36 protein-coding genes and 1 tRNA gene are annotated in these 51,771 nt (G+C 71.4%); 20 read left to right on the top strand and 17 right to left on the bottom strand.

The annotated features are described in order from the left end of the window. Window positions 1–192: 192 nt before the first annotated feature. Window positions 193–480, top strand: coding sequence for a hypothetical protein (locus tag ACFWIC_RS14980; RefSeq protein ID WP_329952985.1), 288 nt, complete (start codon window positions 193–195; stop codon window positions 478–480). Between the two features lie 23 nt (window positions 481–503). Here ACFWIC_RS14980 and mscL read toward each other — a convergent pair whose 3' ends face one another. The 4 genes from mscL to ACFWIC_RS14960 form a co-directional block, all read right to left on the bottom strand. Further along, window positions 504–923 (bottom strand): large conductance mechanosensitive channel protein MscL, encoded by a 420-nt coding sequence (mscL, locus tag ACFWIC_RS14975; protein ID WP_329952986.1) that lies wholly within the window; start codon window positions 921–923, stop codon window positions 504–506. A gap of 630 nt (window positions 924–1,553) precedes the next feature. Beyond that, window positions 1,554–1,850, bottom strand: a complete 297-nt coding sequence (locus tag ACFWIC_RS14970) for an FmdB family zinc ribbon protein (RefSeq protein ID WP_329952987.1) — start codon at window positions 1,848–1,850, stop codon at window positions 1,554–1,556. A gap of 138 nt (window positions 1,851–1,988) precedes the next feature. Continuing rightward, window positions 1,989–3,335: an MFS transporter gene (locus tag ACFWIC_RS14965; RefSeq protein WP_380518688.1), complete on the bottom strand. Its 1,347-nt coding sequence runs from the start codon at window positions 3,333–3,335 to the stop codon at window positions 1,989–1,991. Window positions 3,336–3,771: 436 nt separating this feature from the next. Further along, a complete protein-coding gene (locus tag ACFWIC_RS14960) occupies window positions 3,772–5,259 on the bottom strand; it encodes a potassium/proton antiporter (protein ID WP_329952988.1) in 1,488 nt (495 codons plus the stop codon). 315 nt (window positions 5,260–5,574) lie between these two features. Here ACFWIC_RS14960 and ACFWIC_RS14955 point away from each other — a divergent pair, with 315 nt between their 5' ends. After that, a complete protein-coding gene (locus ACFWIC_RS14955; protein ID WP_380362310.1) occupies window positions 5,575–8,298 on the top strand; it encodes a penicillin acylase family protein in 2,724 nt (907 codons plus the stop codon). 89 nt (window positions 8,299–8,387) lie between these two features. Here the strand turns inward: ACFWIC_RS14955 and ACFWIC_RS14950 are convergent, their stop codons facing one another. Next, window positions 8,388–8,963, bottom strand: coding sequence for a 5-formyltetrahydrofolate cyclo-ligase (locus ACFWIC_RS14950; protein ID WP_380518657.1), 576 nt, complete (start codon window positions 8,961–8,963; stop codon window positions 8,388–8,390). 107 nt (window positions 8,964–9,070) lie between these two features. On the opposite strand from ACFWIC_RS14950, the gene ACFWIC_RS14945 reads away from it, so the two are divergent. From ACFWIC_RS14945 to ACFWIC_RS14910, 8 genes are all read left to right on the top strand, one after another. Then, a complete protein-coding gene (locus ACFWIC_RS14945; RefSeq protein ID WP_380518654.1) occupies window positions 9,071–10,252 on the top strand; it encodes a GGDEF domain-containing protein in 1,182 nt (393 codons plus the stop codon). 12 nt (window positions 10,253–10,264) lie between these two features. Continuing rightward, window positions 10,265–11,185, top strand: a complete 921-nt coding sequence (galU, locus tag ACFWIC_RS14940; protein WP_329883332.1) for a UTP--glucose-1-phosphate uridylyltransferase GalU — start codon at window positions 10,265–10,267, stop codon at window positions 11,183–11,185. Between the two features lie 26 nt (window positions 11,186–11,211). Beyond that, on the top strand, window positions 11,212–12,576 hold the full coding sequence (gene glp / locus ACFWIC_RS14935) for a gephyrin-like molybdotransferase Glp (RefSeq protein WP_380518651.1): 1,365 nt from the start codon (window positions 11,212–11,214) through the stop codon (window positions 12,574–12,576). Window positions 12,577–12,777: 201 nt separating this feature from the next. Next, complete coding sequence (moaC, locus tag ACFWIC_RS14930) at window positions 12,778–13,218, top strand: cyclic pyranopterin monophosphate synthase MoaC (protein ID WP_380358372.1); 441 nt, start codon at window positions 12,778–12,780, stop codon at window positions 13,216–13,218. After that, window positions 13,215–13,718 (top strand): MogA/MoaB family molybdenum cofactor biosynthesis protein, encoded by a 504-nt coding sequence (locus ACFWIC_RS14925; protein WP_329883335.1) that lies wholly within the window; start codon window positions 13,215–13,217, stop codon window positions 13,716–13,718. Before moaC ends, ACFWIC_RS14925 begins: the two co-directional genes overlap by 4 nt. Further along, complete coding sequence (locus ACFWIC_RS14920; protein ID WP_329883371.1) at window positions 13,715–14,341, top strand: GNAT family protein; 627 nt, start codon at window positions 13,715–13,717, stop codon at window positions 14,339–14,341. The genes ACFWIC_RS14925 and ACFWIC_RS14920 overlap by 4 nt, the downstream gene beginning before the upstream one ends. 151 nt (window positions 14,342–14,492) lie before the next feature. Further along, window positions 14,493–15,566, top strand: coding sequence for a gephyrin-like molybdotransferase receptor GlpR (glpR, locus tag ACFWIC_RS14915; RefSeq protein ID WP_380518648.1), 1,074 nt, complete (start codon window positions 14,493–14,495; stop codon window positions 15,564–15,566). Between the two features lie 92 nt (window positions 15,567–15,658). Then, window positions 15,659–15,732, top strand: a tRNA-Ala gene (locus ACFWIC_RS14910). A gap of 259 nt (window positions 15,733–15,991) precedes the next feature. Here the strand turns inward: ACFWIC_RS14910 and ACFWIC_RS14905 are convergent. Together ACFWIC_RS14905 and ACFWIC_RS14900 are read right to left on the bottom strand one after the other, a co-directional pair. After that, window positions 15,992–17,764, bottom strand: coding sequence for a hypothetical protein (locus ACFWIC_RS14905; protein WP_380518646.1), 1,773 nt, complete (start codon window positions 17,762–17,764; stop codon window positions 15,992–15,994). Window positions 17,765–17,811: 47 nt separating this feature from the next. Next, window positions 17,812–18,723, bottom strand: a complete 912-nt coding sequence (locus ACFWIC_RS14900) for a hypothetical protein (RefSeq protein ID WP_380518643.1) — start codon at window positions 18,721–18,723, stop codon at window positions 17,812–17,814. 63 nt (window positions 18,724–18,786) lie between these two features. Between ACFWIC_RS14900 and ACFWIC_RS14895 the strand changes: the two genes are divergently transcribed. Then, on the top strand, window positions 18,787–19,143 hold the full coding sequence (locus ACFWIC_RS14895) for a helix-turn-helix domain-containing protein (protein WP_380518640.1): 357 nt from the start codon (window positions 18,787–18,789) through the stop codon (window positions 19,141–19,143). 211 nt (window positions 19,144–19,354) lie between these two features. Here ACFWIC_RS14895 and ACFWIC_RS14890 read toward each other — a convergent pair whose 3' ends face one another. Then, complete coding sequence (locus tag ACFWIC_RS14890) at window positions 19,355–20,002, bottom strand: hypothetical protein (protein WP_380518637.1); 648 nt, start codon at window positions 20,000–20,002, stop codon at window positions 19,355–19,357. A 243-nt stretch (window positions 20,003–20,245) separates the two neighbouring features. Between ACFWIC_RS14890 and ACFWIC_RS14885 the strand changes: the two genes are divergently transcribed. Beyond that, window positions 20,246–22,804: an AAA family ATPase gene (locus tag ACFWIC_RS14885; protein ID WP_380518634.1), complete on the top strand. Its 2,559-nt coding sequence runs from the start codon at window positions 20,246–20,248 to the stop codon at window positions 22,802–22,804. Window positions 22,805–24,182: 1,378 nt separating this feature from the next. On the opposite strand, the gene ACFWIC_RS14880 is transcribed toward ACFWIC_RS14885, so the two are convergent. From ACFWIC_RS14880 to ACFWIC_RS14865, 4 genes are read right to left on the bottom strand one after another with little or no spacing between them, the layout of a single operon-like run. Continuing rightward, window positions 24,183–25,457, bottom strand: coding sequence for a Wadjet anti-phage system protein JetD domain-containing protein (locus ACFWIC_RS14880; protein ID WP_380518631.1), 1,275 nt, complete (start codon window positions 25,455–25,457; stop codon window positions 24,183–24,185). Between the two features lies 1 nt (window position 25,458). Next, window positions 25,459–29,718, bottom strand: coding sequence for a TIGR02680 family protein (locus tag ACFWIC_RS14875; protein ID WP_380518628.1), 4,260 nt, complete (start codon window positions 29,716–29,718; stop codon window positions 25,459–25,461). Further along, the gene (locus tag ACFWIC_RS14870; protein ID WP_380518626.1) at window positions 29,702–30,985 is read right to left on the bottom strand and encodes a TIGR02678 family protein; all 1,284 of its coding nucleotides are present in this window, start codon (window positions 30,983–30,985) and stop codon (window positions 29,702–29,704) included. The genes ACFWIC_RS14875 and ACFWIC_RS14870 overlap by 17 nt, the downstream gene beginning before the upstream one ends. Then, window positions 30,982–32,514 carry a TIGR02677 family protein gene (locus ACFWIC_RS14865; RefSeq protein ID WP_380518623.1) on the bottom strand — a complete coding sequence of 511 codons (1,533 nt, stop codon included), beginning with the start codon at window positions 32,512–32,514 and terminating at the stop codon, window positions 30,982–30,984. Before ACFWIC_RS14865 ends, ACFWIC_RS14870 begins: the two co-directional genes overlap by 4 nt. Window positions 32,515–33,448: 934 nt before the next feature. Here ACFWIC_RS14865 and ACFWIC_RS14860 point away from each other — a divergent pair. Continuing rightward, window positions 33,449–35,353 carry a pentapeptide repeat-containing protein gene (locus tag ACFWIC_RS14860; RefSeq protein ID WP_380518621.1) on the top strand — a complete coding sequence of 635 codons (1,905 nt, stop codon included), beginning with the start codon at window positions 33,449–33,451 and terminating at the stop codon, window positions 35,351–35,353. Between the two features lie 372 nt (window positions 35,354–35,725). Next, window positions 35,726–36,154 carry a hypothetical protein gene (locus ACFWIC_RS14855; protein WP_380518618.1) on the top strand — a complete coding sequence of 143 codons (429 nt, stop codon included), beginning with the start codon at window positions 35,726–35,728 and terminating at the stop codon, window positions 36,152–36,154. 516 nt (window positions 36,155–36,670) lie between these two features. Here the strand turns inward: ACFWIC_RS14855 and ACFWIC_RS14850 are convergent. The 3 genes from ACFWIC_RS14850 to ACFWIC_RS14840 all read right to left on the bottom strand — a co-directional run bounded on the left by ACFWIC_RS14850 (window position 36,671) and on the right by ACFWIC_RS14840 (window position 39,401). After that, the gene (locus ACFWIC_RS14850) at window positions 36,671–37,108 is read right to left on the bottom strand and encodes a universal stress protein (RefSeq protein ID WP_355400777.1); all 438 of its coding nucleotides are present in this window, start codon (window positions 37,106–37,108) and stop codon (window positions 36,671–36,673) included. Between the two features lie 89 nt (window positions 37,109–37,197). Next, window positions 37,198–38,082: a peptidase gene (locus ACFWIC_RS14845; protein WP_329883338.1), complete on the bottom strand. Its 885-nt coding sequence runs from the start codon at window positions 38,080–38,082 to the stop codon at window positions 37,198–37,200. 2 nt (window positions 38,083–38,084) lie between these two features. Continuing rightward, on the bottom strand, window positions 38,085–39,401 hold the full coding sequence (locus tag ACFWIC_RS14840) for a VWA domain-containing protein (protein ID WP_329883339.1): 1,317 nt from the start codon (window positions 39,399–39,401) through the stop codon (window positions 38,085–38,087). Between the two features lie 288 nt (window positions 39,402–39,689). Here ACFWIC_RS14840 and ACFWIC_RS14835 point away from each other — a divergent pair, with 288 nt between their 5' ends. The 5 genes from ACFWIC_RS14835 to ACFWIC_RS14815 all read left to right on the top strand — a co-directional run bounded on the left by ACFWIC_RS14835 (window position 39,690) and on the right by ACFWIC_RS14815 (window position 46,599). Next, a complete protein-coding gene (locus tag ACFWIC_RS14835; RefSeq protein ID WP_329883340.1) occupies window positions 39,690–40,202 on the top strand; it encodes a DUF1269 domain-containing protein in 513 nt (170 codons plus the stop codon). Window positions 40,203–40,401: 199 nt separating this feature from the next. Further along, window positions 40,402–41,730, top strand: a complete 1,329-nt coding sequence (locus ACFWIC_RS14830) for an FtsW/RodA/SpoVE family cell cycle protein (protein WP_329952997.1) — start codon at window positions 40,402–40,404, stop codon at window positions 41,728–41,730. Further along, window positions 41,730–43,280, top strand: a complete 1,551-nt coding sequence (locus ACFWIC_RS14825) for a penicillin-binding transpeptidase domain-containing protein (protein WP_380518614.1) — start codon at window positions 41,730–41,732, stop codon at window positions 43,278–43,280. The genes ACFWIC_RS14830 and ACFWIC_RS14825 overlap by 1 nt, the downstream gene beginning before the upstream one ends. Before the next feature lie 285 nt (window positions 43,281–43,565). After that, window positions 43,566–45,065 (top strand): amino acid permease, encoded by a 1,500-nt coding sequence (locus ACFWIC_RS14820; RefSeq protein ID WP_329952999.1) that lies wholly within the window; start codon window positions 43,566–43,568, stop codon window positions 45,063–45,065. 124 nt (window positions 45,066–45,189) lie between these two features. Next, window positions 45,190–46,599 (top strand): glycosyltransferase 87 family protein, encoded by a 1,410-nt coding sequence (locus ACFWIC_RS14815; RefSeq protein WP_380518611.1) that lies wholly within the window; start codon window positions 45,190–45,192, stop codon window positions 46,597–46,599. Between the two features lie 116 nt (window positions 46,600–46,715). Here ACFWIC_RS14815 and ACFWIC_RS14810 read toward each other — a convergent pair whose 3' ends face one another. Together ACFWIC_RS14810 and ACFWIC_RS14805 are read right to left on the bottom strand one after the other, a co-directional pair. After that, a complete protein-coding gene (locus ACFWIC_RS14810; protein WP_355400768.1) occupies window positions 46,716–48,488 on the bottom strand; it encodes a penicillin-binding transpeptidase domain-containing protein in 1,773 nt (590 codons plus the stop codon). A gap of 179 nt (window positions 48,489–48,667) precedes the next feature. Further along, entirely contained in the window at window positions 48,668–50,422 is a 1,755-nt protein-coding gene (locus tag ACFWIC_RS14805) for a dolichyl-phosphate-mannose--protein mannosyltransferase (protein WP_380518684.1), read from the bottom strand. Between the two features lie 289 nt (window positions 50,423–50,711). Between ACFWIC_RS14805 and rsmI the strand changes: the two genes are divergently transcribed. After that, a complete protein-coding gene (gene rsmI, locus ACFWIC_RS14800) occupies window positions 50,712–51,578 on the top strand; it encodes a 16S rRNA (cytidine(1402)-2'-O)-methyltransferase (RefSeq protein WP_329883347.1) in 867 nt (288 codons plus the stop codon). The last annotated feature ends 193 nt before the right edge of the window (window positions 51,579–51,771 follow it).

Raw genomic sequence — 51,771 nt, 5'->3', positions numbered from 1 at the left:
CCTCATTCCACCCCCACCACCCAACACTCTTTATTCGTGGGTCGGGTGGGCTGGTTTTTGTTTAAACCCGCCCGGGGCGGGGGGGGCCCGGGGCCCCCCCCCCCCCCCCGGGCCCACGTGCGTCCGCGGCGGCGGGGCAGGGCCTTCTAGGCTGTAGGGACGGGCGGGGGATCGGCGAAGGCGGTGGACGGCATGGGTGACGGTGTGAGCGGCATGGACGGCGGAGACGCGGCGGTGGAGAAGGATCCGGCGGGCGGAGCCGTGGCGGACGGGGTGTCGGCGGACGGTCGGGAGCAGGCCCGGGGCGCCCGGGCGGGCGCGGGGGCGGACCGGGCGCGGTTGGTCTTCCGGGACCCGCTGGACCAGCAGTCCCGGGACGACACCGACGCGGGCTGGGGCAGCCGCCCGGAGGCGGGGGAGAGCGGTGGGCGGGGGCTGGACTGGTACCTGAGCCAGCGCCCGCCGCACCACGGCGACTGACCGGCGGCCGGGCCCGGTTCGCCTCAGAGGGTCCGGGTGACCAGGGCGTCGCGGATCTCGGTGAGCAGGAGGACCTCCTTGGCCTCGGCCTCCGCCCGGATCTCGGCCGGCGTCTTGCGCCGGGCGGCATAGGTGGTCATCGGCAGGATCAGGCAGAAGTAGACGACGGCGGCGGTGATCAGGAACTGCAGGACCGCGCTCAGCACGCTGCCCCAGAGGATGAGGATGCCGGTGGTGACCTCACCGGCCGCGGTCACCTCACAGGGCCCCTTGAGGCAGGAGGTGTAGGCCGCGAGATCCTTGGCGCCGAACACGCCGACGATCGGGTTGATCACGCCTTTGACGAAGGCGTTGACGATGTTGGTGAAAGCGGCGCCGATGACCACGGCGACGGCCAGCTCGACGACATTTCCACGCAGCAGGAATTCCTTGAAGCCTTTCATGCCGCGTGAACGACGAAGTCGAAATCCGGTTACGGGTGATCTTCAGCTCCCTCTGATTGACAACCCGTTCGGTGGACGGAGGCCGTCTCCGGCGGTGGCAGGCCCGCTCGCGCGGGGCCGAAGGTGAGTGCCACGGCCGCCGCGAGCACGAGGACGGCCAGGGCCCCTGGGCCCTGCCGGAGCGCCTGTCGGAGCCGGTGTCCGCGCCCGGCTCCGCGCCTGATCGGCGGGAACGACGGCACCGGCTGTCGTGGCGGGACGCTCGGCGCGGGCAGTGGCGGCAGCGGGAAGGGGAGCGGGCGGGAGGGGTTCCTGGTCGGCACGGGCACCACCGGTGGTCGCAGGGTGCCGGCCCCCACCGGGTCCGTTTCCGGGTGGCGGCGGGCCGGCTTCTCGTGACGCACACTCTGGGCCGCCGGCCCGGTGGTCGGAAGCCCCTTTCCCTGCCCTGTGGAAAACTCGGGCCCGGGGAGGACCGGCCTCCGCCGAACGGGTGCACTTCTGCGCCGTTCGGGGGAATTGAGAGAATCCGGGAATGCGAACGGCCCGCCGGACCCGCATATTGCGGGTCGACGGGCCGTTCGGTCGTTCTGTCTCGGCAGTCCGGCAGTCCGGGCTTCGTCGGGGCGGTCAGCCCGCTGCGGGAGCGGGGCTCGCCGCGGGCGCGGAGCCGCCCGACGAGGAGGACGACGACGAGGTCGACGTCGACGAGGGGGTCGACGAGCCGGTGCTCACCGAGCTGCTGGAGGAGGAGCGGCTGTCGGTCCGGTAGAAACCGGAGCCCTTGAAGACCACACCCACGGCGGAGAAGATCTTGCGCAGGCGCCCCTCGCAGTCGGGGCAGGTGGTCAGCGGCTCGTCGGTGAACTTCTGCACCGCCTCCAGGCCGTTGCCGCACTCGGTGCACTGGTACTGGTACGTGGGCACTTGTCTTCCTCCTGGCACTCTCGCCTGATGAGTGCTAACGATGGTCAATGATGCGGCATTCCGCTGGATCAGTCCAGCGACTCGGGTGTGAGATGAGTCCGGCCCGTCGGCGGGACGCCGCCCCGCGCCGCCCGGCGATCAGCCCTTGGCGGCGCCCACCAGCTGCGGAGCGGCGCCCGCGCCCGTGCCCGGACCGGGCGCGGCGCCCGCGTCGGCGGTTGCCGCGCTCCGGGTCCCCGGCGCGACCAGCAGCCCCCGCAGGGAGACCAGCGCGACCAGGCCCAGCCCGGCGCCGGCCACCGGCACCAGGAACCCGGCCGACGGGCCGCTCCCGTCGACCAGCTGCCCGGCGACCATCGACCCGACCGCCAGGCCCAGCCCGATGGCGCCGGTCAGCCAGGTGAACGCCTCGGTCTTGGCGCCGTCCTCGACCAGCGTCTCGACCAGCGTGTAGCCGGTGATCAGGGTCGGTGCGATGGCGAGACCGCAGAACAGGCCGGCGACGGCCAGCGAGACCAGGTTGGGCATCGCCCAGAGCGTCGAGCAGCCGATGACCAGGAGGGCGTAGCTCGCGAGCATCCGGTGCCGGGCGGCGTGCCGCCAGGCGATCATGCCGTACAGCACGCCGGCCAGCATCGACCCACCGGCGAAGATCCCGTACACGGTGCCGCTGGCCCCGGGCTGTCCGGCCGACTCGGTGAACGCGGCGACGGAGACCTGCATCGCGCCGAAGACGGTGCCGACGCCCAGGAACGCGCCGGCCAGCAGTCGGACGCCGGGCGAGGCGAGGGCGGAGACCCGGCGGGCGCCCGGAACGGCCGGGTGCAGCGCGGGCGCGGTGCGTCGCTGGGCGGCGAAGGCGAGCCCGCCGACGACGGTCAGCGTGGCCTCGACGATCAGTCCGGAGGCCGGGTTGACCGTGGTGGCGATGGCGGAGGCCAGCACCGGGCCGATCACGAAGGTGAACTCGTCGGTCACGGACTCGAAGGCGAAGGCGGTGTTCAGCTTGGCCGGCGGCGTGCCCTCCGCCGACAGCCTGGCCACCCAGCGGGCCCGGACCATCGCGCCGATCTGCGGCACGGAGGCGCCGGCCGCCGCGGCGGCGAGGAAGAGGCTCCAGACCGGCGCGTGGCCGAGTGCCAGGGCGATCAGCGCACCGACCGAGACGGCGTGCACCACGACGGTCGGCACCAGGACGGCGGCCTGGCCGAGGCGGTCGGCCAGCCGGCCGGTCTGCGGCCCGACCAGGGCCTGGGCGACGGCCGAGACGGCGGCGGCGGTGCCGGCGGTGCCGTAGGAGCCGTGGGTGTCGCGGATCAGCAGCAGGATGCCGAGGCTGAGCATCGCGTAGGGGAGCCGGGCGGCGAAGGCGGGGACGAGGAACGTCCACACGCCGGGGGTGCGCAGCAGCGCGCCGTACCCGACCCGGGTGGGGGCGGCGTCGGCGCGGTCCCCGGGCGCGGCGGGCAGGTCGTGCCCGGGCATGGTGTCGTCGACCGTTCGGCGGGCCGTCACGGTCGGTCCTTCCTACTGCCTGGTAGCGCGGCAGGGCATGAAAAAGCCCCGACGGCGCCGAGAGTCGTCCTCTCGCGCGTCGACCGGGGTAGATACCGGGCCGGCCGCGGGGTCGCCGAGGGCCGGACCGCGGCCGCCGAACGGTCGCGCCAACTCTGCATCAGGCAGATGCTGGGTGTGTCATTCCGAGTAGCTATACGCGCGTAGATGGCGCGCTTACCTCCACAATACAGGGCTCGTCCAAAACTGTCCTGTCGATCGAAGGTGAACGCCGGCCGAACACCCCACGGCGTCGGCCGGGCCGGACGGCCGGGCCGGCGTCACCGGGCGGCGCCACCCGCCCCCCCCCCCCCCCCCGGCGCCCGGCGCCCCGCCCCCGACCCCCGGCGCCCATGAGCCCGGGGGCTCACTCCCGCCCGTACAGCCACCCGGCGAGCTTGCCGCCACGGTCCACGGCCCGCAGCCGCCGCTCCGCCGCCTCGCTCACCTCGTCGGTGGTCACCACCAGCAGCTCGTCCCCGCCGCGCAGCACCGTGTCCTTGTCCGGCACGAAGCTGTTGCCCTCGCGGACGACCAGGGTCACCGCCGCGCCGGCCGGCAGCCGCAGTTCGCCGATCTCCACGCCGGACATCCGGGAGGTCGGCGTCAGCGCCACCGACAGCAGGTGGCCGTGCAGCTTCTCCAGCGGCGCCGACTCGATGCCGAGGTCCTGGCCCATCGAGCCCTCGCCGATCCGCAGCCACTTGGCGACCCAGGGCAGGGTCGGCCCCTGGAGCAGGGTGAAGACCACGACCAGGATGAAGACGATGTTGAAGACCTCCTGGGCCATCGGCGCGCCGGCGACCAGGGGGATGGTGGCGAGCACGATCGGCACCGCCCCGCGCAGGCCGGCCCAGCTCAGCAGGGCCTGTTCACGGACCGGCAGCCGGAACGGCGTGAGGGTGGTCACCACCGAGAGCGGCCGGGCCACGAAGACCAGCACCGCGCCGATCACCAGCGCCGGCACCACGGCCGAGCCCATCGTCTCGGGGGTGCAGAGCAGGCCCAGCAGCACGAACATCCCGATCTGCCCGATCCAGGCCAGGCCGTCGGCGAAGCCGCGGACGGCGGGTCCGTGCGGCAGCTTGGCGTTGCCCAGGACGACGGCGCTGACGTAGACGGCGAGGAAGCCGGAACCGTGCAGCATCGCGCCGCCGGCGTAGGCGAGCACGGTGAGCGCCATGACGGCGATCGGGTAGAGCCCGGAGGACGGCAGGGCGACGTGCTTGATCCCGTAGGCGCCGACCTTGCCGACCGCCAGGCCGACCGCGAGGCCGATCGCGAGTTCGGCGAGGATGGTGCCGATCAGGACGTACCAGGAGTCCAGTTCCCCGGTGGTGGCGAAGGCGACGACCAGGATCACGACGGGCGCGTCGTTGAAGCCGGACTCGGCCTCCAGCAGGCCGGTCAGCCGGTGCGGCAGCGGGACCATCCGCAGGACGGAGAAGACGGCCGCGGCGTCGGTCGAGGAGACGATCGCGCCGAGCAGCAGCGAGGTCCGCCAGTCGAGGCCGACCAGCCAGTGCGCGCCGGCGGCGGTGACGAAGACGCTGACGCCGACGCCGACGGTGGCGAGCACGGTGGCGGCCGGCATCATCGGCCGGACCTCGCGCCAGTTGGTCTTGAGGCCGCCCTCGGCGAGGATCACCACCAGGGCGGCGTAGCCGAGCACCTGGGTGAGCTCGGCGTTGTTGAACGTGATGCCGAGCCCGTTCTGGCCGAGCGCCACGCCGATGCCGAGGTAGATCAGCAGGCTGGGCAGCCCGGATTTGGTCGAGATGCGCACGGCGACCACCGCGACCAGCAGGATCACGGAGAATTCGAGGAGCAGCTGGTTCAGGTGGTCGACATTCACGCAGGGGCACCTCGGGCTGGCAGGGGCGGACGGGGTGTCTGGTGGCGGTGAGGCCGGGAGCGCTCGATCGACAGGGGCGGGGGCGGCCGGCGCCGATTACTCCCCTTACGGATCGTTACGCAGTCTAACATTTTGCCATATCTTTAGGTTTCCCGGCTGTGCGGCCCGTCACCTCGGGTTCTGACCTCCTCCGATTCCACCGTGAGCGTCCCCCGTGCACGCCCGCCAGCCGAGTCGGCCTAATGTGGTGCCCTGTCACGGCCCCGTGCTCCTGACATGTCCGCCCGCCCCCCAGTGAGGACCGCAAGGACCCAGATGCCCCGCTCGAAGAAGTTCCGGCGCGCCCGTCTGATCGTGATCGTGCTGGTCGTGCTGCTGGTGGCCGGCGCCGGCTACGGCGGCTACCGAGGGGTGGCCGCGGTCCGCGCGTCCTTCCCGGAGGTCGACGGCAGCGTCAAGGTGGCGGGCCTGAGCGCGCCGGTCGACGTCAAGCGGGACGCCAACGGCATCCCCCAGCTCTACGCCGACACCTCCGAGGACCTCTTCCGCGCCCAGGGCTACGTCCAGGCGCAGGACCGGTTCTGGGAGATGGACGTCCGGCGGCACATCACCGCGGGCCGACTGTCCGAGATGTTCGGCGACGGCCAGGTCGAGACCGACTCCTTCATCCGCACCATGGGCTGGCGCCAGGTGGCCCAGAAGGAGTTCGACACCCAGCTCTCGGCCGAGACCAAGAAGTACCTCCAGGCCTACGCGGACGGTGTCAACGCCTGGCTCGTCGAGCACCCGGGCGGGTCGCGCGCCTCCCTGGAGTACACCCTGCTCGGCGTCGTCAACGGCGACTACGAGCCCGAGCAGTGGACCCCGGTCGACTCGGTGGCCTGGCTCAAGGCGATGGCCTGGGACCTCTCCGGGAACCTCCAGGAGGAGATCGACCGCGCGCTGCTCGCCCAGGACTTCAGCCCGGAGAAGATCGCCGAGCTGTACCCGGACTACCCGTACGCCCGCAACGGCACGATCGTGAAGACCGGCACCGTCAGCAGCGACACCTACCGCCCCGCCGACGGCTCCGCCCCGGCCGGCGCCCCGGGCACCGGCACCGGCACCGCGCAGGGCGCGACGACCACCGAGGCGCTGCTCAAGGGCGTCACCACCCGGATCGACGCGCTGCCCGAGATGCTCGGCCGCAACGGCCAGGGCATCGGCTCCAACTCCTGGGTGGTCGCCGGGACCCACACCACCACCGGCAAGCCGCTGCTGGCCAACGACCCGCACCTCGGCCCCGGCCTGCCCTCGGTCTGGTACCAGATGGGCCTGCACTGCCGGACCGCCTCGCCCAGCTGCCAGTACGACGTCTCCGGGTTCACCTTCGCGGGCATGCCCGGCGTGGTGATCGGCCACAACAAGGACATCGCCTGGGGCCTCACCAACCTCGGCGCCGACGTCACCGACCTCTTCCTGGAGAAGGTGACCGGCCCGGAGACCTACCTGGTGGACGGCAAGGAGGAGAAGTTCGAGCTCCGCAAGGAGACCATCAAGGTCGCCGGCGGCGACGACCGCACCATCACCGTCCGCACCACCCGGACCGGCGCCCCGCTGATCTCCGACCCCAGCACCGAGCAGCAGAACGTCGGCAAGTACGCGCCCAACGGCACCTCCGCCCCGGACCGCGGCACCACCGGCTACGGCGTCGCCCTGCAGTGGGCCGCGCTCATCCCCGGGAAGACCATGGACGCCGTCTTCGGGCTCGACCGTGCGAAGAACTGGGACGAGTTCCGGGGGGCCGCCAAGGACTTCGCCGTCCCGGCCCAGAACCTGATCTACGCCGACGCCAGGAACATCGGCTACCAGGCCCCCGGGTACGTCCCGGTCCGCGGCAACGGCGACGGCCGCAACCCGGCACCGGGCTGGGACTCCTCCTACCAGTGGAAGAAGGACCCGGTCCCGTTCAACGCCCTGCCGTACAGCTTCAACCCGTCCGGCGGCTACATCGTCACCGCCAACCAGGCCGTGGTCGACCCGTCGTACAAGTACCTGCTGACCAAGGACTGGGAGTACGGCACCCGGGCCAAGGAGATCACCGAGCAGATCGACGCCCGGCTCAAGAACAACGGCAAGATCTCGCCGGACGACATGCAGGAGATGCAGCTCGACAACACCAGCATCCTCGCGAAGACGCTGGTCCCGAGGCTGCTCAAGGTCGAGATCGACGACCCCTACGTGCGCGAGGCGCAGGACCTGCTGAAGGACTGGAACTACCACCAGGACGCCGACTCGGCCGCCGCCGCCTACTACAACGGCGTCTGGCGCCAGCTGCTCACGCTCGCCTTCGGCCAGAAGTTCCCGGCCGACCTGCGGGCCGAGGACAACTGCCTGCTGGTGCGCCAGCAGGCCGACCCGACCAAGCCGGACAGCAAGTCGGACATCGTCACCGAGTGCGGCACCCGTGACCCGGGCAAGGCCCAGCCGGACGGCGGCGACCGCTGGACCGAGGTGGTCCGGCAGCAGCTGGAGAAGCCCGACAGCGGCTGGTGGACGTACATCGACTCCCAGCACAAGGAGCAGAAGGGCCTGGACAACCTCCTCCGCGAGGCGATGAAGAACGCCCGACAGGAGCTCACCTCGCTGCTCACCAAGGACATCTCCACCTGGAGCTGGGGCCGCCTGCACAAGCTGGAGCTGCGCGAGCGCACCCTCGGCTCGGACGACTCCTCGATCGCCTCCGGCGCCGTCCACAAGCTGCTCAACCGCGGCCCGTACCGCCTCTCCGGCGGTTCGGCGGCGGTCGACGCGGCCGGCTGGAACGCGGCCGCCGGGTACCAGGTCGACTGGATCCCGTCGATGCGGATGGTGATCGACCTGAGCGACCTCGACGCGTCCCGCTGGATCAACGTCGGCGGTGCCTCGGGCCACGCCTATCACCCCAACTACAACGACCAGACCGACCTCTGGCTCAAGGGCAAGCTCCTGACCTGGTCGTTCTCGCCGGACGCGGTCGAGAGGTCGGCGAAGCACAAGCTGACGCTGACCAACGGCTGACGCCCGACGGCCGGCTTCCGCCACGACGGCCCCGCGCCCCCGGAGCTCCGGGGGCGCGGGGCCGTCGACGTACGCCCGCGGGTGGCCGCTCACCCCAAGCGGTGGGGCCCCGACGGGGTCAGCGCGAGGTCCACCGGCCGGTCGTGCGGCTCCGCCGGCACCCGGTCCAGCAGCTCGTGCTCGTAGAGCAGCACCGCCAGCACCGGCCGCACCCCGGCCCGCTCCAGCCTGGCCAGCACCCGGTCGTACGAGCCCCCGCCCCGCCCCAGCCGCAGCCCCCGGCGGTCCACCGCCAACCCCGGCAGCAGCACCAGTGCCGCCCCGGTCACGGCCTCCGGCCCGAGCCGCTCGCCGACCGGCTCCAGCAGCCCGCGCCCGGCCGGGGCCAGCTCCTGCGGGCCCGCGTACTCCGCCCAGTCGAGGTCGTTGTCGGCCAGCAGGACCGGCAGCAGCACCCGCGCCCCGCGCGCCCGGAGCGCGTCCAGCAGCGGCCGGGTGCCCGGCTCGGCGCCCACCGAGACGTACGCGGCCACCGTGGCGCCCGGCCCGGCCAGTTCCCCGGCGTGCCCGGCCAGCGCCGTGGCGGCCCGCTCCCGGGCCTCTGCCGCCAGCGCCCGACGTTCGGACAGCAGCCGTGTCCTCAGCGCGCCCTTCTCGTTGTGCATGGGATGCTCCACCGCTCCTCCACCGCTCCGATCCCCGCCCCGCCCATTGCTCCGACCCGTGCTCCGGGCCCGTGACGCTCAGAGCCTGACATGCGGAAGGCGCCCCGATGTCCACCCCGCTGCTGGTCCAGGCCCTGGCCGTGCTGAGCGCCCCCGCGCTGGCCGGTGCCGCCCTGCTCGGCGCCCGCCTGCGGCGCGGCGCGTCCGGCGCGGCCGACCGCGAGGCCGGGCTCCGCGAGCGGATCGCCGAACTGGAGGCCCGCTGCGCCGAGCTGGAACGCACCGCCTCGTGCGACCCGCTCACCGGCGTCTGGAACTACCGGCACCTCCAGCTCACCCTGGACCGGGAGATCGAGCGGGCCCGCCGGGCCGAGCAGCACGGACAGCACGGACAGCAGGACGGGCCCCGGCCGCTGGCGGTCCTGCTGCTGGAGATCGCGGGCTTCGACGCGGTGGTCGCCGAGCACGGCCGGGCCCGCGCGGGGACGGTCCTGCGCGACCTCGCCCAGCGGCTCGGCATGGAGATCCGCCGCTCCGACACCCTGGGCCGGTACAGCGGGGAGGAGTTCCTGGTCGTCCTGCCGGACACCGGAGCCGAGGGCGCGGCCCAGGTGGCCGACCGGCTGGTCTGGTCGGTCCGCCGCCACCTGCTGCTGGACTGGTCCTCGGGCAGCCGGGAGGGCCGCCACCCGGAGGGCAACGGGCTCACCGCGGCGGTCGGTCTGGCCGTCCTGCCCGAGGACGGCGCCCACGCGGCCGTGCTGCTCCGGGCCGCGGACCGGGCGCTGGCGGTGGCCCGCGGGGCCGGCGGCGACTGCTGGCGGGGGACCGCCGCCCCGGCCGGCTCGCCGACCACCTCGCCGACCACCTCGCCGACCACCTCGCCGGACTCCGCCCCGGCCGCCGCGTCCGCTGCCGCCCCGACCACCTCGCCGACCACCTCGCCGGACTCCGCCCCGGCCGCCGCGTCCGCTGCCGCCCCGACCACCTCGCCGACCGCCCCGACCGTTGCCCCGACCGCCTTCCGGAGGACCTCCGCGGACCGTTCCGGAGCCGTCCCCGCAGGCGTTTCCCCGGGTGCCTCCCCGGCCTTCCCCGCGCGTCCGGACGGTGTCTTCGCAGCCGAACGTAACCGTTCGGAAAAGCCGGGTAGTCTGTCGCCCTGTGCCGGAGGGGACCCCCTCGCCCCACCCGTCACGTCCCCTTTGCCTGCCATTGCGGCCGGGTCTGGCGACGTGCTGTCCCAGCACCGCTCAACGACGCCCGGCCAGGCGAAACACGTGCCTTAGTAAGGTAAACGCATGACGACGTCGAAGTCCCGAATCCCGGTAACCAAGGCCGTGGTCCCCGCGGCAGGACTGGGCACCCGCTTCCTGCCGGCCACCAAGGCCACTCCGAAGGAGATGCTGCCCGTCGTCGACAAGCCGGCGATCCAGTACGTCGTCGAGGAGGCAGCCGCCGCAGGGCTGTCCGACATACTGATGGTCACCGGCCGTAACAAGCGCGCGCTGGAGGACCACTTCGACCGCGCCTACGAGCTGGAGGAGCTGCTCGCCCGCAAGGGCGACCAGGACCGTCTCCGCCGGGTCCGCGAGTCCGTCGACCTCGCCAACATGCACTACGTCCGCCAGGGCGACCCGAAGGGCCTCGGCCACGCCGTCTCGGTCGCCGAGCAGCACGTCGCCGGCCAGCCGTTCGCCGTCCTGCTGGGCGACGACCTGATCGACCCGCGCGACCCGCTGCTGGCCCGCATGATCGAGGTCCAGCAGGAGCTCGGCGGCTCGGTCGTCGCGCTCATGGAGGTCGACCCCTCCCAGATCCACCTGTACGGCTGCGCCGCCGTCAAGCCGAACGGCTTCGGCGAGGACGTCTTCCAGGTGACCGACCTGGTTGAGAAGCCGGAGACCGCCGACGCGCCGTCGAACTACGCGGTCATCGGCCGGTACGTCCTCGACCCCTCCGTCTTCGACGTGCTGCGCGAGACCCCGCCGGGCCGCGGCGGGGAGATCCAGCTCACCGACGCCCTGCGCGAGCTCGCCACCCGCGACGCCGCGGTCGGCGGCCAGGTGCACGGCGTGCTCTTCAAGGGCCGCCGCTACGACACCGGCGACCGCGCCGACTACCTGCGCGCTATCGTCCGACTGGCCTCCGAGCGCGAGGACCTGGGCCCGGGCTTCCGCAGCTGGCTGCGCGAGTTCGTGGCCACCGAGCTGCAGGACTGACACACCGACCGAGAGCGAGCGCGCCGATGACCGGGTCCACGGAGAGCGGTACCACCCCCGCAGCCTGCTGCGACGGCTCCGCGGACCCGGCACCGGGCGCCCGCCCGGCGGTCGGCCCGTCCGGTCCGGCCGCGCTCTGGACGGTCGACGAGCACCTCGCCGACGTCCTGGCCGCCGTCGGCCCGCTGCCCGCCATCGAGCTCCAGCTGCTCGACGCGCAGGGCTGCCGGCTGGCCGAGGACGTGGTCGCCGAGGGTGACCTGCCGTCCTTCGACAACAGCTCGATGGACGGCTACGCCCTCCGCACCGCCGACACCGCCGGCGCGACCACCGAGTACCCCTCGGTGCTCGCCGTGGTCGGCGACATCGCCGCCGGTGCCGACGCACTCCCCAAGGTCGGCCCCGGCCAGGCCGCCCGGATCATGACCGGCGCCCCCGTGCCGCCCGGCGCCCAGGCCGTCGCCCCGGTCGAGTGGACCGACGGCGGCACCGGCACCGGCCGCGCCGCCGACTCGATGGCCGCGCCGGTCGAGGGCGAGGAGGTCCGGGTGCTGCGCCCGGTCACCGAGGGCGCCCACGTCCGCCGCCGCGGCAGCGACATCGCCGCCGGCACCCGGGTCCTGACCGCCGGTACCCGGCTCGGCCCCGCCCAGCTCGGCCTGCTCGCCGCGGTCGGCCGGCCCACCGTCACCGTCCGCCCCCGCCCGCGGGTCGTGGTGCTGTCCACCGGCAGCGAGCTGGTCCAGCCCGGCGACCCGGTCGGCCCCGGGCAGATCGCGGACTCCAACAGCTTCACCCTCACCGCCGCCGCCCGCGACGCCGGCGCGATCGCCTACCGGGTCGGCGGCGTCCCCGACGACGCGGCCCGGCTGCGCGCCGTCCTGGAGGACCAGCTCGGCCGGGCCGACCTGATCGTCACCAGCGGCGGCGTCAGCGTCGGCGCGTACGACGTGGTCAAGGAGGTCTTCGCCGAGTACGGCGGGGTGGACTTCCGACGGCTGCGGATGCAGCCCGGCAAGCCGCAGGGCTTCGGCCGGATCGGCCCCGGGGCCGGAGTGCCGCTGATGGCGCTGCCCGGCAACCCGGTCAGCGCGTACATCTCCTTCGAGCTGTTCGTCCGTCCGGCGATCCGGACCATGCTCGGCGCCGACGACGTCAACCGTCCGGTCGTCCGGGCCCACTGCCCGGTGGCGCTGCGCTCGCCCGCCGGACGGCGGCAGTTCCTGCGCGGCCGGTACTCCGCGGTCGACGGCGTGGTGGAGCCGGTCGGCGGCGAGGGATCGCACCTGGTCGGCGCGCTGGCGAGGGCGGACTGCCTGATCACCGTCCCCGAGGACGTCACCGAACTGCCGGCCGGCAGCGCGGTGGACGTGGTCCTGCTCGGCGGCTGAACCCCGGGGCCGGTCGTACCGCGGGCCGGCCCGGATCCCACCGCGGCGGGCCGTCTCACCGGCGCGGCCCGTCCCACGCCCCGGCCGGGGCGAGGAGTACGGTAGCGCGGTATTCGACCTGCGCGCCCCCTGGAGCCACCCGTGACCACCTCACCCCCCGGCGACCGCCTCACCCATGTCGACGAACAGGGCGCGGCCCGGATGGTCGACATCTCCGAGAAGGCCGTCACCGCGCGCACCGCCGTCGCGGCCGGCCGGGTCCGGGTCGCTCCCCGGGTGGTCGAACTGCTCCGCGGCGAGGGCGTCCCCAAGGGCGACGCGCTGGCCGTCGCCCGGATCGCCGGGATCATGGGCGCCAAGAAGACGCCCGAACTGATCCCGCTCTGCCACCCGATCGCCCTCTCCGGCGTCACGGTGGAACTCTCCGTCGCCGACGACGCGGTCGAGATCACCGCCACCGTGCGGACCACCGACCGGACCGGTGTCGAGATGGAGGCGCTGACCGCCGTGGCGGTGGCCGGGCTGACCGTGATCGACATGGTCAAGGCCGTCGACAAGGGTGCGGCCATCGAGTCCGTCCGCGTGCTCGGCAAGACCGGCGGCAAGAGCGGCGACTGGAGCACCCCCGAGGTGTCCGCGTGAGGGCGCTCGCCGTCACCGTCTCCAACCGCGCCTCGGCCGGCGTGTACGAGGACAAGGGCGGCCCGCTGCTGGTCGCCGGTCTGCGCGGGGCGGGCTTCACCGTCGACGGCCCCCGGGTCGTCCCGGACGGCGAACCGGTCGAGGCCGTCCTGCGCGAGGCCGTCGCGGCCGGGTACGACGTGGTGCTGACCACCGGCGGCACCGGCATCTCCCCGACGGACCTCACCCCCGAGATGACGGCCCGCGTCCTCGACCGCGAGATCCCCGGCATCCCCGAGGCGATCCGGGCCCACGGGCGGGAGAAGGTGCCGACCGCGGCGCTCTCCCGCGGGCTGGCCGGCCTCGCCGGACGTACCCTGATCGTCAACCTGCCGGGCTCGACCGGCGGCGTCAAGGACGGCCTGGCGGTCCTGGAGCCGCTGCTCGCGCACGCCGTCGACCAGCTCGGCGGCGGCGACCACCCCCGGCCCGACGCACCAGCTTCCGGGAGAGCGCACTGAACGCCGGCTGGCCGGTAGAGCTCCACGAGGGGGACGTCGCGCTGCGCCCGATCAGGGCCCGCGACCAGGGCGACTGGCAGGAGGTCAGCCGGCGCAACCGGGACTGGCTGCGGCGCTGGGAGGCGACGGTGCCCCCGGGCCCGGCGGCCCACGGCGCCGGCCGTCGCCCGACCTACCGGCAGATGGTCCGTTACCTGCGCAGCGAGGCCTCGGCCGGTCGGATGCTGCCCTTCGTCGTCCTCCACAAGGGTCGGCTGGTCGGTCAGCTGACCGTCGGCGGGATCACCTGGGGCTCGATGTGCTCGGCCAACGTCGGCTACTGGATCGACGAGGCGGTGGCGGGGCGGGGCATCATGCCGGCCGCGGTCGCGCTCTCGGTGGACCACTGCTTCCGCACCCTCGGCCTGCACCGGATCGAGGTCTGCATCCGGCCGGAGAACACCCCGAGCCGGCGGGTGGTGGAAAAGCTGGGCTTCCGCTCGGAGGGAATGCGGCCGCGCTATCTGCACATCGACGGCGACTGGCGGGACCACCTGGTGTTCGCGCTGACCGCCGACGAGGTGCCGGAGGGGATGCTGGACCGCTGGCGGGCCCTCAGTTCGGTGCGTCGGCCCAGAAATTGAATGTATGTTCGAAAAGAAATATCGATATGGCATCGGCGTGGCGACGGACGGGCACAAATGCCGGCAAATTAGTCGGAGAATCAGCTTGATCACACGACACGCCGTGCCAAATTGCTACCGGCCCTTCCCCCGCGCCCGTACGGTGTGAAACGTGAGCAGTAGCGGCCTTATCTACGCCGTCATCGTAGGGGCCTGGGCCGCCTATCTGGTGCCGATGTGGCTCCGCAGGCAGGACGAGCTCAACGAGGCGCGCCCGACGGAACGCTTCAGCACCGCCATCCGCCTGCTGGCCGGGCGTTCGGCGCTGGAGCGGCGGGCGTCCCGGGCCCTGAGCGACGAACCGCGTGACGACGAGCAGAGCAGCGACGACGGCCCTCCCGAACGGGACGGGGCCGCGGTCGGCGACCCCTCCGACGAGCCCTCCGGTGGCCTCGCCGGCGACCTCGCCGACGATCCCTCCACCGGTTCTCCGGCCGGGGGCGGATCGGCGGACGAGCCGGCGCCCCGCCCGGCGGAGCGCACCGAGGGACGGTCCGCAGGTACGGCCGGCGGCCCCGAGCGGCGGGCCCGGTTGCTGGCCCGGCGTCGCCGGATGGTCACCGTCCTCTTCCTGGTCTTCGCCGTCGGCGCGGTGGTCGCGGCGGTGGCCGGACTGGCCTTCCTCTGGGTCCCCGCGGTCCCGGCGGCCCTGCTCACCCTCTACATCGGGCACCTGCGCCGGCTGGAGCGCCAGCGGTACGCCGTGAAGCTGGACCGGGTCCGCGCGGCCCAGGCCGCCGAGCGGCTGCGCAAGCGCGAGAAGCAGCGCGCCGAGGCCGCCCGCGTCGCCGCCGAGGCTCCGGCCCCGGTGGCCGAGCCGGAGCCCGCGCCGCGGACCGGACGCGGCCGTCCGCACCTGCGGCTGGCCACCGACGCCGACGCCGCCCGGGCGACCGCCGCACCCGGTTCGGCCTCGGCCGTCGCGGAGGCGACCGAGCACGAGGAGTGGGTCGACGGCATGCGCGAGCGCGGCGCGGCCGGCCCGGACTCCTGGGAGCCGGTGCCCGTCCCGCTGCCGACCTACGTGACCGCGCCGGTGGCCACCCGGGTCAGCCGTGGTCTCGACCTGTCGGCGCCCGGCACCTGGACCGCCGGTCGGCCGGCCGAGGCCCGCAACACCCCGCTCTTCGACCAGTACGCCGAGCCCTCCGCCGCGGAGTCCCGGCCCCGCGCGGCCAACGAGTGACCGGTCGGGGGTGCCGCGGCACCCCCGACCTGGGACGCCGCCCGGGGGTGGTCACGAGCCCCCTCCGAAAGGTGCTAGAGTTTCTTCTCGTTGGGGCTGTGGCGCAGTCCGGTAGCGCACCTCGTTCGCATCGAGGGGGTCAGGGGTTCGAATCCCCTCAGCTCCACCCAACGGACCGTTCACGACTTCGGTCGTGAACGGTTCACGAAATCCCGTCCAGTAGGCAACTCTGGGCGGGATTTCGTGCTTTACGGGTCTGGTTGGGTCTGGCTGCGACCTGTGGGGTGGATCACATCGCCCCGCGGGATGGCTGAGCGGAGCTGGCGGTGCGGGTGCGGGCATGGCGAAGTGGCCGTGGGACCAGAGGGTGTGTGGTCCCACGAACCGGCGTCGCGTGCTCTGTGGTTGGCCTGGCGAGTGGAGGGCTAGCCGAGTCTCGGTGGGTCCGTCTCGGGGCTTTCACGGCTGATGCCGGGCGTTGTGGGGGAGCGGTCGGTCACGTTCGGCGGTACGTGCGGGTCTGGGGTGTCGGTGATGTCGGCGAGCGTGTAGCTGTCTTCGACCCACAGACGACGCTCGCGCAGGTAGACCTCGATGGTGCGCAGGTTCTCGACCATCAGCTGGATTGCGCTGAGGAGCGTCTGAGCAACACGTCCCCGGCTCTGGCGGAGCTCCCGTTTGTCGAGGAAGGAGTCGACGTTCTTGGCGCGGCCGTTGAGTCCCTCGACGTGGCTGCGCAGGCTCCGGAAGGCCCGCTGCCAGGGTGCGCGGCCCCAGGGCATGCCCTGGCGCAGTTTCGGTGTGAGGTCGACGGGCACGCCGATGGTGGTCTGTTGGCAGATGTCCGGCCGCTGGTGCATGGGCTTGTTGGGGACGCGGACGGTGGGCTTGGCCGCCGGGTGGGCGCGGCGGGAGCGCTGGTCGTCCAGGTCGATGAGGGGGCGAGGCGGATCGGCCCGCCTGCGGTGGCGAGGGCGCTGGTCGCGTTCGGCGGCCCAGGGGCACTGGACCCTGGGGCTGGTGCCGGCGGCCGGGCACTGTCGGCGTTCGACACCCTTGACGTTCGCCCGCTGCTTGAGCGGCAGGACGAACGGATCGGCTTCCTCCATGCGGGGGAGCAGTTCCTCGCGGTCCTTGCTGGTCCTTGCGGCGGCCATCAGGTGGTAGGTGTTCAGGACGCGCTGCGGGGCATGGGGACAGAGCAGGTCGCCGCCCAAAGCGGTGGCTCCGTGCCAGGGGACCTTGCGGATCATGTCGGTGCGGTAGTCGAGCACGAGATCCCAGCCGAGCGCGCGAACGGGCTGGTGGAAGGTCTCCGCGCGGGCGTGGGTGTAGGCACGGTCCCCGGCCAGGTACCCGGTACGTGGCAGCATCCGCTTGGTGACGGCCAGCAGACGCACGGCCTGGGGGCCGATCTGTTTGCTGGGGGTGTGCACGGCCATGCCCATGCACAGCTGCGGGTAGGTGCCGGCGACCGCAGGGTCGGCATGTCCGGCGACCAGCAGGGTGGCGCTGTAGCCGAAGGTCTCGGTACCGTCGCCGGAGACGTGGATGCCGGCGCTGACCTCCAGCGAGGCGTGTCTGCGGGTGCCCTCGCGAGCCCAGACCGGAACGCTGGTGCCGTCCACGGACAGGTCGCCCTGCCAGTTGTCCATCAGGCCGCGTTGCACGGCGATGCGCACCGGGGCGAGGACGAGCCGGTTGGCGATCTCGCTCAGGCACGGTGCGGGGTCGTGGTCGTCGGAGGCGGTGTCCCAGACGGCCTTGAACCGGCCGGCTTCCGCCGGGAGCAGGCGGACGCGGCGGTCGTGGCGGGCGGGGTCGAGGACGGTGGTGATCCTGTCCCACGCGCGGTAGAAGCGCTGGGCGGAGGCGTGGGTGGCCTTGAGGTCGAGCGGGTCGACGACCTCGAGGTCGAAGACGTCTCGCCACGTGGCGCTGAGACGGAACGTCATGATCTCCCACGCGTCGTCGATGTTCGTGCTGCGACGTTCGCGGGCGGCCAGGAACAGCCCGGTGAGCACGACCTTCGCCGGCAGGCCGGCAGGGCCTGGGCGGCCTGCTTCCAGGGTGTCGAGCTTGTCCAGGACGCCGCTGGTGCGCACGAGGTCGTAGGCCAGGCGCACATGGGCGTCCGCGATCTTGGTGTGGAACGGTGAGGGGGCCGGGCGGCGCCGCAGGCGTTCGGCGTGGTGCACCGGGTGAGGGTGGCGTACGGGCCTGCGCGGCGGGTGGTGGGGCCGGGTCATGCCCACCCCCGCAGCAGGCGGACCGCGGCGTCCTGGTCTGGGGCGGGCACCCACCGGTGGTACGGGTCGAGTGCGGCGGTGGACTTCAGGCCGGCGGCGCCGGCGATGAGGTTCGCCGGGACCCGGTCGCGCAGCAGTGCCACGATCCACGTCGAGCGCAGGCGCTGGGCGTCCAGGCGCGGCACCCTTGGGTCCGCCGGCTCGTTGCGTTTGGTCCAGTTGCTGACGAGGTTCTTGGCGCCGCTGACCTTACGGCCGGGCACGAACATGTAGTCGTCGCCGGCGACCTGGGCCAGATCCGCCAGGCTTTCCTCCCACAGCGAGCGGCAGATGACCAGTCGCGTCGACTCGGGCACGGAGATGGCAAGGGCGCCGCTGGGCAGCGGCACGATGTCGCTGCCGCGGGTGGCTGTGATCTCGCCGGGCATCAGGCCGCACCCGGCGCCCAGCGCGATCAGCGCAAGGGCGCTCCTGCGGCCGGTGGTGTTGTCCGGCAGCGCACGCGCCCACACGTCCAGCCGGGTGAGCTCGCTCACGTCGTAGGGAACGGCTCGGGAGCGGGCGGCGCGCAGGCGGGGGCGCGGGGCCTCGCCGCGTTCGACCCACACCAGCGCATCGTGGACGCGGGCGAGCACGCTTGCGTACTTCTGGACGGTGGAGCCCTTCAGATCGGTGGCGCCCGACAGGTAGCGGCTGATGGTGCTCTGCTCCAGCCACACCGCCGGATCGCGGGGCAGCCCCGCGCGTTCCGCGCTGATCGCCAGCGCGGAGGTCACCCGCAGTACGAGCATCACCGGGTACCGGACCTGCTCGCCGACTGCGGCCACCAGCATGCGCACACCGTCGGCCACGGCCTCCCATTCGGGTGGGGCGTCGTCGGGACGGTACCTCAGGATCTGCTGGCTCATGCCGGCCTCCAGCGCCACGGACCACGAGAAGCGGCTGCACAAATAGCCACCTTCACGGACATAGTGCACATCGACCTGAAGGAGCGCATCCCGATGCCCGGTGGAACGCTGCGTAGTACGCGCCCGCGGGACTTTGCCGCTGACCCGCAGGCGTGGCCCGACACGCTCGTGCCCGGCCACGCTCAGGCCCGCGTCGTGCGGGCCATCTCCGGACGCCTGAAAGAGCACATCGAGGCGAGCGGGCTGAGCCTGCGGGAGGCCGCTGCGCTCACGGGGGTGAACCGGCAGGTCATCGCCCATCTGCTGGCGGGCCGCAGCTGGGTCGACGTGGTGACGGTCAGTCTGCTGGAGGACGGTCTCGGGGTGGTGCTGTGGCCGGGGGCGGGCGCCCGGGCCTCTGTGGCGGCCGGTCGCCAATGACCGGGTGGAGGAACGCATGCGGGCAGCTCGCTTCCGCACGCCCGGGTGCCGGACGGCACCCGGGCGCTGCAAATTAGACCGCACGGCCCCCGGGTGCCGGTGATGTCGGCTACGCTCGGGCGTGCGGACCCGTTGTCAGGGGACCGTTCAGTGCCGCCGGGCTGGACCCCGGCGGCACCCCCCCTTCTTGTCGTGTGTCAGGGGAACTCGTTCAGTGCCCGCGTTCGGCGACCTCCTCCGACGGCGCGCCGGGGGTCCCGGCCAGGGGCAGGGCGTACAGCCCCGGTGCCGTCTTGCGGAGCTTCCCGCGTTGGGTCAGTCGGCGCAGTGCGTTGCTGACGGAGGCGATCGGTTGTGCGGTGCCGACCAACTTGTTCGTGCGGCCGAGTGACTGCAGATGTGTGATGACCGCCAGGATGTCGGCGGCGCGCATCGGCTCCTGGGAGGTGGCCAGGATCTGCAGGATGAACTGCGGCAAGGAGGGCTCTGTCCCGCCGACGGCCGACGCACCCTGCCCGTCCCCCGTGCTGGTGGGGGACGGCTCCTCCTGCGGCTGCTCGCTGTCCGTCGGGTGGGCGGTGGGTCCGCTCCGGTCCCCGCTGTCGGCGGGGGTGGCGTGGGCGGGCCTGCCCGTGCTCTGCTGAGTGTCGCCGCCCGGGGGCGGGGCCAGGTCCACCAGAGACTCGCGCAGATTGTCCCGGGTCCGCTCCAGCACGGTGAGATACCTCTCGGCCGTACCGAGGAGAGCCTGGACCTGCGTGACCTCCCGGCGCAGGCCATCGATCCGCTCGTGCTGGTCGGTGATCCTGTGCTCCGCCTCGGCCGCTAGGTCCATCAGCGACCGGGTGAACGCATCCACGTGGTCCGACTCTCCTCGCGCCGTGACTGCCCGTCAGTGTGCATAGCCTAGAGGCATGAGGCATGCGGTGGGGCGCCGATGGGCGAATCATCTGCCGCCGGACCAAAATAAGCGCTCCGCCGTCAACGCCGGGAAGCACCAGGACACTTGCGATTCAAGGTCTCGTGGGCGGCGTAGGCCGGTCAGGTGGCACGATGGCGCCTCGGTAGGCAGGCGCAGAAGCCGAGGCAGGGGGTGCGTGAGGTGAGCACACGGTGGCCATCAAGGCTTCGTGTCGGCGATGAACTGCGCTACCAGGAACGGGCCTGGACGGTGACGTCCTTCAGGCAAGGCCGCATCCAGCTCACTGACGCACTTGGCGGTCACGTTCTCCTCAGCCCGCTGGCCCTCGTCAGCGACCCGGATGCCGGCCTCTTGAACGCCCGGCCCCGGCCGGACGCACCCGTCCCTCCTGTGTTGGCTCGGGATGCAAGAGTGTGGGAGCGGCACCTCACCGAAGTCATCACCGGTCTTCCCCCGGGTGCGACGCCAGGCCAACTCCCCAAGCCCGCCTACGATCTGGCCGTCACCACCCTCGCCCAGCGTGAGGCGGCGAAGGCCGTCGAACTCGCCGCGCTGGGCATCGAGGGCGCATCCGCGCGCACCGTTCGCCGTAAACGGCAGCACTACCAGAAGGCGGGGCGGGCGGCGCTGGCTGACCGGCGTACCCACCGCAGTCCCCGCCCCGGATCCCGTGTGGACCCGCGCGTGCTGGAATGCCTGGACCTTGCCCTGTCGCAGGCGCACACCCGCGAGAGCGCCGCCTCCATTCGCCGCCGCACCGCATCGCTGCTGGGACAGTTGCATCCCGGAGCGATCCCGCTCCCCTCGCCATCCACCTTCCGCCGGCTCATCGCCGCTAACGGCGGCCGCCACACACCTTGGCGCGTGCGCCGCACGCTGGGACCGCCGGGCGCCGCCGTCGCCGTCGACACCTTCGCCCTGCCCGGAACCCGCTCCCTCGACCTGACTCTGGCCCTGGACATCGCCACGGGATGCGTCTGCGCGGCGCTGGTGCACCTGCGTGGTGCCGCGCCCGACCCGATCGCCCTGTTCGCCCGCTGGTGCGCGCCTGTGCCGCTCAGTCTGGCCTCCCGCCAGGGCAAGCCGGTCTGGCGGCTCACGGCCGGCGTCGACACCCCGGTCATCCGGCCTCGGCGACTGGTCCTCCAACCGCATGCGGGCGCCCGGGTGTTCGCTGAACGCTTCGCGCGCCTGGGCATCGACACCGAGTTCCCGCGCGTGACGCAGCCCCAGAACGCGGCGGCGGACATGAACGTCCTCGCCCGCCGACTCGGCCGCCACCTCTCCCGTACTCTCCCACCGCCGGGCGCCGCGCGAGAACGAGCCGTCCACGATCCCGTGACGGTGGCCCAGGCAGCCGTCGACGCATGGGTGGCCGAGGTGTGGCACGACTCACCGCGCCCCAGTGCGACAGCCCACCCGGCGACCCCGGCTGCCCAGTACGCACACCTGGTGGCTCAGCACGGGGCGATCGACCTGCCCCTCGACGCCGCCGAGTACCTGGATCTCATGCCTGTGCACCGCCGCAGGATCGGCCGGGACGGCATCCGTTTGCACAAGCGCCGCTACGACAGCCGTGATCTCGACCCCTACCGCGGCCAGGGGCAGCACGTGCTGATCAATGTCGACGTCCGGGACCCGAACAGCATCTGGCTGCACACCGCAAGCGGCGCCCGCATCCCGGTCCCGGCCGCGGACGGGGCCGCGACCCCCGACCGGCTGATGGCCCCTGCCTACGTCTCCGCCGCAGTGGACCGCGCTTTGCTCGCCGACCGAGGCCAACCCGCCCTGCTGCCGCCCGCCGAACCCTGTGAGCGACCCGGGCCACGCCCGCTGGACACCCCGCAGGGCTGGCGGCACTACCTGGAGAGCCCACTGCCGGTCAGAGACGGCACCGACCGCCTCGCCTACCATGCCCAGCTGACCCTCAGCCTGCCGTTCGTCGAGGACGTCGAGCGAGCCCTGTGGCGCCAACTGGCCTTCAGCCGCTACCAGACGGGAACCAGACGCGTGATCACGGTCTGCGGGCCGGCATCCAGCGGCAAGACAACCGCCGTCCTGCTCGCCGCCCGCCGCCACCACAACCTCGAGCATGGCGCAACCCGGCCCACGGACAGCCTGCGGACCTCGAGCATCTACGTCACAGCCCGCCCTCGTCCCACCACCCGCGCACTTCTGCACGACCTGGCACGCTCCCTCGCCCTGCCCGGCTCCGCCCGCACCACGCACGCCCTCGCCGACCAGGTCTCCGCCGCTCTGAGCGCCGGAGGCACCGACATCGTCATCATCGACGACGGCCACCATCTGCTGCACGCGGCATCGGCCGCCACCGATGCCCTGGAGGCCCTGAGGTACCTCGCGGCACGAGTCCCGGCCACCTTCGTCATCACCGCCACCGCCGACCCGGACCACACCCCCGCCCTCCTGGACGGTTGGCTCGACCGGGTGCACGCTGCACCCCTGGGCCACGGACCCGCCTGGCATGCGCTCCTCACCGGGCTCGACGCGGCGCTGTGGCTGCGCAACCACCGCACAGGCCGCATCCACGCATTCTCCCGCCTCCTGTACCAGGCGTCCGGGGCATTGCCCGCCCGGGCGGTGTCCATCGTGCGCGCCGCTGCTGTCGACGCGGTCATCGACGGCACCGAAGAGATTACCGAGCAGGCCCTGAGACGGCACATGCACCGGCCCACCCCCAGGCCCGGCACCGCGCCCGCCGCCAGGGACCACATCCAGTAGGCCATCTACAGCCTTGAGCCGACTACAGACCACAATGAACGAACCACCCATCCTCACCGGGCGGGTCAGTCGAGCGTGAAGTCGCCGTCAGGCAGCCAGCCGTCCAGGTACCCGTCCACCAGTACCTGGGACGCCCGCAGCTCAGCGCCCACCAGATACGGCGACAGGTCGCGTCGGCTCACCCACTCCAGCAAGACCGGCTCTCGTTCCCGCCCCCGGCAGCCGGGACCAGGACGGGCGATCAGGAAGTGCTCCTCCGCGCACGCCGCTGGGCCCGTACCAGGCGCCACCCGCCGGTGGCCCGTCACCCTTCCCCAGCGCAGCGTCGACCAGCCGATCACCTGCCCGGCCAAGCGTCGCCCGGCCTCCCGGCGGGACTCCGCCGGCCCCATCACGGTGCGAGGCACATGCCACGCCGGCTCCGCCGGCACCAGCGCGACCTTCTGCGTCGTGTCGATCGCTAACAGGCAGACGGACCGGGTCGGCCGCGGAGCAAGAATGAGAGGCATGCTCCTCAGCCTCCCCTGGTGGGTGGACAAGTAGCCACCCTGGGGTGGTCGATCACACCGGCGGAGTACGCTTCTCGAGAACTCGTATGTCAATCGGTCCTCCGGTGATCCCCCCGTTATGGGGAGATGTACACGGGGAGATCTGGCCAGCGAAGTGAGTCCGAAGCCACCCCGTCTGGGCTGCACCACACCGCCGACGGTCAGGCCAACCGCGCCCTCTAAGGTAGGCAATCTCAAGCCTTCGCGTGGAGTCGGCGGATGGTGAGCGCGCCTAGGAAACAGTTGGGCTGCTGCCCGGGGCCGTCGACGAGGCCAGCTCGCGGGGTTTCCTCGAAAGCGTGGAAGGGCCAGGGCCGCACGGTGGCGAGGCTGTGACGGCGGCCGGCCGCCATTTTGGCGAGGAGGCTGGGTCGGCGGATTCTTGGGGTGCGGTAGTCAGCGGGCGGTGCGGGCCCGGGACTGCCGTGTCACTCGTGCAGAAGCTGCCGAGGGCCACGTTCCCCGGCGGGTGGCCCGGCGAGGGGGAGAGGCGGCGGGGCGGACACCGCGCTGGTGGCGGCCCTGGTCCGGGGGCGCCGCCCGCTGCCGGAGGGCGAGCCGGTGGCCGGAGCTCGCGGGTTGTCGCCCAGCCGGTGTGCTGGTACTGCTCAGGTCAGCCGACGAGCAGCGGCTAGGGCGACGGTGGTGTAGACCGAGGTCCTTGTAGATCCGCTGGTGCATTCCGCCGAACCAGGCGTCGCGCCGGTCGTCGAAGAGCGCCTGGTAGTTTCACATCGGTGCCGCTCGGATGTGGATTCGGGCGGCAGCGATGCCAGGGGCGTTACGGCTTTGCTCACCTTGTACTTAGCCGTAGCCGCTGGCAGAGGTTTTCAATCTTGCTTGGCGAGTTCGCTGAGCCATCGATGCAATTGAGGAAGCACCTGCTCATGGAGCCCCTCCTGCTCGCAGCGCAATCCCCCATGGGCGGCGATCGCTGCGAGGAGCCCTTGAAAGTGTGCTGGAACGGATTCTGACATCGCCTGGGCCGCAGATCGCCAGCGTTCCAGTTCGGCCGGTTCTTCGTCGAGCTTGCTTCCGTTGTGATAAAGGACCGCATCCATGCCGATCGGCTGGATAGCTCGGTCGCTCTTCTCCGCGAGGTTGAGGATGATCCCGACACCAGGCGGGTCAAGGTCTCCCCAGGCCGCGATCGGGAGCGAAGGCGGCACGCGACTGCGCAGGAAGAGCGCCAGTGCGTCGGAGGCGAAGCCTCCGGTCCAGATGCACAGCCACTCGGTGGGGACAGTGGTGCGCGAGGAAACGGCCTCGAAGGTCTCCTGGTTCTCGATCAGGAGGACCCCAGCGGCCTGGAGGTCAAGGCGGCCATCCCGGGCAGCGGCTCTGCCGGGCAGCTCGATGAACGGCTCGGCCAGGGAGAGGTCGGCCACGAGGCCCTGGCGGTGCCATTCGGCAGGACCGGTCATCCTCAGACCGGTGTCCGCCGTGTGGACGGCATCGCTGAACGGTTGTCCGATCAGTTTGGAGAAGGCGGCTTTGGACGCATCGGTCCACTGCTTGCTCCCCCCGAGGGCTTGCGTTGCGAGTTCACGCTCGCCGTACTTCCAGCCGCGACTCAAGCCGCGGTACCACTCTGCCGCAGCTCGTACAGCGGCGTAGTACGTGGCCCAGTGGTTAGTTCCGGTGCGTGTTCCGGCCGGTGCGAGCCTACGGTTGTCGTCCGGGAGTGCCGCGAGTAGGGAGTATTCCGATGTGAGCTCCCGAACACCGGCCATTGCGGCCAAGGCCGCCGAGCGTTCTCTCAGCACCTTCTGGCGTTTGACGATTGAGCGGTAGCGCGCTTGGCCGCGTTTGGTCCTGATGGGTCCGTCCGCACCGATGAGGAGCTGCCGCAGGGGCAGCGCGTGGCGGCTGCCCCGCAGTGCGGCGTCAGCGCGCCCGAGGTGGATACCTTGACCGGTCACGGCGTCGGTGCCGAAGAGGTCGACCAAGTCGGCACGTTCACGTGCGGTCAGGCGCATACGCATGGGACGGTCCAGCTTCCCCCCGTTAGCGATGCGCTCGCGGGCCAGGGTGCAGAAGAGCCGGCCGCCCGGGGTAGCCGCCCATTCCGCGAGATCAGGGTGGAGCACGAGGTGGGCGCGCATGTCAGTCCAGGTCCGCTTCGCTGATTAGGTCGTCCGCCCGTTCGTAGAGGCCGTCATCGTCCTCGGCATCGAAGAGGTCCTCCTCGTTGTCCGGGTAGAGCTCATCCTCGTCCTGGTCGAGGTCGTCGCCGAGGTCGTCGTCCGTGCCGAAGTCCAGCGCCGCACCGCCGATGAGCGCCGGATCGACCATGACGTGACGCCGGATGCCGTCCCAGATGATAGGTGTGGTCAACACGCCTTCGGTTTGAGGATCACGGAAGAGCTGGTAGGTCGCGACGCCGGGGACCTCCTCGTAGAAGCCCCACTCGTCGTGGCTTGCCATGACGAAGTCCAAGTCGAGTTCGACGAGCAGGCCCATGCACTCGCCGCGCATTTCGGCATCGATTCCGGCGAACGCCTCATCCAGGTAGACGGGGCGGGGGGCGGTGGGTGCCGCGCCGGTGTAGTGGGCAGCGGCAGCGGCGAAGAGAGGGAGCTGCAGCATCACGGCCTTCTCTCCACCCGAGCCCTTTCCGTGCATGCCGGCGTCGATGTCGACCCACTTCTGCTGTGGTCCGGTCTTGTACTGGACGCGGATACGGCTCCAGGTCCTGTAGTCGAGAGCGGTTCGCAGATGGGCCTTCCAGTCGGTTCCGCCCTCGGCCTCGCGAGCCGTCGCGATCTGTTGGCCCAGGAATGTGATGAGGTGCTCGCGCGCGCTGTCCGGGAGAAACCGGCTCGCCTGCTTGTCCAGCGTGTCCAAGGCCTCCCGGGTCTCTCTGCCCTTTCCGGGGTCCGGCTCCCAGACCAGTCGCATGACCTGTCCGGAGGCGGTGCGGCGCAACCCGAGTAGCCGGTTCATCTCCCCAATCAGGGCCTTGGCTCCTGCCCGACGACGGCGCAGGTGGTCGCCGACCTGTCCGAGGAGGACCTCGGTGAAGAGGTCGTGCTCGCTCGCGTCGAGGAGGCGGCTGCGTTCGCGGACCTCCGTCTCAACGACCGCCAACGCCTGGGTGATGGTGTGGCTGCGGCCGTTATGGGTCAGCCGGACAGTGACCAGCCGGTTGTCGTTTCCGCTGCGGACGGTCCAGTCCTGGCCGGCGAGCTCTCGTTCGAGCTGGTGCCTGGCCTGGTCGACATCGTCGCGCGCCTGGTCGAGCGCGCCTTGGTCTCCCGGGTCGTTCGCGAGTTCGGGCAGCACGGCCCGGGCCCGAACAGCAGCGCTCGTATCGGGGCTCGGCACGGAGCCCGTGGCGGACACCAACTCCATGAAACCGAGTTGCTGGAGCCGGTCGTATTCGCCGGACCGGTCGTTCAACGACTCTTGGCGCTGTTCGACCAAGGCGATCGACTGCTCGTGTGCCGCCTTGCGACGGACGGCCTGTTCCGTCGTCCGTTCGACCATTCGGTCATTGTTCTCCTGCTGCTTCGCCGTATCCGCGAGCGCTGCCTGGGTGATGTCCAACTCGGCCAGCACAGAATCGACATCCGCACCGACCACACGCCGCCGCACGTCGTACTGCTCGCGCTTCTGGCTGGCATCCCGGATCGCCGCCTTCTGATCCTTGTCGACCACGGCCAGGTAAGTTTGACAAACGCTCAGCAGATTGTTGGCATCCTTGCACTGCTGTTCCCGGTGTGCCCATGCCTCAACCTTGCGGAACAGTTCGTCAAGGCTTGCGCGGTACTCCTGCAGTGCGTGCTGTTCGGAAGCCAGCAGGTCGAGTCGGGTGGCGGTCGCCCGTTCCCGCGCGTAGAGATCGAGGACGGCTCCGGCGTCCTCCAGCTCCCGTTTCCGCCCGGCCGCAGCAGCCTCGTCGAGTTCGCGTTGCTTGTCGTGTGCTTCGAAGACCTTCTGAGCGGTGGCCAATTCCTGCTGGCAGCTGCGTAGTGGCGCGTCAAGGTTGGCCGCATCCTCGTACTCGGAAGCGAGGTCGTTCTGACGCCCGCGAGTGGCTTCGAGCCGCTCGTCCAGATCGAGGAGCATGGCGTCCAGCTCGGCGATCTGGTCGTCGAGCACACGCAGGCGTCGCTGCCGCTCCGCCTCGCGGGCCGCGGCGCCGATGTACGCGGGTTCCGAGACGGCGGTCCGGCCGTGAGCGGGCCCGATTCGCCAGGACCCGTCGGTGGCGATCCAGTCGCCGGAAGGCAGCGGGGTGCCAGGTCGAGCGAGGGCCAGGCCGGCGAGGACGCGGGCGGTCACCTCGACGGGGACCATCGGGTTGTCGACAGGCTGCAGGACGGTCGTCAGTGAGGGGCCAGGAACCGGCGCACGGTCGGCTGGCAGAACAGTATCGAGCGTGCTGCTGTCGAGGACCGCCCCCGAGGAGGTGACCCAGGCGTCGAGGACGCCCGAGCCGAGGAGCGAGGACTCCAGCCCGGTCCTCTCCGAGTCGGTGAGGTGTGGGGCGAACTCCAAGAGTCTCCACAGCGGCGCTCCGTCGGCGGCGCCAGTACGGTCCCGGCGCCGGTGGGGCGGTGGAGCCGGGAGCGGGTCGGTCTCCTGAGCCACTCGCAGACGAGTCCGTGTGAGCGCCTTCTGATCGTTCGCGACGCGGCGACAGTCACTCTCCAGTCCGGCTGCTGCGATGGCCAGTTGCTCATAGAGGCGCTTGGCCAGGCGGGTGAGCTCCTGGGACAGGGTGGAAGCGCCGGGCAGACCGAACGTCGGTACGGCGGTGTTCAGCTCGATGAGCTCGTCGTCGGTAAGTAGGAACTCGCGGCAGCGGTCGCCCCAGTCGGACAGGCCTTCACGGAGCAGGGCGACCTGGTTGGCCGCTTCGGTTTCGTGGTCGTCCATGGCCTTCCTTGAGGTGTTACAGAGCGTCCTGCTCTTCTGGAACGCCGCGTTGGCATGGTCGAAGGCAGCCTGGGCCTTCTGGACCGATGTTGCGAGCTCCACGGCTCGTTCGAGCACGCTGGCGCGGGCCTCTACGTGGCCGAGAAGTGTGTCCTCCGCTTCCTGCGGTGTCGTGCGGATCACTGGAACGCACTGGGTGTGCGTGTCTTCGATCCGGGTTTGGGCCGCGCGGGCCGCCGACAATTCCTCGGCCTTGCCAAGCGCCGCTGCCGCCACGATGAGGTGCTGCTTCTTCCCGTCAGCGGCTGAGGCGGCCTCGGTGGCTGCAGTCTCGGCCTTCTCATGCCGCTCCTGCAGTTCGGGGAGCTTCGCCTTGGCTTCTTCGGCTTGTTCCTGCAGCCGGGAGAGGAGTTCGTGCTGTTCCATCAGGGGATTGGAGCGCAACTCCCCGAGAGCGGTCTGGAGCTTCTCGTGCCGCTCCTTGAGCTGCTGCCGTTCCCCAGTGGCCTGATCAAGTGCCTTCTTGGCCTCCGAGAGCTGGTCCGATGCCTTGTCGCGGCCACGGGTGGCCTCGTCGAGTGACTGGTCGGCTTTGACCACGTGGTCGGCCAGGCTCCGAGTCCAGCGGCGTGCATACCTGGTGTACACGGATTGGAATGCCTGCATGCCTAGGAGGTGCCGCTCCTGCTGCGCGAGGTCCTTCCGGTCGCGGCCCAACTGGTCAAAGCGGACTGCGAGGTCGTCCAGGAGCACGGTGCTGACCGGCGGGAGGCCGTTGCTGAGCATCCGGCTGAGCTTCTCGCCGTTGAAGTTCTCGCTGAGCTTGGGCTTGCGAAGGACGAGAAGTAGCTCCACCAGGGACACCAAGCTCCCGGCGCTGAATCCGAAGAGGCGTTCGGCAACTGCGGCCCGATACTCGCGACGGTCCTCGAAGACGCTCTGGGGGCCGAGCCGGGCCTCCAGCTGCTTCCGCAGATGTGGCTGCCGGTGCTCGTTGAACAGGTCGAAGTCCTGGCCGACGCGCTTCTCGGTGACGAAGAACCAGGGTTTGTGCAGCCCGCCCTTCACGGAAGTGCTGGCCCGCATGCCGATGCCGATGGTGACGTACTCGTGGCTGCCGTCCTCGGCGACACGCCCGTACTCGCACCAGCTGTATCCGACGCGCTGGGTGCGCCCGCGGTGCAAGAGGTTGTCCCGCATCGGACGGGCAGCGGAGCCGAACGGGTCCAGCCGGCGGGCGCTGAGGACCGCGTCCAGCAGGAGTGGGCTGGTGACTTCCATCACTTTCGTCTTGCCGGCCCCGTTCCGGCCGCGCAGGATCAGGCCGTGGCCGTATGAGACGAACTCCTGCTCCTCGTACTCCCAGATACCGATCAAACCCAAGCGGAGCTGCTGGAACCGCTTTCGTTCCGGCACGGGCAGTGCGCCGTCGAGAATGCGTTGCAGTGCAGCGCTCGGCGCTCCGTCAGTCGGTTCCGTCACCGTAGAGGTCTTCCGTTGTCGAAGGTTGGACAGTCGATGGCGTGCCGGGCCCGGTCCCGGCTCCGGCCTGCTCCGGGCCGAACAGCAGGAGCGCTTCTCCCTGGACGCGGGCACCACGCCCGGTGGGATCGCGGTACCGGGCAGCACTGGCACGGACCCGGACACCGTCATCGTGGGGGTCCACGAGGCCGAATTGGACCAGCACAGGCAGTGCGTACCGGAGTGTGGTGGCGGCATCGACGGGCCTACCTTCGATCTTCGCCACGACGCGGCTGATCTTCGTAGCCACCAGATCGGCCAGTTCGAGGAGACGGTCGTTCCGGACCATGAAGCTCGTTCCGGTAGTCACGTTCGCCTCACCGGCGAGCAGATCGGCCAGCGCGAGGGCGGCGACGGACGCCGCGCTCGCGGCAGGGAACTCCAGGTCGGAGAAGTCCTGGTCCACAATGGCCACGCCATCGGCGCGAACTTCCACGCGGGTGTCCAGACTCAGGCGGAGATCGGCAACGAGCTCGTCCCGATGCTCGGCGAGGTAAGCCCGCTGGGCGACTGGAAGGTCCTCGACGTACACGACGGGATGGTCGACGAGCCGACGCATGACGGCCTGCCGCAGTTCGCCGTCAGTGGGTCCGCGACCTGCGAGATCACCGTCCTGCACATGCAGCAGGGCGTCCGGCCCCTCTGCCAGGCTGGGCGGCACCGGGCAGGCTATCGCGAAGGCGGCCGTGCGATGGTCTATGTCGTAGAGGGCGTTGCCTCCGCCGGTAACGTATGCCTGTTCGTGATCCGCCGTGATCCCAGCATCCCGGGTGGGCACCAGGACGCCGTCCTCCGTGAGGCGGCGAATTGCGGCGACTAGGTCGCGGCGTTCGCGGGTCATAGTGGCGTCGAACCGGCGGATCGAACTGCTCGCCGTGGTGAGCGCAGTGACACGGTCGGCGAGCTCGGTGATGACGGTCTGCTGCCCGCAATCCACCAGTACGGCCAGGACTGTGCAGTAGAGGGTGCACTGCCGCGCTGTCGGAATCGAGGGATCGGGGAATCGGCCGGGGTCCTCGGGGACCTTCAGCAGCCGAACGCGGTCTCGTTCCACCAGCAGTGGCCAGCCCAGCCGGTGGTCGAACCAGGTCCGTAGCTCCTCCTCATGCACACGGGCCTGATCGATCAGCCGTCCGCGCCGGCCCCGCCGTCGGAGGGTCGGATTCCGCAGCAGTGCGCGGATCACTTCACGACGCTCGTGGCCGTCCTGTCCAACCCAGTCGCTCATCTTCTGCCCCGCCCGTTCAACGACAGAGTTAGCTGGAAATCCTTCGTGCTCAGCCGCCCGCCGCGAAGCCCCACTCCTGCCCCGGTACGTTCGGTCGGCGCGATACCCAGAGTGACCAGAAGTCGCCCGTCCGGTGTCCGGGCACGTCGAGTTCCCCCAGTGCTCTCACGCACGGACAGCGCCAAGGACAGACAAGCGAGGAAGACCTCGGCCTCAGAGCTGTCGAGCTGGCCCAGTTCCGACAACCGGATCGGCCCTCTGGCGGCAAGCGACCTCTCGGCGGCCTCCACGGTCGCGTGCTCCTGCTGCTGCCGGGCCGCTAGAAGGCTCTTCGCACGCCGCGGGTTGCGGATTCGGGGCAACGGCCCGGAGTTCGCTCGCGGCCCCCTGGCCCGGAGCTCGGCCGAGACCGGTGCGGGATCGCTGTGCCACCAACTGGTCTCGGGCTGCAGATCGGTACCGGCCTCCGGCGCTGCGGGATGGCCGAGATGGCGAGCGGAGTAGTTCCCAAAGGCCGTGCGCCAGAGGGCGGTGGACTCGCGCACACTGCCTTCCCGGTCGAAGCGGTCAAACCAGCCGGCCAGGGCCACCAGGTCGGCCGTTCGGCTCGCCCTGCGGAACCGCTGGTCGTTGATGTGGCCAATGGTGAGGATGATGAAGTTGATCGCGTCGGAAGCTCGGTCGAGCAGCAACTCGGCAACCGGAGGCCGTTCGGTGGCGGGCACGAACCATCGGCGCAGGCCGTTCCACCTCTCACGCATCCGTTCCACCTCCCGGTCAACGGCTTCCTCATGACTCAGACCGAGGACCGGGGCGGTCTCCAGAGCGGCGAGCTCCCGGAGCCTCGACGGCAGGCCCGCCCTTTCAGCCTGTGTGATCAGCTTGGCGATCAGAGGGGAATTCTGATGCAGCACCACGGTGAACGAACGTAGGTACCGGACCACGACGTTCTTGTAGGCGATGAAGGTCTCCGGGTCACGGATCTCTTCCGAGGCCAGGGAGCCGTTGAGGCTTTGGACGAAGAGCTTCGCGTCTTCCGAAAGCCGCGCGAACCCGTTGGTCGTCGTCCGGAAAGCACCTAGTGCCGCCTCCAAGTCCTCCTCGCCAGAACGCAGGGCACGGACCAGTGTGGCAAGAGAGGTGAGGATCTCCGGCAACATCGAGGACTGCAGGGCGCCAGCATCAGCCATGTCCTGGTCGATCCGGGTCATCTCGCGGTGGACCCGCGCGCCGGCCGACGTCAGTTGGTATAGGAAGTCTCGCTGGAGATACTCCTCGGGCGTGGTGATGCGCCGGGTGTTGTGAATGCGGTCCACGTTGCCCCACCGGTACAAGTCCTCGAGCAGGCCATCGATGGAGGGCAATTGTGCCAGGAGCTCTGGTTCGACCGACAGTGCTTCCCGGACGCGCTGCACTACCTCTTTTGTGCTGAGGTGAATTCCCAGTCGAGCTTCCTCGTCCAGCAGTACATCCAGGATCACGCGGTAGAAGAGCGCCCTGTCGTGGTTCAGATAGGCGACGACCTTCATGCGCCCGCCGAACAAAAATTTCCCTGCCACCGCACCCCATCAAGATCAGTAAGCTCGGCAGCCAGCACTTGGCTGCGGCCCGGAGGATGGATCTCCTGGAGAGTACGCCGCTCGTAACCCCTGCTGAGGAAGTTTCGGTCGATTCCGGACTGATGCGGTACGGTGGCCCGTTTGTGCCTAGGGGGAAGTCTCAGAGCAACCGCACTTGCGGGGGCATGCTGGGCCGGAAGACGAGCCCCTACGTCCAGAGAAGACGGCCTGCTGCATCCGCGATGCCGCAGGCCAGGGGGCACTTGTGAATGGCGGATCCAGCACAGTTCGGAGCCGTCGCCCTGTTGTTCGGGACTGAAACCGTTGCCGAGTGCCGCGCCGCCTCGCCGAGTCCTGGCTGGCCACCCCGCAGCATGCCAATCCCGGCAGTGAGGCCCGGGGCACACAGCGCAGTCCAGGCCCGCATGCCAGATCTGCTGACCCGCTGGTAGGCCAAAATGCTCTGCGGTCGGTCGGCCCTCGCTGGCCTCGCTGTCCGTTCCCGGCCGCATGCTGCCAGCACGCCGTGCCTGGCGCCCTTCACGGACCAGCACCCCCTGAGCGCCGGCATCGGGGACTACGTGCGGTTCGTCCTCGTGCTCGCTATTCCTAGGGAAAGGAGCAGATCCACAGGGTGACCGAGAGGGCCTCGGCTCATTACCAGAGTCTCAGCCTTGGCTCCGGACTCCAGAGCTTGGGGCGCCGCTAATCGAAGAGTGCGGCACGCAAGCCGGGAACCCGAAGGCTTGCCCCAGGAACACCTTGCGCCTCTCACAACCACCCGCTAGAACATCGTCATGACCGCCGCGCCAGCCATCGCCGCTCCTGTCTGGCACCACTGCGGGGAAGGGGCGACAGTGCAGGATCCGTTGGGGTGCCTTGGCATACGCGTCGTCGATGGGCGGTGTCTCAACACTTGTCATCCGCCCAACGCGCCGCCTACCTGGGCAGCCTCTCAGCTGGCAGCGACCTTGACCTGCGTGGGACCGAAATCGACGCGGCTCTGCTGGCCGCGCTCCGCGGCGCCTGTGTGGATCCCACCTCTGGAGAGACCCGTTTCGGCCGGTCTGACTTCGCCGGGGCTACGTTCACCAACAGCGCCCAGTTCGAATCGGCTGTCTTCACGGGCGAGGCCCGCTTCGACTCAGCCTTCTTCACCGGCATGGCCATGTTCAATTCGGTGTCCTTCACCAGTGAGGCCCACTTCGAGTCGGCCACCTTCAGTGACACTGCCTGGTTCGAGTCCGCCGTGTTCACTGGCGAGGCCCGGTTCCGCTCTGCAACCTTCACCGGCGAAGCCCGGTTCCGCTCTGCATCCTTCGAGGGCGAGGCCAGCTTCGAGTCGGCCGCGTTCTCTGACACTGCTCACTTCGAGTCGGCCGTATTCACCGGCGAGACCGGGTTCCGCTCTGCGGCCTTCGCGCGTAGCGCTCGATTCGTTTCCGCTGTGTTCGCCGACGATGCTTGGTTCCGCGCTGCGGCATTCGCCGATGATGCCCACTTCGACTCGGTAACCTTCGGCGGCACGGCGTACTTCAGCTCGGCCATCTTCGCTGGTGGAGCCCACTTTGGGTCGGCCGCCTTCATTCGTAACGCTCTGTTCCAGTCAGCTACGTTCAACAGCGTAGCCGACTTTGCGGCAACTGCCTTCGCCGGTTCCGCCGGGTTCGGCTCGACGACGTTCGATGGGTTGCAGCACATAGGACCAATGACCTGTGCACGCCTGATCGAATTCGACGACGCCCGGTTCACGGGGACGCAGACCACGATTGAGGTCTCGGCCGCATCCATGACCTGCCAGCGAACCGCTTTCGAGGGTTCGGTCGTCCTACGTCTGCGATATGCGATGCTGAGCCTGGACCGGGCCACGCTGGCGGCACCCGTGGCATTGCAAACCTGGCCGATGGCTTTCGCTGGCAAAGACGGAACTGCGCTCAACGAGAGCCTCATCGCTAACAGTGGTACGTCACCCGCCGTCCGGCTTGCCTCTCTGGACGGCGTGGATGCCGCCCACCTGGTCCTCACCGACGTTGACCTGAGCAACTGCCGACTCACCGGCGCCTTCAATCTTGATCAGATTCGGATTGGCTTCGGTTGCCAATTCGCCGAACCACCAGCTGGCTGGCACCTTCGAGGTATACGCCCAGCACGGTGGTCCCGACGCAAGGTCCTGGCTGAGGAACAGCACTGGCGGGCCCAAGTCGGTGGGCCCGGAGCAGATAGGTGGCCTGCAGGGCCGCACCACCAGACGCCTGAACGCGTGCCAGGCCCCGACGACCTCGCTGGCGTGTACCAGCAACTCCGCAAGGCTTTCGAAGAGGCCGGCAACGAACCGGACGCCGCAGACTTCTACTACGGCGAGATGGAGATGCGCCGCCACGACCGCCGCCGCCCGCGAGCCGAACGTCAACTGCTCGGAGCGTACTGGCTGGCCTCCGGTTACGGGTTGCGCGCATCCCGCGCCCTCGCTTGGTTGCTCACGGCGATGGTTGCCACTTTGCTCCTGCTGATGGCCTTTGGCCTACCCAACAACACCCCTGATCCGCAGACCACTGGAAGCTATGGAGGTGGCTCCCTCCAGACCACAACGAAGACCCCAGACCCCACTCTCACCCTGCCTTGGAATCAGCGTCTCGCCGGCGCGCGAGCAGAGAAGGCCGCTCTCGTTGTCGTCAACTCCGTCGTGTTCCGCTCCAGCGGGCAGAACCTCACCCTGCCCGGAACCATCACCGAGATGGCCTCCCGCATCGGCGAACCCGTCTTGCTCGGCCTCGCGGCCCTCGCCATCCGGAGCCGAGTAAAGCGCTGAACCTGGATGCCAGCCATCCGCCGGGCCGGGAGCGGGATGAACAATCGCAGGGTGCGGTCTGCCCGATCCACCTTCATCAGGTTGACGCGCAAGGAGATGGACCCGGAGTGAGGCTAACGACCAACAGCACGTTGAAGGCGGGCGTGTTGTTGGCCATGGGGCCACCGGAAGCATGGACAGCCGAGTATGAAAGAACCGATCGTTGGGGCTTGGCAGTCGGCCCCTCGCAGTACACGCCGATCGCGCGCGTCCAACTGCCGAGAGATCGAAGTTGATCAACTGTGACTCCGCTGCTCGAACTTGCTATCGGTGAGCCGCTTCCTCCGATACGGTCTGGCCGTTGACCAGAGGGAGGGGACCCCAACTGTGCATATGCCAGACAGCTTCCTCAGCAAGGCTGGCCGTCAACGGATCCGCCAGGCCGAGGAGCGCGCCGCGAAGACATATCAGCGCAATGTCGCTGCTCAGAAGGCCTTCATCTCCCTGGCCCGGCATATCGAGGCCGAGAAGTACACCGCCCAGATCGTGACCAGGCTCAGAGCTGAGGAGCGTTGCACGAGCGGGGTGAAGGAATTCAAGCGCCGGCGCGACCTTGATGCGGCCCTGCGGAAGCACAGCAAGGCCGTACGTGATGTGACCTATGCCCGGGGGCTGCTACTCCGTGCCGAGCGCAATCCGCGGCTCGCCGTTCAGGCAGTCCAGCCTGCCAAGCCCCCTCGGACTCGTGGGCGGAGCAACCCGAGCCCGCGCCATGCGGAACCGATGTGGATCGGGTCACACTGGACCCGCTCAACAAGCTGAGAGGCCGCACGCGGAGGCTGCACACAGGCGCACGCGGGTATCGCGCCGCTAGTCAAATCGCGATCGCGGTTTAGCCTTGCCCGCCTTCTCCCCGTCGTGGGTTGGGGCCATTCCTCTGCCGAAGGGGCGCCGCCGACCTGTTTCGGTCTTTCGGAATCGCTATCCACCTCTGCCACCAGGAACTGCGAATATTGTCGCGACTATGACAAGTTGGGAAGTGATCTTTCCAGGCATGGGAGCGGCCGCGCTGGAGATGTGCATCGCTGCAGGTCATCCCTACTCGTGAACGGCCCACCCAACGGACCGGTTCCGACCGGTTCACGAAATCCCGCCCGGTGGACTCCACCGGGCGGGATTTCGCGTTGTGCGGGCGGCGCCGGCCCCGGTCGTGCGGTCAGGGTGACGCCGGACCCGGCCTGCTGAGTGCCGGTCACCCCGGGGCCGGGCGGGACGCCGGTGCCCGGCCCGGCGGCGCACCGCTGCGGACAGCCGCCGCGCGGCACGGCTCGCCGGCGGTCACTCCTTCACGACGACCACGGTGCAGCGCGCGTGGTGGACGCAGTAGTGGCTGGTGGTGCCGAGCGGGGCGCCGGGCGGTGCGGTGCGGCCGCGGCTGCCGAGGACGAGCACGGCGGCGCCCTCGGCGGCGGCGGTCAGGGCGGGGCCCGGCGGGCCGGCCTTGAGGTGGCGCAGGACGGCCGGGGCGGTGGGGGAGAGGGCGGCGGAGAGGGACTCGTCGAGGATCCGGGCGGCGCGGCGCTCGGACTCGAACCCGTCCAGCGCGGGCGGGACCAGACCGTGCTCGTCCTGCCGCAGGGGGAACTCCCAGACGGTGACCGCCTCCAGCGGGCCGCCGGTGAAGCCCGCCAGCCGGGCGGCCCAGCGGACGGCGGCAAGGGAGAGCCGGGAGCCGTCCACGCCGACCACGATCCTGCCGTCCGGTCGCGGGGTCATGGTCCGAGCGTAGGACGGCCCGGAGGGGACGGCGAGACGGCCGAGGGCCGGCCGAGCGGGTGCTCGGCCGGCCCTCGGGGCGGGGTCGGTCAGGGCTGGCCGGAGCCGGCGTACGGGCCCGGCTGCGGTGCGCCGGACTGCGGCGGCACCGAGCCGTAGCGGGCCGGGCGACGGCCGCGCGGGTGCCGGGTGAGGGTGTAGCCGGCGACACCGGCCAGAGCGGCGAGGATGCCGCCGGCCAGGGTCCAGAACCAGCGGCTGTTCCAGCCGGAGAACCAGCCGGTGTACCAGTGGTCCTCGGGCTCCTCGGGCGCCGCCGCCTTGACGGTCGCGGCGCCGCCGCCGGCCGGCGGGACCAGCGGGGCCTTGAGCTCGCCGCCCTCGGGCTGGGCGTTGTCGGCGTCGCCCTTGGCCGCCACGTGCAGCTTGACCGAGGCGGCCAGGCCGAGGTCGGGCTGCGGGGCGTCGGCGACCGAGAGCCGCACGTAGTAGGTGCCGGGCAGCGGGTCGCCGGACCAGGGCTCGGCCCAGGAGCGGACCTCGCGCAGGGTGCAGCTCAGCGCGAGCGAGGCGGTGGCCTGCTCGGCGGTCGAGACCTGGGTGCCGGCGGTGCAGGACTGGCGGCGGCGCAGCCCGTCGAACACCTCGACGCTCCAGGTCTGCGGGCCGTGCCGGTCCGCGGACGGGGGCAGGGTGACCGACAGGCCGACCGTCGGGGTCTGGCCCTCGGAGGCGCCGAACGCCCAGTACAGGTAGTCGCCGGTGGAGGCGGCGACGGCGGCGTCCTGGCCGGGGGCCAGGTTGACGGCGGTCAGGAAGGAGGTGCCGGCCTTGTTGGCCGGGGCCGGGGTGCCGCTCGCGCTCGGGGAGGGCGAGGCGGCGGAGGCGGCCGGGGCCGCGAGGGTGAGTGCGGGGAGCAGGGCCAGCGCGGCCACCGCGCCGCGCAGGGAGGCGCGGATCGTCGAGTGGGTCATGGTCAGTTCTCCTGCCAGACAGCGATCCGCCAGCGGGCGATCCAACCGAACAACAGGCCGGTCAGCAGGCCGGCCAGGGTGAGCACGAGCAGCAGGATCCAGCCGCGGCCGAGGCCCATCGCGGGGCCGTCCGGGGAGGGCGAGGCGGCGGTCAGGTCGACCGTCAGCTCCAGCGGCAGGCCGGGGTCGGCCGCGATGCCGGGCTGTGCGGCCAGCGAGTTGGAGATCACCAGGCAGACGGTGGTCTCCGGCTTGCCGCTCGCCGAGGCGGACGGGGTCGCGGTGGCGTAGCCCTTGGAGTCGTCGGTGGACCAGCGCAGGCCGGTGGAGATCACGTCGGTCCGGCCGCTTCCGGCGTCGGTGCCGCGGACCAGCTCCTGGCCGGTGGTGCTGGTGGCCTGGAGCAGGACCCCGTAGTCGCGGGCCACCGGGCGGTCCAGGGCGACGCTGACGGAGGCGCGCAGCTCCTGGCCGGCCTTGACCGGGACGCGGTAGGTGCGGTGCTCGGAGAACTTCTCGCGGTCGCTGTAGACGCCGGGGGCGAGGACCGGCGCCGACTCGCACTTGTCGGTGCCGGTGGTCTTCACCGGGGCCACCGTGTAGGTGTCGTTGGAGCGGTCGACGAGTTGCTTCACCTTCTCGGTGAGCTGCTCCTGGGTGCGTACGTCGGTGTAGGTGCCGCCGGTGGCGTTGGCGATGCAGAGCAGCTGCTGACGGGTCTTGTCGTCGTGGGCCAGGCCGAGCGTGTCGATCACCAGGTGGATGCCCTGGGCGGCGAGTTCGCGGGCGACGTCGCACGGGTCGGGCGGGGCGCAGGAGTCCTCGCCGTCGGTGATCAGCACCACCCGGCGGGTGGTCTCGCCCTTGCCGAGGTCCTCGGCCGCGCCGCGCAGGGCCAGGCCGATCGGGGTCCAGCCGGTGGGCCGCAGGGTGGCGACGGCCGTCTTGGCCTCGGTCTTGTTGGTCTTGCCGACGGGGAAGAGCTGCTTGGTGTCCAGGCAGCCCTGCGCCTTGTCGTTGCCGGGGTAGTTGGCGCCGAGGGTGCGGATGCCGAAGTCGGTTTCGGCGGGCAGGGCGTCGATCACCTCGTTCAGCGACTGCTGGGCCACCGCGATGCGGCTCTTGCCCTGGATGTCGGCTTCCCGCATGGAGCCGCTGACATCCAGGACGAGGTCGACCCGGGGTGCTTCCTTGCCGGCGGAGCCGGCTGATGGTTCGTCGGCATGGGCGGGCAGGCCACTGAGCAGCGCCCCGCCCGTTATCGCCAGGGCGGCCAGCAGGCTGCCGAGCCTGGCCTTCGGTCGTCGTCCGGTAGTCACCCGTCGATCCTAGGGATCATCAGTTCCCCGTGGCCAACACGGTCCGGTGCGCGAACCGCCGGACACCGGCGCGAACTCGTGGGCGCCGGTGGGGGATCGGGGCGGGGGCGCCCGGTCGTGCGCCGGTCGCACGGATACCGGGCGGGCTTGGCGGGCAATCCGGGACACACCGGACGGATGAACCGATAAATATGGATAGCGCTCGTTAGGGTGACGAGCGGGCCGCGGGGGCCGCCGCACCGGCGCCCGGGCCCGGCCGGAACGTCCGACTGAGGGAAGGACCCGCACGTGAGCAACCTCTTCGCGATCGCCTATCCGGATCTGGCCACCGCCAAGGCGGTGCGCAACGCGGCGGTCGGGCTGCAGACGCAGAAGCTGATCGAGCTGGAGGACGCGGTCGTCGTCGAGCGCCGCGAGGACGGCAGGATCAAGCTGCACCAACAGGTGAGCACCACCGGGGCGGGCGCCGCGTCGGGCGCGCTCTGGGGCGGGGTGATCGGTCTGCTGTTCTTCATGCCGTTCCTCGGCGCGGCCGTCGGCGGCGCGGCCGGTGCCGCGGTCGGGGCCTCCACCGACATCGGGGTGGACGACGACTTCATGCGCCAGGTCGGCGAGCACCTCCAGCCGGGCACCGCCGCGGTGTTCCTGCTGGTCCGCAAGGCGACCGCGGACAAGGTCGTGCCCGAGCTGGCCCAGTACGGCGGGAAGATCATCCAGACCTCGCTCTCGTCGGCCGCCGAGGCCGAGCTGAAGGCGACCGTCGAGGCCGCCCGGGCGAACGCCGCACCGGCTCCCGCCTGAGCCCTCGGCGCACGGGGCCGGCCGGCCCCCACCTGACCAGCCGCTCACGTCGGGGCGGACGGGCCCGCCGCCCGTCCGCCCCGATCGTCACCTCCCGGCGGTCCGGAGCCCGGGACCCGGGCGTCCCGCGCCGGGCCGACCCGCAGCAGGAACTCCCGCAGATCGACACCCAGGACGGTCCGTGGCGACACCCTCCGCCGTGACGACAACCGCCCGCCGGCCGCGCCGGACGGTGCGGACCCGGCGCAACACCGAACTCGCGCTGGTCCTGGCCGCGGTGCTGACCGCCGTCCTCGGGTACGCCGAAGTCGGCCTCAACATCGACGGCACGGTGCCCGCCGACGCGGGCGAGTACGGGGCCGCGCTCGGCGTGCTCGCCCTGCTGGCGCACGCCGCGGTCCGCTGGAAGGCGCCGTACGCGGATCCGCTCCCGCTGCCGATCGGGGTGCTGCTGAACGGCATCGGACTGGTCGTCATCTACCGGCTGGACCGTTCCACCCCGGGTGACGCGGCGCCCACCCAGCTGCTCTGGTCCACGCTCGGGGTGGGCCTGTTCATCCTGGTGCTGTTCCTGCTGCGGGACCACAAGCGGCTTCAGCGCTACGCGTACATCGGGGCGCTGGCGGCGCTCGTCCTGCTGGTGCTGCCGATCTTCTTCCCCCCGGTGTACGGCTCGCGGATCTGGATCACCCTGGGGCCGCTCTCCTTCCAGCCGGGCGAGTTCGCGAAGATCCTGCTGGCGGTCTTCTTCGCCGCCTACCTGGCGGTGCACCGGGACGCGCTGGCGCTCACCGGGCGGCGGGTCTGGCGGTTCCAGTTACCGCGCGGACGGGTGCTCGCGCCGGTCCTGGTGATCTGGGCGGCGTTCGTCGGCGTGCTGGTGCTGGAGACCGACCTCGGCACCTCGCTGCTCTTCTTCGGCCTCTTCGTGGTGATGCTGTACGTGGCGACCGCGCGGACCGGCTGGATCGCCATCGGGCTCTTCCTGGCGGGGATCGCCGCGGTCGGGGTGGGCCTGCTCTCGCCCCACGTGCACAGCCGGGTCAACGACTGGCTGGACCCGCTCGGATCGATCGCCGCCGGGCGGGGGGCCAACCAGATCGCCCAGTCGCTGTTCGCCTTCGCCTGGGGCGGGGAGCTCGGTGCCGGGCTGGGCAACGGCCACTCGGCGCTGATCGGCTTCGCCGCCAAGTCCGACTTCATCCTCGCGACCATCGGCGAGGAACTCGGGCTGACCGGGCTGGTCGCGCTCTTCCTGCTCTACGCGCTGCTGGTCTCGCGCGGGTTCCGGACCGGGATCGCGCTGCGGGACCCGTTCGGGAGGCTGCTGGCGATCGGGCTGGCGGCGATCGTCGGCCTCCAGGTGTTCGTGGTGGCGGGCGGGGTGCTCGACCTGATCCCGCTGACCGGGATGACCCTGCCGTTCGTCGCCCAGGGCGGCTCCTCGGTCGTCACCAACTGGATCATCGTCGCGCTGCTGGTGCGGATGAGCGACATCGCCCGGCGGCCCGCCCCCGGGGAGGCCTGATGGCGCGCGACCGCGCCGGCGGCGGGGGGCCCGCCGGCGACCGGCCGGGGGGAGGACGGCCGGGGGACGGGCCGCAGGGCCTGCCGGGGATCTCCGTCACCGGCCGCCGGGCCGGCACGTTCTGCCTGCTGCTGATCGTGGTGCTCTGCGCCCAGGCCACCAGGGTGCAGGTGTTCCGGGCCGGGGAACTGAACCACAACAGCGCCAACCAGCGGCTCACCATCGAGCGCTACTCCCAGCCGCGCGGCGACATCCGCGTCGGCGCCGACACCGTCACCGGTTCCGAGCCCACCGGCGGGCGCTACGACTACAAGCGCACCTACACCGACGGTCCGCTGTACGCGGCGGTCACCGGCTACTCCTCGCAGACCTACGGCAACACCCAGCTGGAGGGGACCGAGGACGAGCTGCTCTCCGGCACCGACCTCCGGCTGGCGAGCTGGGCGGTCTGGGACGCGGTGGCGCGCCGGCAGAACCCCGGCGGGGACGTCCACACCACCGTCGACCGGGCCGCCCAGCAGGCCGCGATGCGGGGGCTGGGCCGGCAGAAGGGCGCGGTCGCCGCGATCGAGCCCGCCACCGGGCGGATCCTGGCGCTGGCCTCCACGCCGTCGTACGACCCGGGGAGCTTCGCCGGCACCTCGGCCGACGACCAGGAGGCCTGGAACCGACTGCAGGCCGACGCCGACCAGCCGATGCTCAACCGGGCGCTGCGGCAGACCTACCCGCCCGGCTCGACGTTCAAGGTGGTGACCGCGGCCGCGGCGCTGGAGAGCGGCGTGGTCACCGACATCGACGCGCCCACCGACGCGCCCTTCCCGTACGTCATGCCGGGCACCACCACGCCGCTGGTCAACGACACCCGGGCCTGCGACGAGCCCGGGCAGTCGCTGGACGCGGCGATGGTCCGCAGCTGCAACAGCGTGCTGGGCCACCTCGGTGTGCAGGTCGGGCTGGAGCGGATGACGGCGATGGCGGAGGCCTTCGGCTTCAACGACGCCGGGCTGGACACCCCGGTGCGGGCGGCCCGCTCGAACTTCGACACCCGGATGAACGCGTCGCAGCTGGCGCTCTCCTCGATCGGCCAGTTCGACACCGCCGCCACCCCGCTGGTGATGGCGATGGTCGCCGCGGGGGTGGCCAACAACGGCACCGTGATGAGTCCCCAGCTCGTCGAGAAGCTGACGAAGAGCGACGGCACCGCCGTCCAGCTGATGAAGCCGTCCGTGTACCGGCAGGCGATGAGCCCGGGAACGGCCGGGCAGGTGCAGCGGCTGATGACGGACGTGGTGGAGAACGGCACCGGACGGAACGCCCGGATCGACGGCGCGGTGGTCGGCGGCAAGACCGGCACCGCCCAGCACGGGCCGGACAACAGCGGGACGCCGTACGCCTGGTTCGTCTCCTGGGCCAAGCCGGCCGGTTCCGGCGGGGTACCGCCGGTGGCGGTCGCCGTGGTGATCGCGGACAGTGACGCCACGGACGTCACGGGTGGCGGGCTCGCGGCGCCGGTCGCCCGCGCGGTGATGCAGGCGGTGCTCGCCGGATGAGGCCCTCACCTCCCCGTGTCGGCCCCGCGTCCACCGGGTTGACCTGCTGCTTTATCTGCTCGATGGCAGATCCGCCGTTTGCGAAGTGTCCGGTTTGTGTAGGTGGATGCGACGGTTCGTACAATGCGCGCCGCGGGACTGTTCGTTTGCGACACTGGTGCTTTCGCGCGGTCCTGTCCCATCTTTGTTCGGTTGGTCCCCGATGGCACCCCACGGCGCGTCGAGTGACCGGCCGCTAGGACACCCTCCCTGGGACACCCTCCCTCGCCTAGAAGGACCCTCGTTTTGGCCAGCAACACCCTCGGCGCGCGCCTCATGAGGCGCAAGCCCGTCTCCACCCTGATCGCCGAGAGCGAAGGCCGCGACGGCCCGCCCGCCGGTGCGCCCGAGGAGGGCGGACGCTCCGGCATCCACCTGCGACGCTCGATCGGGCTCTGGCAGCTGTCCGCCATCGGCATCGGCGCCACCATCGGCACCGGCATCTTCTTCGTGCTCAGCACGGCGGTGCCCTCGGCCGGCCCGGCCGTGATCCTCTCCTTCGTGATCGCCGCCGTCACCGCCGGCCTCACCGCGCTCTGCTACGCCGAGATGGCCTCCGCCATCCCGGTCTCCGGGTCCTCCTACTCGTACGCCTACGCCACCCTCGGCGAGGGCGTCGCGTTCGGCGTCGGCATCTGCCTGCTGATGGAGTACGGGGTCTCGGCCTCCGCGATCGCGGTCAGCTGGGCCGAGTACCTGAACAAGTTCTTCGACCTGGCCTTCGGGTTCCAGATCCCGGAGGCGCTCTCCGGCGCGCCCGGGAACGGGCACTGGTTCAACCTGCCCGCGCTGCTGCTGGTCGCCATGGTGTGCTTCCTGCTGATCCGCGGCGTCAGCGAGTCGGTGAAGGTCAACGCGGCCATGGTGGGCATCAAGATCCTCATCCTGCTGCTCTTCATCGGCGTCGCGCTGACCGGCTTCCACTCCGGCAACCTGACCCCGTTCATGCCGCTGGGCATCGGCGGCGTGCAGGTCGCGGCCTCCAGCATCTTCTTCTCCTTCATCGGGCTGGACGCCGTGTCCACCGCCGGTGAGGAGGTCAAGAACCCGCGCCGCACCCTGCCGATGGCGATCATCATCTCGCTGGTCGTGGTCACCGTCCTGTACATCCTGGTGGCCGTCGCCGGCATCGGTGCCCAGCCCTGGGAGAAGTTCGACGGCCAGGAGGCCGGCCTCGCCCAGATCCTCCAGGACATCACCGGCCAGAGCTGGCCCGCGATGGTCTTCGCGTTCGGCGCGATCATCTCGATCTTCTCGATCACCCTCGTGGTGATCTACGGCCAGACCCGCATCCTGTACTCGATGGGCCGCGACGGGATGCTCCCCAAGCGCTTCGCCCAGCTCTCGCCGCGGACCGGCACCCCGGTCTGGAACACCATCGTGGTCGGTATCGGCGTCGGTGCGCTGGCCGCCTTCATCCCGCTCAACGTCCTGGCCGACATCACCAGCCTCGGCACCCTGATCGCCTTCTCGGTGGTCTCGATCGGCGTGATCATCCTGCGCCGCACCCAGCCCGACCTGCCGCGCGGTTTCCGGGTGCCCGGCTACCCGGTCGTCCCGCTGATCAGCATCGGCTTCTGCGTCTACCTGATCACCGGCCTGCACGCGGACACCTTCCGGGCCGGTGCGATCGCCCTGGTCGTCGCGGTCGTCGTGTACTTCGGCTACAGCATCAAGCACTCCAAGCTGGAGCGGGCCGGGCGGCCGGCCGGTCCGGGGCAGCCGACCGACACGAACGCCGGCTGAGTCCCTTGAGCAGAGAACCGGGCCGTCCGGGGGTTCCGTCCCCCGGACGGCCCCGTTCGCACCTGCGGATACTCGCGGCGCAGACATGGCGACAGGGCGCAGCCCCCGGCCCTAACCTTCCACCATGGTGAGCACCCGCACGCCCGGCTACTCCCGCCCGCGCGGCCGCTTCACCGGTCGGGGCGGGACCCCGGACCCGCCCGGCCCCGACGTCCCCCCGGCCAGACCCGCCCGGCTGCGGGGCCGTCCGCCCCGTCGTCCGTTCCCCCACCAGCGCGGCGAGAGCGGTCCGCCGGTCCCGCTCGATCGGCTGAATCCGGCCCGGCTCGCCGGGCACCGGGGCGTCCAACTGCTCGGCTGTCTGGTCGCGGCCGGCTGGGCCGCCGCCTTCCCGGTCGTCTCCGACCTGCCCAACCAGAGGCTCTGGGGCGCCGTCGCCGCCCCCTCCTACCTCCTCGCCGGGCTGTTCTGCCTGGCCCTCCCGCGCCGCGTCGCCGCCCGGAGCGCAGCCGCGGTCGCCCTGCTCGGCGCCGTCCTGGTGCCGCTGGCCGTGCTCGGCCTCCAGGGCCGCCACCAGTCCGAGGTGATGGTGGTCGAACGCTCGGCGCACCTGCTGTTCACCACCGGCAGCCCGTACCTGCCGGACCCGGTGACGGTCACCGACTACAACCCGTACCTGCCGGGGATGGCGGTGTTCGGGGTGCCGCGCGCGGTGCTCGGCGACGGCAACGCGGTGGCGCGGCTGGCCGGGGACGCCCGGATCTGGTTCGCGCTGGCCTTCGTGGCCTGCCTGGTGGCGGGCTGGCGGCTGCTGCGGCCGTCCCGGGACCGTGCGCCGCTGCTGCCGCTGACCGTGCTCACCGCCTCGCCGCTGATCGCCCTGGCGCTGGTCGGCGGCGGCGTGGACCTGCCGTTGATCGGGCTCTGCTGCCTGGCCATGGCCCTGGCCGAGCGTGACCGCACCGTCCCCGCCGGACTGGTGCTGGCGCTCGCCGGCACCCTCAAGTGGACCGTCTGGCCGGCGCTGCCGGTGGCCGTCCTGCTGCTCTGGCGGCTCTACGGGCGGCGGCCGGCCGGCAAGGCCGGGCTCACCGCCCTCGGCGCCGGCCTGGTCGTCATGGCCCCGATCGCGCTGGTCCGGGCGGACGCGCTGCGCGAGCAGGTGGTGCGGTTCCCGCTCGGGCTGACCGCGATCCAGACACCGGCGGGCAGCCCGCTGCCCGGCAAGGTGCTGGCCGGGTTCGGGCCGACCGGGCACACCGCCTCGCTGGTCCTGCTGACGGTGGGCGGGCTCGGTGTGGCGATCTGGCTGCTGGCCCGTCCGCCGGTCTCCGCGATCGCCGCCGCCGACCTGCTGGCCGCCGGGCTGGCGATCGCGTTCATGCTGGCCCCGGCCGGACGGTTCGGGTACCTGGCGCTGCCGGTGGTGCTCATGATCTGGCCCCGGCTGGCGGCCCGGCGGTGGACCGCCCGGCCGCCCCGCCCGGTCGGCTGCCTGCTGGCCCGGCCGGAACCCGCCCTCCCGGGGCGCTGAGACGCCGGAGCCCCGGGGCCGGTCGGGCCTCCGGGGCGCGGGCGGGACGGGCGGGTCCGGGGAGGGCGGGTGCGGAGCGGCTGCGGTGCGGCTGCGGTGCGGCTGCGGTGCGCGGCTCAGCGGTTGCCGGCCGCCTTGATGACGGAGGCGACGGCCGGTCCGGCCGCGTCCACACCGTGACCGCCGCCCTCGACCTCGGCGGCGACGGCGATGTTGCCCCGGAAGGCGGTGAACCAGCTGTTGGTGGTGGTGATGCCGGTCGCCTCGGCGGAGCCGGTCTTGGCACCGGCGTTGTCCGAGATCCCGGCCATCACGTCCTTGGCGGTGCCGTCCTTGGCGGTGGCCGCCATCATGGCCTTCAGCTTCGCGGCGGCGTCGGGGGAGAGGTCGCGCGCGGCCTTCTGCTGCGGCAGCTCGGCGACCAGGATCGGCTGCTTGAACGTGCCGCTCTGCACGGTGGCGGCCACCGAGGCGATGGCCAGCGGGTTCATCTGGACCTTGCCCTGGCCGATCGACTGCATGGCCTGCTCGTCCTTGTTGGTGCCGGCGTCCGGCACCTGGGCGTCACTGCTGCGCAGGCCGGTCTGCCAGTTCAGGCCGAGGCCGAAGACGTCCTTGGCGGTGGTGGTCAGCGCACCCGGCTTGAGGCTGGCCAGGCCCTGGTCGATGAAGGCGGTGTTGCAGGAGATCATGAAGTCCTGCTGGAGGGTGTTGTTCGGGTACACCTCCTTGAACGAGTTCGGGATCGCCTGCGGGTTGCTGCTCTTCGCCGGGCAGGCCACCACGGTGTCCGGGTTGACCCCGGCCTCCAGCAGCGCGGCCGAGGTGACGATCTTCATCGTGGAACCCGGGGCGAGCTGACCCTGGAAGGCCCGGTTCTGACCGGTCACGGGCGCGTTGGCGAAGGCCAGGATCTGGCCGGTGCTCGGCTCGATGGCGATGATCGAGCCCTTCTTGCCCCCGAGGTCGGTCATCGCCTTCTCGGCCGCCGCCTGCAGGGTGGCGTCGACGGTCAGCTTGAACGGCTTGGCGGGCTTGGGCTCGACGATGGTGAACAGCCGGTCCACGGCGCTGTTCGGGTCGGCGGGGTTGGTGATCACCACGCCGCTGCCCGCGTCGCTCTGGTCCTTGTTCTGCTCCGCGAGGAGCTTCTGGACCTTCGTCTGCGCCTCGGTGACCAGCGACGCGGTGATCGAGGGGCTGTTCAGCGCCTTGTTGTTGCGGTCCACGACGTTGCCGGGCGGGGCGAGGACCGGCTGGGTGGCGATCACCTCGCCGGGGGCCAGGTGCGGGTGCAGGACCGTCGGCGCCCAGTGCACGGCCGGGGTGTCGTCGCTCATCTTCACGACGTTGAGGAAGCCGTTGTAGTCCCAGACCCGGTTGGTGCCCTCGAACTCGGCGCGGGCCTTGAAGCCCATCAGCACGCCGGTCGGCCCGGGCGTCGCCGCCGCCGACGGCGTGTCGGTGGCGGCGGCGGTCGGCGCGGCCGTGCCGGAGGCGGCGGGGGCCGACGGCTTCGCCGGAGAGGGGGTGCCGGTCGCCGAGGCGAAGGCCGCCGGGGTGGCCGGGCCGGCCGGCGCGAGGGTCAGCCCGCTCGGCTTCACCTGGTCCCGGAAGGCGGTCAGCGCCGTGGTCGCGGTCGCCGGGTCGTCGGTCAGCGAGGCCGCCTTGGCGAGGTCGCCCGCCGCCCAGGCCGCCAGGAAGTCCTTGGCGCCGGCCGCCGCCTGCTCGGCGCTCGGGGGCTCGGCGACCACCGTGCGCGGCTTCTTGGCGGGTGCCTCGTCCGAGTCGCCCGAGCCGCCGACGAGGCTGTACGCCCCGTAGCCGCCCGCCGCCAGCATGGCGACGGCCACGCCGGTGATGATGCCGGTCTTCGCGCCACTGCGCATGGTGCTGCTCCCCCAAGGGTCGGGCGATCGGGCCGCAGCCGGAGGTGGCCGGATGCGCGTTCGGTGCCCAGCCTAGGCAGCCGAACTCCGTGCGCCGACGAAACGCCCGGGTCTTGTGACGGATCTGGTACGTGTCGCACACCGCTCCGGTACCCTCCCCGCCCCGCGCCCGGGGTCCGTCAGATCCAGCTGTTGAACCACATCCGCTGTCGCCAGTCGTCCATCGGAATCGTCTCGCCCGTATACAGGGGGTAGAAGAAGAGAAAGTTCCACATGATCAGCAGGACGAGCAGACCGGCACCGGCCGAGCCGATGATCCGGCGGTCCCGGGAGGCTCCCGCGGGCCCGATCATCGCACCGATCAGCATGGTCACCGCGAGCACCAGGAACGGCACGAAGCAGACCGCGTAGAACAGGAAGATGGTCCGCTGCTGGTAGACGAACCAGGGGAGGTAGCCGGCCGCCAGGCCGCAGAGCACGGCGCCGGCCCGCCAGTCGCGGCGGACCGCCCAGCGCCAGAGGCAGTAGACCAGGGCGACGGCGCCGGTCCACCAGAGCAGCGGGGTGCCGATGCCCAGCACCTCGCGGGCGCACTCGCTGACCGTGCACCCGGCCTGGCCCTGCTTCGGCGACTCGTAGAAGAACGAGACCGGCCGGCCCACCACCAGCCAGCTCCACGGGTTCGACTGGTAGGTGTGCGGGTCGCTCAGGTGGGTGTGGAAGTCGTAGACCGTCGAGTGGTAGTGCCAGAGCGCGCGCAGGCCCTCCGGGATCCAGGGGAAGTCGGTGGACCGGCCGACCGCCCAGTCCCGCCCGTAGCCGCCCTGGTTGGGGACGGTGCTGCTGGCGAACCAGCCCCACCAGGAGGTGATGTAGACGACCACCGAGGTGCCCACGATCGAGACGAAGGCGGGCACCGCGTCGCGCACCAGCGTCCACAGGTACGGGCGGCTCGCGCCGGCCAGCCGGCGCGAGCCCACGTCCCACAGCACCGTCAGCAGGCCGAAGGCCGCCGCCACGTACAGGCCGCTCCACTTGGTCGCGCAGGTCAGGCCCACACAGACGCCGGCCGCGATCCGGTACGGGCGCCAGCCCAGGTTGAGCCGGTGGGCGAGCCCCGTGTCCGGGCCGTCGCCGATCCGGGCGGCGATCCGGGCCCTGGTGCGGTCGCGGTCCAGCAGCAGGCAGCCGAAGGCGGCGAGGATCCAGAACATCACCACCAGGTCCAGCAGGGCGGACCGGCTGAGCACGAAGTGCAGGCCGTCCACCGCGAGCAGCAGCCCGGCCACGCAGCCCAGCAGGGTGGAGCGGAAGAGCCGGCGGGCGATCCGGGCCACCATCAGCACCGAGAGGGTGCCGAGCAGGGCCACCGCGAACCGCCAGCCGAAGGGGTTCATCCCGAACAGCTGCTCGCCGGCCCCGATGATCCACTTGCCGACCGGCGGATGCACCACGTATGAGGGGTTCGACTGGTACGGGACCCCGGCGCCCGCCATGATCTTGTCGTTGGCGCCCTCCGGCCAGCTGATCTCGTAGCCGCCGTGCCAGAGCGCGTAGGCGTCCTTGGCGTAGTACGTCTCGTCGAAGATGATCGCGTTCGGCTGCCCGAGGCCGGTGAACCGGAGCAGTCCGGCGAACAGGGCCACCGCGAGCGGGCCGAGCCAGCCCGCCCAGCGACAGAGCCAGGACCAGAGCGGCGCCGGCAGGGATATGCCCAGGCGGAGCAGGAGCGGCGAAGGGGGGACCCGCTTCGGCGTCACGCCCCGGCCGTCGGGCATCGGCGGCGCCAGGCGCTCGGCCTGCGGGGCCTTGAGCGCCGGGGTGTAGCCGAACCGGGCGAGACCGCGCAGCCAGGCCGGGCGCGGTTCCCGGGCGCCGTCGGCCTCGGCGTCGCCGGCGGTGCTCGTGACGGTGCTCGTGCCGGTGCCGGCCAACGGCTCGGGGCCCTCGGCGTGGCCCCGAACGCGGTCGGAGACGGGGCCGGGGCCGGGGTCGTCCCCCGGGGCGGCCTCGCGCGGACCCGGCAGGGCGGACGACGGCTGGTCCGTCAGGACCGGCACGCCGACGTCACCTCGCGGGGTGTGGTCTGTACCAGTAGGCGTCTGGGCCGCCGTGTCGCCATTCACCAGCCACATGGTAGGGGTGTGCCGTGAGCGTGGGACGGCTCCCTCCGAAGCTGCCCGAATCGTCACCAAAAGCGCCCGGGCGCCGGTTGCTGGAAGGATGGGGTCCGTGACAGGAGTACTCGTTCTCGCAGGCACCCCCATCGGCGACGTCTCTGACGCCCCTCCCCGGCTGCTCACCGAGCTGGCCACCGCGGACGTGATCGCCGCCGAGGACACCCGGCGGTTGCGCCGGCTCACCCAGGCGCTCGGGGTGACCACGGCCGGGCGGGTCGTCTCCTACTTCGAGGGCAACGAGGTCGGCCGCACCCCCGAGCTGGTCGAGGCGCTGCTCGGCGGCGCCCGCGTGCTGCTGGTCACCGACGCCGGGATGCCGTCGGTGTCCGACCCCGGCTACCGGCTGGTCGCCGCCGCGGTCACCGCCGACATCAAGGTCACCGCTGTGCCCGGGCCGTCCGCCGTGCTCACCGCGCTGGCGCTGTCCGGCCTGCCGGTGGACCGCTTCACCTTCGAGGGCTTCCTGCCCCGCAAGACCGGGGACCGGGCCCGGCAGCTCGCCACCGTCGCCGCCGAGCCGCGCACGATGGTCTTCTTCGAGGCCCCGCACCGGATCGCCGAGGCGCTGGCCGCGATGGCCGAGGCGTTCGGGGCCGACCGGCCCGCGGCCGTCTGCCGCGAGCTGACCAAGACCTACGAGGAGGTCAAGCGCGGGCCGATCGGCGAGCTGGCGGCCTGGGCGGCCGAGGGCGTGCGGGGGGAGATCACCGTGGTGGTGGCCGGCGCCCCGCCGGCCGCGCCGCAGGAGCTGACCCCGGCCGAGCTGGCCCGGCTGGTGGCCGTCCGGGAGGAGGCCGGCGAGCGGCGCAAGGAGGCGATCGCGGCGGTCGCGGCCGAGCTGGCGCTGCCCAAGCGGGACGTGTTCGACGCCGTGGTGGCGGCGAAGAACGCGGCGGCGGCCGGGGCCTGAACCAGGAGCCTGGTTCAGGGGCTTGGTTCGGGGGCTTGGTTCAGGGGTTGAGCCGGGGCCCGGGTCGGGGCCGGGGCGGTGCGCCGCGGCGGGCCGGGCCCCCGCGCCGCCCCCGCCCTCCCCCCCCGGGGGGCCGGGGGACGGGCCCGCGCCGACCAAGGAGCTGTGTAATATACACAAAAACCATCCCACC

Origin of the sequence: Kitasatospora sp. NPDC127035 (assembly GCF_042726075.1) — a bacterium.
Lineage (GTDB): Bacteria > Actinomycetota > Actinomycetes > Streptomycetales > Streptomycetaceae > Kitasatospora.
The sequence above is the reverse complement of the archived record's forward strand: the minus strand, read 5'-3'. Positions and strand labels throughout refer to the sequence as shown.

What these genes read in the sequence shown, in the direction of transcription:
- ACFWIC_RS14980 (WP_329952985.1), top strand. Translation starts at nt 193, where the DNA reads ATGGGTGACGGTGTGAGCGGCATGGACGGCGGAGACGCGGCGGTGGAG.
- mscL (WP_329952986.1), bottom strand. Translation starts at nt 923, where the DNA reads ATGAAAGGCTTCAAGGAATTCCTGCTGCGTGGAAATGTCGTCGAGCTG.
- ACFWIC_RS14965 (WP_380518688.1), bottom strand. Translation starts at nt 3,335, where the DNA reads ATGCCCGGGCACGACCTGCCCGCCGCGCCCGGGGACCGCGCCGACGCC.
- ACFWIC_RS14955 (WP_380362310.1), top strand. Translation starts at nt 5,575, where the DNA reads ATGCCCCGCTCGAAGAAGTTCCGGCGCGCCCGTCTGATCGTGATCGTG.
- ACFWIC_RS14950 (WP_380518657.1), bottom strand. Translation starts at nt 8,963, where the DNA reads ATGCACAACGAGAAGGGCGCGCTGAGGACACGGCTGCTGTCCGAACGT.
- ACFWIC_RS14945 (WP_380518654.1), top strand. Translation starts at nt 9,071, where the DNA reads ATGTCCACCCCGCTGCTGGTCCAGGCCCTGGCCGTGCTGAGCGCCCCC.
- galU (WP_329883332.1), top strand. Translation starts at nt 10,265, where the DNA reads ATGACGACGTCGAAGTCCCGAATCCCGGTAACCAAGGCCGTGGTCCCC.
- glp (WP_380518651.1), top strand. Translation starts at nt 11,212, where the DNA reads ATGACCGGGTCCACGGAGAGCGGTACCACCCCCGCAGCCTGCTGCGAC.
- moaC (WP_380358372.1), top strand. Translation starts at nt 12,778, where the DNA reads ATGGTCGACATCTCCGAGAAGGCCGTCACCGCGCGCACCGCCGTCGCG.
- ACFWIC_RS14900 (WP_380518643.1), bottom strand. Translation starts at nt 18,723, where the DNA reads ATGAGCCAGCAGATCCTGAGGTACCGTCCCGACGACGCCCCACCCGAA.
- ACFWIC_RS14880 (WP_380518631.1), bottom strand. Translation starts at nt 25,457, where the DNA reads ATGCGCGCCCACCTCGTGCTCCACCCTGATCTCGCGGAATGGGCGGCT.
- ACFWIC_RS14870 (WP_380518626.1), bottom strand. Translation starts at nt 30,985, where the DNA reads ATGAGCGACTGGGTTGGACAGGACGGCCACGAGCGTCGTGAAGTGATC.
- ACFWIC_RS14865 (WP_380518623.1), bottom strand. Translation starts at nt 32,514, where the DNA reads ATGAAGGTCGTCGCCTATCTGAACCACGACAGGGCGCTCTTCTACCGC.
- ACFWIC_RS14855 (WP_380518618.1), top strand. Translation starts at nt 35,726, where the DNA reads ATGCCAGACAGCTTCCTCAGCAAGGCTGGCCGTCAACGGATCCGCCAG.
- ACFWIC_RS14850 (WP_355400777.1), bottom strand. Translation starts at nt 37,108, where the DNA reads ATGACCCCGCGACCGGACGGCAGGATCGTGGTCGGCGTGGACGGCTCC.
- ACFWIC_RS14845 (WP_329883338.1), bottom strand. Translation starts at nt 38,082, where the DNA reads ATGACCCACTCGACGATCCGCGCCTCCCTGCGCGGCGCGGTGGCCGCG.
- ACFWIC_RS14825 (WP_380518614.1), top strand. Translation starts at nt 41,730, where the DNA reads ATGGCGCGCGACCGCGCCGGCGGCGGGGGGCCCGCCGGCGACCGGCCG.
- ACFWIC_RS14815 (WP_380518611.1), top strand. Translation starts at nt 45,190, where the DNA reads ATGGTGAGCACCCGCACGCCCGGCTACTCCCGCCCGCGCGGCCGCTTC.
- ACFWIC_RS14810 (WP_355400768.1), bottom strand. Translation starts at nt 48,488, where the DNA reads ATGCGCAGTGGCGCGAAGACCGGCATCATCACCGGCGTGGCCGTCGCC.
- rsmI (WP_329883347.1), top strand. Translation starts at nt 50,712, where the DNA reads ATGGGGTCCGTGACAGGAGTACTCGTTCTCGCAGGCACCCCCATCGGC.